General features: G+C 61.2%; 60 protein-coding genes and 1 tRNA gene (2 of these 61 only partly in view). 26 read left to right on the forward strand and 35 right to left on the reverse strand.

The features are described 5' to 3' along the window. Both glyS and DP106_RS02280 read right to left on the reverse strand, forming a co-directional pair. Positions 1–682: the beginning of a glycine--tRNA ligase gene (gene glyS / locus DP106_RS02275; protein ID WP_394343442.1), read on the reverse strand. Its footprint begins 1163 nt before the window's first position; the window shows 682 of its 1845 coding nt (coding positions 1–682); it begins with the start codon at positions 680–682; its stop codon lies off the left edge, out of view. Beyond that, on the reverse strand, positions 679–1536 hold the full coding sequence (locus tag DP106_RS02280; protein ID WP_120083118.1) for a CBS domain-containing protein: 858 nt from the start codon (positions 1534–1536) through the stop codon (positions 679–681). Before DP106_RS02280 ends, glyS begins: the two co-directional genes overlap by 4 nt. A gap of 104 nt (positions 1537–1640) precedes the next feature. Between DP106_RS02280 and DP106_RS15730 the strand changes: the two genes are divergently transcribed. The 3 genes from DP106_RS15730 to DP106_RS02290 all read left to right on the forward strand — a co-directional run bounded on the left by DP106_RS15730 (position 1641) and on the right by DP106_RS02290 (position 3216). Continuing rightward, positions 1641–1808: a DUF7556 family protein gene (locus DP106_RS15730; protein WP_165857804.1), complete on the forward strand. Its 168-nt coding sequence runs from the start codon at positions 1641–1643 to the stop codon at positions 1806–1808. A gap of 164 nt (positions 1809–1972) precedes the next feature. Then, complete coding sequence (locus DP106_RS02285; RefSeq protein ID WP_120083120.1) at positions 1973–2257, forward strand: hypothetical protein; 285 nt, start codon at positions 1973–1975, stop codon at positions 2255–2257. A 596-nt stretch (positions 2258–2853) separates the two neighbouring features. Beyond that, entirely contained in the window at positions 2854–3216 is a 363-nt protein-coding gene (locus DP106_RS02290; RefSeq protein ID WP_133305086.1) for a hypothetical protein, read from the forward strand. A 563-nt stretch (positions 3217–3779) separates the two neighbouring features. On the opposite strand, the gene polC is transcribed toward DP106_RS02290, so the two are convergent. Together polC and DP106_RS02300 are read right to left on the reverse strand one after the other, a co-directional pair. After that, complete coding sequence (gene polC / locus DP106_RS02295; protein WP_120083216.1) at positions 3780–8846, reverse strand: DNA polymerase II large subunit; 5067 nt, start codon at positions 8844–8846, stop codon at positions 3780–3782. A gap of 107 nt (positions 8847–8953) precedes the next feature. Next, positions 8954–9373: a PPC domain-containing DNA-binding protein gene (locus DP106_RS02300; protein WP_120083125.1), complete on the reverse strand. Its 420-nt coding sequence runs from the start codon at positions 9371–9373 to the stop codon at positions 8954–8956. Here DP106_RS02300 and DP106_RS16345 point away from each other — a divergent pair. Further along, a complete protein-coding gene (locus DP106_RS16345) occupies positions 9372–9500 on the forward strand; it encodes a hypothetical protein (protein WP_276310048.1) in 129 nt (42 codons plus the stop codon). The two genes, DP106_RS02300 and DP106_RS16345, sit on opposite strands and share 2 nt — an antisense overlap. Positions 9501–9606: 106 nt before the next feature. After that, entirely contained in the window at positions 9607–9891 is a 285-nt protein-coding gene (locus DP106_RS02305) for an amphi-Trp domain-containing protein (protein ID WP_120083218.1), read from the forward strand. A 20-nt stretch (positions 9892–9911) separates the two neighbouring features. On the opposite strand, the gene DP106_RS02310 is transcribed toward DP106_RS02305, so the two are convergent. Continuing rightward, complete coding sequence (locus DP106_RS02310; protein WP_120083127.1) at positions 9912–10958, reverse strand: enolase-like domain-containing protein; 1047 nt, start codon at positions 10956–10958, stop codon at positions 9912–9914. A gap of 105 nt (positions 10959–11063) precedes the next feature. Further along, a complete protein-coding gene (locus DP106_RS02315) occupies positions 11064–11246 on the reverse strand; it encodes a hypothetical protein (protein WP_133305087.1) in 183 nt (60 codons plus the stop codon). 141 nt (positions 11247–11387) lie between these two features. On the opposite strand from DP106_RS02315, the gene DP106_RS02320 reads away from it, so the two are divergent. After that, a complete protein-coding gene (locus DP106_RS02320) occupies positions 11388–12506 on the forward strand; it encodes a sulfite exporter TauE/SafE family protein (RefSeq protein WP_120083131.1) in 1119 nt (372 codons plus the stop codon). A 5-nt stretch (positions 12507–12511) separates the two neighbouring features. On the opposite strand, the gene DP106_RS16350 is transcribed toward DP106_RS02320, so the two are convergent. Together DP106_RS16350 and DP106_RS02330 are read right to left on the reverse strand one after the other, a co-directional pair. Beyond that, positions 12512–12634: a hypothetical protein gene (locus DP106_RS16350; protein ID WP_276310049.1), complete on the reverse strand. Its 123-nt coding sequence runs from the start codon at positions 12632–12634 to the stop codon at positions 12512–12514. 49 nt (positions 12635–12683) lie between these two features. After that, positions 12684–13700 (reverse strand): DUF7551 domain-containing protein, encoded by a 1017-nt coding sequence (locus DP106_RS02330; RefSeq protein WP_133305088.1) that lies wholly within the window; start codon positions 13698–13700, stop codon positions 12684–12686. A gap of 155 nt (positions 13701–13855) precedes the next feature. Between DP106_RS02330 and DP106_RS02335 the strand changes: the two genes are divergently transcribed. Then, on the forward strand, positions 13856–16258 hold the full coding sequence (locus tag DP106_RS02335; RefSeq protein ID WP_120083135.1) for a DUF5059 domain-containing protein: 2403 nt from the start codon (positions 13856–13858) through the stop codon (positions 16256–16258). Positions 16259–16372: 114 nt separating this feature from the next. Here DP106_RS02335 and DP106_RS02340 read toward each other — a convergent pair whose 3' ends face one another. From DP106_RS02340 to DP106_RS02355, 4 genes are all read right to left on the reverse strand, one after another. After that, a complete protein-coding gene (locus tag DP106_RS02340; RefSeq protein ID WP_120083137.1) occupies positions 16373–16732 on the reverse strand; it encodes a NifU family protein in 360 nt (119 codons plus the stop codon). 123 nt (positions 16733–16855) lie between these two features. Continuing rightward, positions 16856–17176, reverse strand: a complete 321-nt coding sequence (locus DP106_RS02345) for a DUF5783 family protein (protein ID WP_120083138.1) — start codon at positions 17174–17176, stop codon at positions 16856–16858. A 240-nt stretch (positions 17177–17416) separates the two neighbouring features. Next, the gene (locus DP106_RS02350; protein ID WP_120083140.1) at positions 17417–18037 is read right to left on the reverse strand and encodes a DUF7504 family protein; all 621 of its coding nucleotides are present in this window, start codon (positions 18035–18037) and stop codon (positions 17417–17419) included. A gap of 209 nt (positions 18038–18246) precedes the next feature. Then, positions 18247–18708, reverse strand: coding sequence for a chemotaxis protein CheW (locus tag DP106_RS02355; protein WP_120083141.1), 462 nt, complete (start codon positions 18706–18708; stop codon positions 18247–18249). Between the two features lie 245 nt (positions 18709–18953). On the opposite strand from DP106_RS02355, the gene cheB reads away from it, so the two are divergent. From cheB to DP106_RS02380, 5 genes are all read left to right on the forward strand, one after another. Then, complete coding sequence (gene cheB, locus DP106_RS02360; RefSeq protein WP_205738866.1) at positions 18954–19973, forward strand: chemotaxis-specific protein-glutamate methyltransferase CheB; 1020 nt, start codon at positions 18954–18956, stop codon at positions 19971–19973. Then, a complete protein-coding gene (locus DP106_RS02365; RefSeq protein WP_120083143.1) occupies positions 19973–22285 on the forward strand; it encodes a chemotaxis protein CheA in 2313 nt (770 codons plus the stop codon). The genes cheB and DP106_RS02365 overlap by 1 nt, the downstream gene beginning before the upstream one ends. Next, a complete protein-coding gene (locus tag DP106_RS02370; protein ID WP_120083145.1) occupies positions 22282–23094 on the forward strand; it encodes a CheR family methyltransferase in 813 nt (270 codons plus the stop codon). The genes DP106_RS02365 and DP106_RS02370 overlap by 4 nt, the downstream gene beginning before the upstream one ends. 5 nt (positions 23095–23099) lie before the next feature. Then, a complete protein-coding gene (locus tag DP106_RS02375; protein WP_120083146.1) occupies positions 23100–24308 on the forward strand; it encodes a HEAT repeat domain-containing protein in 1209 nt (402 codons plus the stop codon). A 72-nt stretch (positions 24309–24380) separates the two neighbouring features. Beyond that, positions 24381–25244, forward strand: a complete 864-nt coding sequence (locus DP106_RS02380; protein WP_120083147.1) for a CheF family chemotaxis protein — start codon at positions 24381–24383, stop codon at positions 25242–25244. Positions 25245–25297: 53 nt separating this feature from the next. Here the strand turns inward: DP106_RS02380 and DP106_RS02385 are convergent, their stop codons facing one another. Further along, a complete protein-coding gene (locus DP106_RS02385) occupies positions 25298–26167 on the reverse strand; it encodes a CheF family chemotaxis protein (protein ID WP_120083149.1) in 870 nt (289 codons plus the stop codon). 161 nt (positions 26168–26328) lie between these two features. Between DP106_RS02385 and fer the strand changes: the two genes are divergently transcribed. Further along, positions 26329–26718, forward strand: a complete 390-nt coding sequence (gene fer, locus DP106_RS02390; protein ID WP_120083219.1) for a ferredoxin Fer — start codon at positions 26329–26331, stop codon at positions 26716–26718. A gap of 106 nt (positions 26719–26824) precedes the next feature. Here fer and DP106_RS02395 read toward each other — a convergent pair whose 3' ends face one another. From DP106_RS02395 to DP106_RS02430, 8 genes are all read right to left on the reverse strand, one after another. After that, entirely contained in the window at positions 26825–27163 is a 339-nt protein-coding gene (locus tag DP106_RS02395) for a DUF5615 family PIN-like protein (protein ID WP_120083150.1), read from the reverse strand. Beyond that, positions 27163–27444: a DUF433 domain-containing protein gene (locus DP106_RS02400; RefSeq protein WP_120083220.1), complete on the reverse strand. Its 282-nt coding sequence runs from the start codon at positions 27442–27444 to the stop codon at positions 27163–27165. Before DP106_RS02400 ends, DP106_RS02395 begins: the two co-directional genes overlap by 1 nt. 58 nt (positions 27445–27502) lie before the next feature. Then, positions 27503–28843 carry a hydroxymethylglutaryl-CoA synthase gene (gene hmgB, locus DP106_RS02405; RefSeq protein ID WP_120083151.1) on the reverse strand — a complete coding sequence of 447 codons (1341 nt, stop codon included), beginning with the start codon at positions 28841–28843 and terminating at the stop codon, positions 27503–27505. 71 nt (positions 28844–28914) lie between these two features. Further along, positions 28915–29505, reverse strand: a complete 591-nt coding sequence (locus DP106_RS02410) for a DUF2150 family protein (protein WP_120083153.1) — start codon at positions 29503–29505, stop codon at positions 28915–28917. A gap of 50 nt (positions 29506–29555) precedes the next feature. Then, complete coding sequence (locus DP106_RS02415) at positions 29556–30395, reverse strand: TatD family hydrolase (RefSeq protein ID WP_120083154.1); 840 nt, start codon at positions 30393–30395, stop codon at positions 29556–29558. 68 nt (positions 30396–30463) lie between these two features. Beyond that, entirely contained in the window at positions 30464–31054 is a 591-nt protein-coding gene (locus tag DP106_RS02420; RefSeq protein ID WP_120083155.1) for an HIT family protein, read from the reverse strand. 36 nt (positions 31055–31090) lie between these two features. Next, complete coding sequence (locus tag DP106_RS02425) at positions 31091–31519, reverse strand: PIN domain-containing protein (RefSeq protein WP_120083156.1); 429 nt, start codon at positions 31517–31519, stop codon at positions 31091–31093. Then, complete coding sequence (locus tag DP106_RS02430; RefSeq protein ID WP_120083157.1) at positions 31512–31820, reverse strand: AbrB/MazE/SpoVT family DNA-binding domain-containing protein; 309 nt, start codon at positions 31818–31820, stop codon at positions 31512–31514. The genes DP106_RS02425 and DP106_RS02430 overlap by 8 nt, the downstream gene beginning before the upstream one ends. 172 nt (positions 31821–31992) lie before the next feature. Between DP106_RS02430 and DP106_RS02435 the strand changes: the two genes are divergently transcribed. Together DP106_RS02435 and DP106_RS02440 are read left to right on the forward strand one after the other, a co-directional pair. After that, a complete protein-coding gene (locus DP106_RS02435) occupies positions 31993–32220 on the forward strand; it encodes an antitoxin VapB family protein (RefSeq protein ID WP_120083158.1) in 228 nt (75 codons plus the stop codon). Beyond that, positions 32207–32620 carry a type II toxin-antitoxin system VapC family toxin gene (locus DP106_RS02440; protein WP_120083160.1) on the forward strand — a complete coding sequence of 138 codons (414 nt, stop codon included), beginning with the start codon at positions 32207–32209 and terminating at the stop codon, positions 32618–32620. Before DP106_RS02435 ends, DP106_RS02440 begins: the two co-directional genes overlap by 14 nt. A gap of 41 nt (positions 32621–32661) precedes the next feature. Here DP106_RS02440 and DP106_RS02445 read toward each other — a convergent pair whose 3' ends face one another. The 3 genes from DP106_RS02445 to map are packed head-to-tail and all read right to left on the reverse strand — an operon-like array spanning position 32662 to position 34339. Beyond that, the gene (locus DP106_RS02445; protein ID WP_120083161.1) at positions 32662–33081 is read right to left on the reverse strand and encodes a PIN domain-containing protein; all 420 of its coding nucleotides are present in this window, start codon (positions 33079–33081) and stop codon (positions 32662–32664) included. Then, positions 33078–33377: an AbrB/MazE/SpoVT family DNA-binding domain-containing protein gene (locus DP106_RS02450; RefSeq protein ID WP_120083162.1), complete on the reverse strand. Its 300-nt coding sequence runs from the start codon at positions 33375–33377 to the stop codon at positions 33078–33080. The genes DP106_RS02445 and DP106_RS02450 overlap by 4 nt, the downstream gene beginning before the upstream one ends. Before the next feature lie 56 nt (positions 33378–33433). Continuing rightward, on the reverse strand, positions 33434–34339 hold the full coding sequence (gene map / locus DP106_RS02455; protein WP_120083164.1) for a type II methionyl aminopeptidase: 906 nt from the start codon (positions 34337–34339) through the stop codon (positions 33434–33436). A 191-nt stretch (positions 34340–34530) separates the two neighbouring features. On the opposite strand from map, the gene icd reads away from it, so the two are divergent. Both icd and uppS read left to right on the forward strand, forming a co-directional pair. Continuing rightward, on the forward strand, positions 34531–35793 hold the full coding sequence (gene icd, locus DP106_RS02460) for an isocitrate dehydrogenase (NADP(+)) (RefSeq protein ID WP_120083165.1): 1263 nt from the start codon (positions 34531–34533) through the stop codon (positions 35791–35793). Positions 35794–35872: 79 nt separating this feature from the next. Further along, complete coding sequence (gene uppS / locus DP106_RS02465) at positions 35873–36844, forward strand: polyprenyl diphosphate synthase (RefSeq protein WP_120083167.1); 972 nt, start codon at positions 35873–35875, stop codon at positions 36842–36844. A 15-nt stretch (positions 36845–36859) separates the two neighbouring features. Here uppS and DP106_RS02470 read toward each other — a convergent pair whose 3' ends face one another. Next, positions 36860–37465 carry an undecaprenyl diphosphate synthase family protein gene (locus DP106_RS02470; RefSeq protein WP_120083168.1) on the reverse strand — a complete coding sequence of 202 codons (606 nt, stop codon included), beginning with the start codon at positions 37463–37465 and terminating at the stop codon, positions 36860–36862. A 121-nt stretch (positions 37466–37586) separates the two neighbouring features. Between DP106_RS02470 and DP106_RS02475 the strand changes: the two genes are divergently transcribed. Both DP106_RS02475 and DP106_RS02480 read left to right on the forward strand, forming a co-directional pair. Continuing rightward, complete coding sequence (locus tag DP106_RS02475; protein WP_120083170.1) at positions 37587–38918, forward strand: DUF92 domain-containing protein; 1332 nt, start codon at positions 37587–37589, stop codon at positions 38916–38918. Next, positions 38918–39400: a GNAT family N-acetyltransferase gene (locus DP106_RS02480; protein WP_120083171.1), complete on the forward strand. Its 483-nt coding sequence runs from the start codon at positions 38918–38920 to the stop codon at positions 39398–39400. Before DP106_RS02475 ends, DP106_RS02480 begins: the two co-directional genes overlap by 1 nt. On the opposite strand, the gene dnaG is transcribed toward DP106_RS02480, so the two are convergent. Continuing rightward, a complete protein-coding gene (gene dnaG / locus DP106_RS02485; protein WP_120083173.1) occupies positions 39397–41010 on the reverse strand; it encodes a DNA primase DnaG in 1614 nt (537 codons plus the stop codon). The two genes, DP106_RS02480 and dnaG, sit on opposite strands and share 4 nt — an antisense overlap. 245 nt (positions 41011–41255) lie before the next feature. Here dnaG and DP106_RS02490 point away from each other — a divergent pair, with 245 nt between their 5' ends. From DP106_RS02490 to DP106_RS02505, 4 genes are all read left to right on the forward strand, one after another. Further along, a complete protein-coding gene (locus DP106_RS02490) occupies positions 41256–41471 on the forward strand; it encodes a DUF3311 domain-containing protein (protein WP_120083174.1) in 216 nt (71 codons plus the stop codon). Continuing rightward, positions 41464–43002, forward strand: a complete 1539-nt coding sequence (locus DP106_RS02495; RefSeq protein ID WP_120083175.1) for a sodium:solute symporter family protein — start codon at positions 41464–41466, stop codon at positions 43000–43002. The genes DP106_RS02490 and DP106_RS02495 overlap by 8 nt, the downstream gene beginning before the upstream one ends. Positions 43003–43265: 263 nt before the next feature. Beyond that, the gene (locus DP106_RS02500; RefSeq protein ID WP_120083176.1) at positions 43266–43715 is read left to right on the forward strand and encodes a hypothetical protein; all 450 of its coding nucleotides are present in this window, start codon (positions 43266–43268) and stop codon (positions 43713–43715) included. A gap of 67 nt (positions 43716–43782) precedes the next feature. Continuing rightward, positions 43783–44616 carry a DUF7504 family protein gene (locus tag DP106_RS02505; protein WP_120083177.1) on the forward strand — a complete coding sequence of 278 codons (834 nt, stop codon included), beginning with the start codon at positions 43783–43785 and terminating at the stop codon, positions 44614–44616. Positions 44617–44858: 242 nt separating this feature from the next. On the opposite strand, the gene DP106_RS02510 is transcribed toward DP106_RS02505, so the two are convergent. The 4 genes from DP106_RS02510 to trmY all read right to left on the reverse strand — a co-directional run bounded on the left by DP106_RS02510 (position 44859) and on the right by trmY (position 47266). Further along, the gene (locus DP106_RS02510) at positions 44859–45590 is read right to left on the reverse strand and encodes a hypothetical protein (protein WP_120083179.1); all 732 of its coding nucleotides are present in this window, start codon (positions 45588–45590) and stop codon (positions 44859–44861) included. A 36-nt stretch (positions 45591–45626) separates the two neighbouring features. Beyond that, positions 45627–46100: a hypothetical protein gene (locus DP106_RS02515; RefSeq protein WP_120083181.1), complete on the reverse strand. Its 474-nt coding sequence runs from the start codon at positions 46098–46100 to the stop codon at positions 45627–45629. A gap of 449 nt (positions 46101–46549) precedes the next feature. After that, positions 46550–46622, reverse strand: a tRNA-Pro gene (locus DP106_RS02520). 50 nt (positions 46623–46672) lie between these two features. Continuing rightward, positions 46673–47266 carry a tRNA (pseudouridine(54)-N(1))-methyltransferase TrmY gene (trmY, locus tag DP106_RS02525; protein ID WP_120083183.1) on the reverse strand — a complete coding sequence of 198 codons (594 nt, stop codon included), beginning with the start codon at positions 47264–47266 and terminating at the stop codon, positions 46673–46675. 262 nt (positions 47267–47528) lie between these two features. On the opposite strand from trmY, the gene DP106_RS02530 reads away from it, so the two are divergent. Then, positions 47529–49052, forward strand: a complete 1524-nt coding sequence (locus DP106_RS02530; RefSeq protein WP_120083184.1) for a globin-coupled sensor protein — start codon at positions 47529–47531, stop codon at positions 49050–49052. Positions 49053–49068: 16 nt separating this feature from the next. On the opposite strand, the gene DP106_RS02535 is transcribed toward DP106_RS02530, so the two are convergent. From DP106_RS02535 to DP106_RS02545, 3 genes are read right to left on the reverse strand one after another with little or no spacing between them, the layout of a single operon-like run. Beyond that, complete coding sequence (locus DP106_RS02535) at positions 49069–49878, reverse strand: ABC transporter permease (RefSeq protein ID WP_120083185.1); 810 nt, start codon at positions 49876–49878, stop codon at positions 49069–49071. Continuing rightward, on the reverse strand, positions 49875–50918 hold the full coding sequence (locus DP106_RS02540; protein ID WP_120083187.1) for an ABC transporter ATP-binding protein: 1044 nt from the start codon (positions 50916–50918) through the stop codon (positions 49875–49877). The genes DP106_RS02535 and DP106_RS02540 overlap by 4 nt, the downstream gene beginning before the upstream one ends. Beyond that, positions 50915–51307: an ArsR/SmtB family transcription factor gene (locus DP106_RS02545; RefSeq protein ID WP_120083188.1), complete on the reverse strand. Its 393-nt coding sequence runs from the start codon at positions 51305–51307 to the stop codon at positions 50915–50917. The genes DP106_RS02540 and DP106_RS02545 overlap by 4 nt, the downstream gene beginning before the upstream one ends. A 138-nt stretch (positions 51308–51445) precedes the next feature. Between DP106_RS02545 and DP106_RS02550 the strand changes: the two genes are divergently transcribed. Next, entirely contained in the window at positions 51446–52747 is a 1302-nt protein-coding gene (locus DP106_RS02550; protein WP_120083189.1) for a tRNA pseudouridine(54/55) synthase Pus10, read from the forward strand. 6 nt (positions 52748–52753) lie between these two features. Further along, positions 52754–53413 (forward strand): ribonuclease HII, encoded by a 660-nt coding sequence (rnhB, locus tag DP106_RS02555; protein WP_120083190.1) that lies wholly within the window; start codon positions 52754–52756, stop codon positions 53411–53413. On the opposite strand, the gene DP106_RS02560 is transcribed toward rnhB, so the two are convergent. Both DP106_RS02560 and DP106_RS02565 read right to left on the reverse strand, forming a co-directional pair. Further along, positions 53410–53691 carry a hypothetical protein gene (locus DP106_RS02560; protein WP_120083191.1) on the reverse strand — a complete coding sequence of 94 codons (282 nt, stop codon included), beginning with the start codon at positions 53689–53691 and terminating at the stop codon, positions 53410–53412. The genes rnhB and DP106_RS02560 overlap by 4 nt on opposite strands. Before the next feature lie 38 nt (positions 53692–53729). Next, a protein-coding gene (locus DP106_RS02565) for a preprotein translocase subunit SecD (RefSeq protein WP_276310051.1) crosses the window boundary here: on the reverse strand, positions 53730–54923 show its 3' portion. 381 nt of this gene lie beyond the right edge of the window; 1194 of the gene's 1575 nt are visible here — the last part of the coding sequence; its start codon lies off the right edge, out of view; the stop codon is at positions 53730–53732.

Here is a 54923-nt window from a genome sequence, read left to right on the forward strand (position 1 = left end):
CTGCCTCGGGATCGATGAACTGCTCTAACTCGGCCTGTGTGAACTCTCGGACGCGGATGATCCCGCGCCGTGGGCTGATCTCGTTGCGGTAGGCTGGGCCGATCTGGGTGATCCCGAAGGGGAGTTGGCCGCGGGCGTACTCCTTGAGCCGCGGAAACTCGACGAAGATCCCCTGTGCTGTTTCGGGTCGCAGATAGCCGGGCTGGCCCGCGCCAGGGCCGATGGCGGTCTCGAACATGAGGTTGAAATCCTCGACCGGTTCGCCCGCAAGATCGGCCCCACAGGTCGGACACGCGAGATCGTGCTCGCGGATGCGTTCCTCGACGCGGTCGACGCCGAGGGCTTCGGCGTCCTCGATGTCGGCGACGGCATCCTCGATCAGGTGGTCGGCGCGGTGACTCTCGCCGCACTCCGCACACTCGATGAGCATATCGTCGAAGCCATCCAGATGGCCTGAGGCCTCGAAAACCGGTTCGGGCATCACGGTCGGCGCTTCGATCTCCTCGTTGCCGAGCCGGAGAGTGAACTGCTCGCGCCACGCCGACTCGACGTTGCGTTTCAGCGCCGCGCCCTCCGGACCGAAGGTGTAGAACCCCGCCGTCCCGCCGTAGGCCTCGTTGGCACCGAAAAAGAACCCACGGCGTTTGGCGAGTTCGGTGAGCGCCTGTTGATCCGCCATCAGCACCCCTCCAACAGGTCGATATCGCGGACGATGCCGATCAGCTCACCACCCGAAACGAGCGGGATCTGCTCGATCTCGTTGGAGATCATCGTCTGGGCCGCATCGGTCGCAGTTTTCGTCTTGCTGATCGTGATCACGTCGCCCGTCATGATCTCGGCGACCGGTTCCGCGGGGATCTCAACATTGCGGGTCGGAAAGTAGCTGTTGCCGACAGCTTTGACGCCTTCCCAGGCCCATTCGGAATCCTGCTCGGCGATGGATTCGCCGGTGTCGTCTTCGCCCTCAACAACACGGGCGATCTCGACGATGTCGACCTCGGTGAGCATCCCTGTCATCTCGCCGTCGTCGTCAAGCACGACGGTGTAGGGAACGTTCGCGTGGTAGATCTCGCGTTCGGCGACAGTGAGCGGGGTCCCGACGTAGGTGGTGTTGATATCACGAGTCGCCAGCTCGCCGACCTGAGCACCGCCGGGGATCTGCTCGCGGGCGATGGCACGTACCACGTCGGTGACGGTGATGATCCCGTCGAGCTCGTCGTCGTCGGCCGGATCGACAACCGGGACGCGGCGGGCATCGTTGTCGACCATGTGGGCGGCCGCATCGAGAATATCGGTGTCGGGTGTGACGGTCTCGACCTCACGGGTGAGCAAGGCGAGTTGATCCTCGTCGGGGCGTTCGATCAGCGAATCCCGGGAGATGATCCCTCGGTAGACATCGACGCCGTCGACGGCCTTAGTTACCGGCACCGAGGAAAAGCCGTAGTCTTGCAGGTACGTCAGGACATCGTCACGAGTGCCGGGCAGCTCAACGGTGACAAGCTCGTCACGGGGTGTCATCGCGTCAGCGACGTTCATACCTCGGGCTACCGTCGGCCAGCCTCTTGTATCAACCGAAGGCAGCCGTCGGCCCGACGGCTGGTTCCGGTATCATTAAATACCTGAGCGTGTGAGAATATTCCATGACACAGGATCACACGCCTGTTGGGGATGCCACAACACCCGAAGTCATGGCCGCCGTCGACGACGCCGACAGCCGACCCTCGTATGTCATCGCCGACATCAGTCGGGACGGCGCGTGGCTCTCCGTCCGCGAAACCGACGCTGTGATCCTTTCTGAGTGGTGTTGAAGCCGATCGCTCACAGTTGACCATCGCCGTATCGATAGCGACGATTCAGCTGTTGTAATTCCCATTAATGCTCTTGATGTGCGCTTAGCGAACACCGATCAGCCGATACTATGCTATCGTGATAACACAGTGCAGTCAAATCCCCACACCAATTACCATCACGTATGCCCAAAGACATCCCGGATCCCAGCGAGACGCGGCGGTTCGAAAAGGGGAAAGTTATCGAAATCAAGGTTGACGGCGAGATCGTGATGCGGATCGAACGACAAAACGAGATCTTTACCTCACCCATCGAAGACGCCGGGATCTGGGCTGCCCTCTCAGGGATCATCGACTCCATCGACGACACCCTCGAAAACAAGCTCGATTCCGAGCCCCAGGAGGTGTTGGCTGCGCACGAGGTCGAGATTCGAGTGGGCCACGCCGGCGACTGGGATCAGATCAACTGAGAGGAGCCGTCTAAAACAACACTGTATCGAAAAGCGCCCTCCCGTCTGTATGACGGGGTCAGGCGATACCAAACCAGTGTCAACGTGTGTTGACTGTTCAAACCGCCTGCCCGGAAAGGTGGCGGTTTCCGCCTGCCCGGAAGAGGTCAGACGGTATCAACTATGTGGGTGTGATTGGTGATAAAACTATCCGTGAAAGTCTCAGAGAAGATAATTTCCCACGTCGGCGGTTCGAATCCTCAGACGTAGGTATCTGAGATCAATTCGTGTTGGCTGTATTGCATTATTTGATTTGATATTCTGAACACCACTTATTTATATCACACGTCGGAATCAACAGGTGTCGCCGTGTCAACGACGGCGACTGTCGAACACGCCTGCCCGGAACAGGTCGGGAAGTAGTACGTACTTCCCACTCTACATCTCTCAGTTATGACGAGCAGCATGGAGTTGCTGTACGTTGCTATTCGGTTATTACACTGATTCTGCCATCTGCTGTGGCTGTCAGCGACGGTGGAACGACTGCACCTATCAAATCGATAGTACAATCGTTTTTACACGCGGAACATAACTATCTATCTAACTGGGGGTTCAGAGTGCGACAGCAAGCTAATGCGGATAGATCGGGGGGGAGCGACAACATTGAGGACACAGTATCAACTTCGGCATACATACAGCACTGGATAGCTGAAACGTACTTCTCGGAGCAGCTAAAGGCAAATCCGAATTCGGATACGTTACTCCTCTACGGCGGTACGTTCATCATCGGTGGCCTCGTCGCAGTCGGGCTTTCCTTTGGCCTAAATCTCTTCTCGTTTGTCGTCGCCCGCGTGATGCTCTATACGAGTGCCGCGCTGCTGGTTGTCGGCCTCACCCTCTGGGTCATCCATGCAACCTGTCTCAGCCTCGGCTACATCGCCCGGATCGAACACCAACTGTGGGGAGACAGCCCGCGGTAGTTGTCGTTGTGGGCGGGATGGTCTCGCTGAGCTAACACAGGTTGTAGCGGGTATTCACACACAGCACTGTTTTGATCAATTTCGGTCAGATTACTTGCGGTATGGCCCGGACGCTTTCGACTATCCTACTATCAATTCTGGACTCACTGCAAGCAAGCAAAAAAGGAGAACCATCGTACCAACGGCTACTATTCGAAGGATCCCCGCTGAGCGCCGTTGACTCGGAGGCAGCGATTCAGCGAGCCCAACAAGACCAAACCCGATGCTCATAAACAGAAGCGTATGTGAGCCGTCGTGTCCAATCGAAAAATAACCCCACGCAAGGAGCGAAAAAGCCGATAATAAAAGAGAGGGGAATGACTTCTTTCGCCCATCTGGCGTACGGAACACATACTGTCTGACCACATCCATACTAATCAGTGACTTTCTGCCGACATAAATCGCGTGGATAGCTAAAAAACTGATCGTGCTTTTAGATACACACATCAGCTCCAGGTTTTCCGCCGCTTTCGGTGGCAGTCAACCGAATAACCGCAGCACAGTACTTGCCGACCCGAACAGCCTCACATGAAGTCCGCGATCCCGCTTTGTTTGTTTTTATCATTCTCGAAGATTGATTCCAAGGAACGCTCAAGAATGCGAAGTCGTTGTTTGGTGTACTCTCGACAGCCGAACCGATCAGCGACCGCGATGGCGGTATCCATGTACTTGTTGACCGATCCCTCGTGAACGGTGAGGTTGACACGACCGCCGCACTCCCGGCAGTCCCCCGACAGCGGCATTCGGCGGTAGCTCTCTCCGCAGTCGAGACACCGGGTTTCCTGCCGGGAGAACGCCCGGAGGTTGCCGATCAGATCGGGCAGGAAATGATACTCGATGACCCGTTCGGCGACGTCGGTTTCGTCGACCGCCCGGAGCTTCCGCGCCAACTCCAGTTGGGCATCCATCTTATCCATCATCGAATCCAGCGTCTTGTACGCTGAGAGACTTGGCCCCATATGGATATTCGTCGTCGAGTGGGTATGCTCGAAACCGTGGTACTGTTCGGTCGTATCGAGGGTGTCCTCACCGGTCGTGATGTCGACGGCTTCGGGGTCGGCCATCTCGCGGGTCGCCTCGTAGAATTCGCGTGGATAGTTCGAGACGATATCCATGTTGTGGGCCTCGTCGTCGATCTCGGTGGGATCGACCCGCGAGGACATGACCAAAGGCGCGTCCATGCGGCCGCCGCGCTGATCGGGTAAGAACTGTCGAGAAAAGTTCAAAAGACCGTCCATCAGCAGCATGACGCAGTCCTCGTCACCATCACATTGATCTTCTGACATATCATTCACGATAAGTGAATGGGTGTCAGCAACGGTGAGATTGTAGGTGTATGCTGTCTCTGCCTCGACGTACTCCATCGAGTTGACTGGGTCGACCAGATATTCGCCACTGCCCCCATCGAATACCTCTCGCTGTCTCGGTGCGATCGATTCGGCTTGCGTCTGGAGTTGCTCGTCTTTTCGAGTCAGGTGGAAACCGACCTGCTCTGCAAAGGCGGCAGCATCCTGTGAGCTGATTTTGACGACATAGCTCCCGGCGGACTCCGCCGGATCGTCTTCGTCGTAGAACTCGGGGAACTTTTTGGATAACGCAACCGGATCCTTCGTTGTCACGCGACCCATGATTCCGAGTCGACTGAGTAGTGCCAGCAGATCCTCTTTCAATTCTCGGCTTACTGTCGTGGCGTCTACTTTGAGTGCCCGTGCGTCGACGGATCCGTCACCGCTGAAATAGCCACTGAGGTATGCCGAGATAATCGGCTTCGGCGCGTTGAAAATACACTGTGGCACGCGCTTCGTCTCCGCGAAGATACCCGCGTCTAACACCGTATCGAAGAACGTCCGCGGCAACCGCCCCGAGACGGTCACTTTCGCGTCGTTCTCGCGGTACGGCTCGACGCCGAACTCTCGCTCGAACACCTCAATGTAGAATTCACGCGCTTCCGTCTCTGTCCCGCAGATCGTCGTCTGGTGGATCGTCCCCTTCGGTGTCTCCTGTTCGCGGGCGAATCCCTCTGCGGCATAGTATCCCAGCAGCGTCGCAACGTCTTCGGTGAGATCCACCATGCGGTTCATTTCAGCGGAATCCCGTTTCATGCCAAGCGTCACGTCATCGGGGACGAAGTCGAGAACGGCCTCGACCGAGTCGCACAGTTCCAGCAGGATATGCGCCGGCACGCTCCCTCGGTAGAGATAGTTGCTCAGCGTTTTGTGCGACATCTCGAAGTACCCGGCTGTATGCTTTAGCGGGTAGAACTGCCCGTCCCAGTCGGCGGCCAGTTTCGTCTCAAAGAGATCATAGAGCGTGTCCTTCTCGATGCCTTTGATCATCAACCGCTCGTTGTCGACAGTATCGGCTCGGATGAACTCCGCTAACAGATCGAACCGCTGTGGCTCCGCGGACGGCTGCACGGTATCGAGATGCTCGGGTGTGATGAGCGAATCCGCCGAGGTAAGCTCGCTGGCACGCTTCGTTCGCCGTTCGCCGTCCGCGAAGACCTGCATCTCATGATCCGGTGTCACGGTGAGTTCCCGCCCGCTCCGGGTTTCGATCTCAACCATGTGATCGGGCGCGGGATGCTTCGAGAGAGCTTCAACCGGCTTCGTCACGAGCGACCCGTTTTCGTCGATACTGGGCACCGAAACCGCGCCGTCGATCTCCTCGATCAGCGTTCCGAAGTCGTCCTCGCGGGGATCATCTAAGCGGTCTTCAACAACCGCTCGGATCGTTTCGTGGTGCCACTCGCCAGCCTCGTCTTCGAGCCAGAGTTTCGTTTCGGGGTGGAAACAGTTCCGGCGTTTCGCGGCGTGAAAGTACGGATGCGCGTAGCCGACAGCCGCACTCGTAAATCCGATCACACGGCCGACAACTGCGGCACTCGTATGCGGGGCCATCCCGAAAACGAGTTCGCCGACAAGGTCGTCGCGGTCGTCGATATCGTAGAACGCCGGCAGCCCGTAGAACCGCTCTAAGAGGTCGTCGACGAAGTCGGCCGTCTTGATCATGTGTTCGGCCGCGCCATCCGAGAGAACGATATCCTGTACCTTGAGTTCGACCACCTGATCGTCGTGCCGCAGCGGGTCGCCGTCGATGTCGGTCTCGTAGCCGAGGCCGCGGAAGTGATCGGCGGTCACGTCCAACTCCTCAGGTTTGACCGCCGTAACCGGGAGGTCGGTCATGTCGTAGCGGACGGTGCCGTCCTTAAATGAGGAGACACCGTGTTTTGCCCGGAGAATCCCTTTCTCCATCGGTTCGGGCGTCTTGTTCGCTGATGACAGCCCCTTGACGCCTTTCAGGATCTCGAAGTTGCCTTCGCGTTCGTTGATCTCGTCGAGCGCGTCGTGGTACTCGGCGTTGAGATCGACGGTCTCCCAGCCGGCGGCGTCAACCTCGCGGCCACAGCTCGGGCATTCAACGCGGCCGGCCTCATCGGGCTCACAGACGATCTCGCAGTCCTCGCATTCGTAGTGGGGTTCGGTGTGGCTGCCGCAGTCTGGACACTGGAGTTTGAACGTCGCAGCGTCGCAGTCGGGACACCGCCGTTGGCCGATCTGCATGTCGTGGACGCCGCGGCGACCCTGTTCATTCATCGTCGTCGCAGCCTTGGCAACATCGCGCTGATTGCCGCCGGCTTCGGTGATCGGGAACAGCGTGTGGACGGCCGGCGAAAGGTCGCGCTTTTCGGATTTCTCGGGGCGGCCCATCCGCGCGCCGATCCGGGTCGGGGCACGCTCCCGGATCTCGAATGGCGCAGCCTCGTTGACCGCCTTGATCGCGTTGTCGCCGCCGTCGGACTCGCGGGCTGCCGCTGAGAGGTCGTCCCACAGTTTCGTCAGATCGTCGTCAAGGCCGAGCGACAGTGCGAGCGGTTTCCAGTCGGGGATTGCGATGGTCTCCTCGCATTGGTGGTGGCCGACGAGCAGCGTTTCCAGCGTCTCCCGAACCGACCCGGTACGCTCGACGACGAGATGGCCATCCTCGGTTTCGGCGTCGGCGACCGCCGCGGCCAGCGCCTCGAAATCGTCGACCGAGATATCGTGCCAGAGGTAGGTGTACGTCGGGTGCAGCGGGCAGTCGTACTCGGTGGCCCACTCGATGGCTTCGGCAGCCGAGGGGTTCTCAAGGTCGACTCGTGGGTCGTCCTCGAGGGCCTGCACGTCCGCGCCAGCGTCGTCGAACTCCTGTACCCACCATTCGGGCGCGTACGCGGCGGGCGCGAGCGGGTGGTTGTTCTCGACGAACTCGCCGTAGTTGACGAGGTATTCGCCGAGATCGAGGATCTTCTCGACGCCGTTGCGGAGTTCGAGTGCCTCCTCGGGGTCGTCGATCCGCCGCACCTCGCCGGTCGCCAGCCGGACGGTCGGCCCCTCGATGGAGTCGACCGGAATAACCCCGGCGGCTTTGCCCGGTCGTTCGGTTTTGATTTGGGTGCCCGTCGCCAGAAAATCGTCGATGATGTGCATCGTCGCCGGGTGGACGCCCGCGGTCGCAAAGCCGAGGTTTCGCGCTCGGCCGTATCGAAGCCGGAACCCACCGGCCTCAGACGGATGGCCGAAGACGGGCCGGCCGGCGATCAGATCGAGCAGGTACTTCGATTTCGGTTCGACGCGCGGCGGGCCGGCGGGGGCATCGACTGCGGGGTCGTCAGCATCGCCTTCGGCGTCGTCGGCGTCGCTGTCGTCGGCAGCATCCTCGTCGCTGTCACTGCCGTCATCGTCGGAATCGGCTGGGTCGTCGCTGTCTTTGCCGATGGTGCCGTCGATCAGATCCTGCAGCCACGGCCACTCGACCTCATCGAGTTGACGGGTGTAGCGTTGGATCTTTGGAGCTTTCAGCGCGATCCCCTCGGCGGCGACGAGGCACATCCCACCACGGGCGGAGTTGGTGTCGATGCGGTCGAGATCGCGGTAGCCCGAAACCTCCTCGTCGCCGGTCGCCTCGCCGTCGAGCATGATCGGCATGTTGGTGGCGATAAACCGGCTCTCCGTGTCCTTCGGCGAGTACTGAAGACCGGTCTCCTTGTCGTAGAGGTTGATCTCCTCGACGTAGCGTTCGATCTCGTCGTCTCGGCCCTTGTATTCGGCGAGGCCGAGGATGCTCCGGGTGTAGTCGGCGACCAGCACCGAGAGGGCCTGGGCGGTGCCGCCCGCCGAGCGGATCGGTCCAGCGTAGTAGACGTTGACGAACTCGGTGCCATCGTCGTTTTCCAACAGTTCGACGCGGTCGATCCCCTCTATCGGGGCAGCAACGACCCCCTCTGTGAGGAGGGCGACAGCGGTTCTAACCGCGCCTTCGATCTTGCCGGCCTTGCCTTCATAGTCGCCGACGCGGCCCTCCGCGAAGTCCTTGGCGAGTTCGAGGGCGGCCTCCTCGCGGGACATCTCGCCTTCGAGTTCGCGGACGCGTTCGGCGACGCCGGGGATGCCGAGGATGTTCTCGACGCGATCAGCCATGTCTTGAGCGATCGGGATCTCGACTTCGGGTTCGGGATCCTTGCCCTGGCCCTTGGCGCGTTCGGCAACAGTCATCGCCTCGTCGAGACCTGCTTCGAGGCGGTCGAAATACTGCTCGTCTTCCGGCCGCATCGGTGTGCGGTTGGACTCACCGGCCTCGCGGCTCTCGTCGCCGGCGTCACCTGCGTCGCTCTCGGGAATGTCACTATCGCCGTCGCCGTCCGGATCACTCGTTTCGCTCACAACCAGAGATCCAGTGCCGTCGTCTCGTCGTACTCTCGCGTCAGCGGTTCCTCGAAAGCCCGGAAGTAGAGCTCGCCCACGAAGACCGTCGCCGTGTTGATGTGGCCGGCGAGTGCCTGTCCGCTTCGCCGGGAGAGCACGGCGTGGGTGTGAGCGAACAGTTCGCCGTCGAGTAAGCCGACATTGCCGACGCAGGCGGCGACCTCCAGCGGTTCCTCGAAGTCGACCGACTGGTACTCGCCGTCATCCTGATCGTAAAACCAGACTTCGGCATCTTCGACGGAGCCGATCGCGGAAAACCAGCCGGCCGCGGCGTCGACCTCGCTGGCGAGTGATTCGATCTCAGCCCGCCAGTCCGCCCCCGTTTCGAGTCGAGCGACGTACTCGCCGGTGACGGTGACCTCGCGGTAGTTCATGGAACCATCATCGGTGCTGGAGGGCAAAAAGGTTCAGTTGTCGATGGTGGCCGCCACCAGCCACGCCAGCGGCGGCAACCAACAAACAGGACACGTCATGCGTACACATACCAGGATGCAGAAGTGATCTATCACTGCACCACGAGAAGACACACGCACACATGCCCACCACAGACAGCGACAGAGATGACACCGAAGCGACCGCCGACAACGAAGCGGCTGGCGATGAGGAAATGACCAACGACAGCGATGAGCAAACAACCATCCGCACCGGCCGCAACTTCGAACAGACCTACCGGCTGTCGGCCACCGAGACCGGCGGGTTTCTGATCGCGGTCGGCGAACAGCTCCGCGATAGCGACGAGATCACGATCACCGACGAGGAGTGGGAACTTCCGTTCGCTTTCGGTGAGCCGGTGGAAGTCGAGATCGATTTTGAGGGGATGGATGATCCAGAACTCGAACTGGAGATCGAACTTCCTGGACGACCGGACGACACCGCTCCGCAGGTTGAGTAAGCGACCACCGACGCGAGCGGCTACGCCCAGCGAAAGCCCACCGGCGTCACTGGCGGGGTGAGCGGACTCGTCGGCAACGACTCCCCAACCGCCGGCTCATTGTAGGCCCGCGGGGCAATGTCGTTGGGGCCGTCAGGGTAGAACAGCGACGCCAGCAGTTGGAGTTGTCCGCGACCGACACCGAGTTCGAACTGCCCGCCGCCGTAGCAGCGGATCCCCTGTTTGTCACAGTAGGTTAGCGTCTCAAGCAGTGATTCGAGACTGCCGAACCGTGAGGGTTTGATGTTGAGCCAGTCGGGTTCCCACGGCAGCGATTTCACGTCGCCGAGGCTCTCGATCGGTTCATCCCAGGAAACGCGGCTCCGGACGCCGTCGGTCTCGAACAGCGGCCGCGTCTCGTCGGTCAGCGCGGGGTCTTCGATGATCGCCTCGGGAAACCCCTCGATGATCCGCTCGTAAAGCTCGGGATCGGCCGGCGAGTCGACATCGGTACCCTCGTAGTGGCCTTTGAGGTCGAGAATCCGAACGCGGTCGGTGTCGGCCAGCGTTGCAACGAGGGTGTCATCCCACGCTTGCGTTGGATCGAGTTTGAACTCGACGCCGGGGGCCCGCTCGCGGAGCGTGTCGATCCGATTGGTCGTCGGGGGGTCGCCGAGCCGCATGCTCGCGACGAACCGAACCGGCTCGCGGCGACGATCAAGCAGCGTGGCGAGATCGGTCTCCTGCTGTCGCAACGCAAGATCGAGGGCGGCCGATTCGATCGCCCACTGCCGGTAGTGTCGGGAGACCGCCCGTTCCGGCGGCGAGGGAAACAGGGGGGTATCGGCGACCCGCTCGGAGAACTCAGCAAGGGTGTACTCGCCGGTGAGATCCGGCAGCCCCGCATCTGCGAGGTCGTCGTGGGCGTCGGCCTCGTAGGTCACATCCTCGCCGCGACCCATCTTGCCGTCGCCCGACAGGGCGATCTCGGTTGTCACCCGGGTGAACTGTGGGGTCTCGCGTTCGTGTCGCTCGGTCGACAGCGACGTGATCGACACCGGACACTCGAGTACCTCGGCGACTGTCATACCCTCAGTTGAGGGGCGACCAGCAAACGGGTTGGGATCGATTACGCGTCGACATCCGTACAAATCGGGCCGAGACAGAACAGAGCGCGGAGAAACAGCGAGACACTACCGGTCGACGCCGGTGCGGACAGCGACGCGCTGGTCGACGTACAGCCGCGCCCACTGCTCGAAATGCCGTTTGAGCCGGCCACGGAGGCCGGTGGCATCAGTAGGTGGCTCGACAGCCGACGGCGACTCTTGCTCACGGGCCTGTGCGTCACTGTCAAGCTGCCCAGTATCGACACTCATCGTGAGACGGTGTAGCACGAAGTTGATCATAAATGTTACTGTAGAATACGAGCAGTCGCAATCATTCATCATGATTAGCAACGCGATTTTGCTGAACGGCAAAGTATTTAGTATCGAATCATAAAATGCGCCGCAATTGCAATGAGTTCGCCTTTATCGTCGGCGCGCGCACAGCGGACATTTCTGGAGTATCAGTACCTCTTCGTGTTTCTCGCCCCGCTGGCGTTCGTCGTCGGGGTCATCCTCGCCGCGCCACTACCGTCGGCCGCCGGGGAGGGCTACTGGCTGGAGTTTTGGTGGCTGTTCCCGGTGTTTCTCCTTGGTGCCACCATCGTCAACACGGTGGGGATCAGCGGCTCGGCGTTGTTCGTGCCGTTTCTGATCTTCCTGTATCCGGTGTTGGCGGTGCGGCTCTCCCCGGAAACGCTGACAGAGCCACCGCTGTCGCCGGAGACGATTGTCAAGGTCGGCCTGATCAGCGAGTCCTTTGGGCTTTCAAGCTCCGCTTTAGCGTTTATCCAACACGGGTTGGTCGATCGGCGGCTGGCTGTCACGCTCGTCGGCGGGTCGATCCCGTTCGTTGTCGGCGGCGCGCTGCTGTCGTTTGTGATCCCCGAACCGATCTTCCAGCTGCTGTTGGGGATCGCGTTGCTGACGGCATCGGTGATGCTGTTTAAGATCGATCTGGGCCACGAGGAGCCAGGCGGGGCTGACGCCGGGACAGCAGGCGTTGAGGCCGACGGCGGGGAGGCACTCCCGGACGATGACGCCAAGCCCGGCTCAGCCGGTGTTGAAACCGACGACGAGGGCGTCGTCACCCGTGTCGATCGCGGCGGCTCGGATTACAACTACAACCGCGGCGGCTATCTCGAACGGTTTGCCAACTACAGTATCGGCGGCGTCTTCCAGGGGCTGGCCGGCTTCGGCATCGGCGAGCTAGGAATCATCTCGATGCTGCGAACCTCGGTGCCCGTCCGGATCGCGATCGGCACCAACCACATCGTCGTCGCGATGACCGCCGTGTTGGCCTCGCTGGTACACGTCTTCGGCGGCGGGCTGGTCGGCGGCCACGCGATCGACCTCGCCTCAACGCCGTGGAATATGGTTGTCTGGACGGTGCCGGCAACGGTCACCGGCGGGCAGATCGCCCCGTATATCTCCTCAACACTCGACACGCAGATTCTTAAAGGGGGCGTCGGCGTGCTGTTTGCGATCATCGCGACCGCGCTGTTCGTGATGGCCACCGGCGGCCTGCTGTAGGCGTGTTACCGCCGGTCAGGCGATTGCGCTGTGGTATCCGACTCGTCGTCGGTCGTTGCGTCGGTGAGTGCCAGATACAGCGTCGCCCACAGCGACAGCCGGCGGCGACGTGGTGTGGTTCGGTTCACCGGTGACACCCCGGTTTGTGACTGACAGCGGGGTGAGGAATGGATCCCATCACGGACACCCCGGCGCATCGTCGGCAACCGACGCACTCACCAGGCCGCGAGGTGCGGCTTCACCGACTGGGACAACGCGAAACCGCCAACCTGTTGGGCGTGTCGCAACATCGACCGCAACCGGCTGCCAGTCGGTAGCCATCCGGTACAACTCGATCACGACCGGTAATGTCGGTAGCTGGCCGCCGTACGGCGAAAACGCGTAGCCGGCAACCGCGATGAGTACGGCCCGCGTCCCGGTTGATCGGTGCTGGAGCCACGGGGAGTCATGGTACGCCCCAACAACCCCCTGTTCCTGAAGCCGGTCAAACACCGCTGTCACCGTGGTCACGTTGGTCTCTGTGGCGGTGGCGTCGGCAGCGGATGGCAGCCGATCGGCAGCCGCCGCCATCACCGCGGCCTGGTCGCAAGGAGACAGCCGGGTCGACAACACTGTCGCCATACTTTCCAGTAGTCGAAGACAGAGGCCGTCAGCTGTCGACTGCTCCTCGGCATGGTCAAGATAGGCGTCCATCACAGCCGTTTCGGCTGTATCGTACCCCTCGGCAGCCAATGTCTCGAAGACCGCGGCGGCGACATGATGGCAAAACTGCACGAGCGGACGGGTGGCTGTCGTCGCCCCCGAGGCGGGGTCAGTTGTAGCAGAACGCCACGGGGCTCTGTCACACCCATCTGCTGTTGGGTGGTCATCTGCGTCGTCGGTGGAGGATGTCGTCGCGTCAGCGGTGGTCGTCGCTGTGTGTGACTGCCCGGCAAGCGGCTCAACTGTCGAGGGGTAGCCCTGACAGACAACGATATCATGTTGCGGGAGCGTCGGATCGTACTGCCGGAGGGCGTTGCGGTACTGTGTTGTCGCACGTGCGGCTGTCCGGGCGATCTGGCGGGTCGGAAACCACAACCCGGCAGCCGGCACCGGCTGCTCGGCGTGGCGACTACAGACGAGTGTGTACTCGCCGTCGTCGACTGCGAGCGATTCGATATGGGCGCGAAGGTCACGGAGCATGGGGCCAAGCATCGTCAGTCACGCTGCTACCATCGGTAGCCCGGAAACTGAGAGGGCACCGACGGATAGCCTGTAATTTATTAGGTTAGCCTAAAACACATAACCCTGTTGTTTTGGTCGGCCTAAAATTCGTAACACTCTTATTGTTTTAGGTTGGCCTAAATTCTATGGCACACTCACGACGGCGGCTGTTGCAGACGACAGGCACAGTACTTGCAAGCGCGGCTCTCGCCGGCTGTAGCAGTACCGACAATCAGGCCGACAGCGGTGGCGAAGCGTCGATCGCAGCGGCCGACCTTGGCGTCGTTGCCGAATGGAACGCGATCCGCACCCGACTCCGTGATCCCGTGATCCTTGGGCACGCTGAGGAGTACGCTGCGGGTGAAGGCGTCGTCGGCGACATCTTTGAGCGGTTTGAGATGGCGTCAGGACAGAACAATGCTCACGAGACCCTTGAGGAAACCGACAAAGAGCACTACGAGGGGTTCGAAACCGCATTGGGCGACCTCCGGAGCGCGCTTACGGACAATGATCTCGATGGGGCCCACGATGCGATGAGAGCGGCTGATGAACAGCTTCGCGGCGCGCAGGCCGCACTCGCCGGCCAGGAGACGGTCAAACAGCTTACCGCGCTCGTAATGGGTGCACATATCAAAGACGTTGAGGTGCTTCTCGCCGCGGAGGCGTACGACGACGCCAGCCTTGAGTACAACCAGATCGGAACCAAATTCCAACAAAAGGGGCTGTACGATATGATCGCTGCGGCTGACACTGAAGCTGCGGATGGGGTTGTCGACGCTCTTGATCGGGCGGCAACTGCTGCCGAGGCGGCAAACGCAACCGACGCTTCAGCTGCCGGTTCGGACGCGTTTGAGGCGGCAACACAGGGGTTGCATGCGGTCGCGAACGCCAACGTCGCCGACGCCGCCCACATGGCTGCCCTACAGGGGTTGGGCTGGGATGCGGCCGCGCTGACGACAATCGGTGGCCCCGGTACCGATTACGCACACGCTGCCGCATTGAACCTGTATCGTGCACGCGCCTACGACGCACACTGGATCGCAGCCAACGGCAGCACCGACACAGCGGCGACGATGGCACGCGATGTGTTCGCTCACTTTGAGGGGGCCCGTACACACGAAGCGCTAGAGGAGGCAGACCGCGACGCCTATGAAACGTTCGAGGCCGGACTTGAATCGCTACAGACCAGGATCGACGACGGCGATACCGGCGGGATCGACGACGCTGTTGCAACCATCGATGAAAATCTCCGTACCGGAATCAAGCGCCTTGCTGGCGGCGACGCCCCGCTGCTGCAATCCGGATTTTTCCGTGCTCGCTTTGCGGATGCGTATGAACGCTACCGGCAGGGCGAAGCGGCCGCGGCGGCGACGATCGCTGAGGGGCTCTTCGGGCGGTTTGAGGCGAACGAGCTGAACTTCCACGAAACACTTGAGGACACAAGCGAGTCGCTGTATGAAACCTTCGAGGAGGAACACCTGACCGCACTCGTCACCGCCTACGAAGACGACAACAGCAGCGCGGTCGACACCCACCATCAGGGCGTGTGTGACGCGCTCCTCGAGTTTGAAGCCGAACACAGCGCGGCGCTTGCAAGCGGTGCGGAAGCCGGTTACATGGGGGCTCGTGGCTTCGATGCCGCCGGCGTCGCCGCCCTCGGGGATGCCAGCCGAGCGAGCACGATCGTCAGCGACGCCTTCGCCCACTTTGAGAACGGGGCTGCCGGGTATCACGAGGCCATCGAGGCAGCCGATGTGGAACGCTACGAGTCATTTGAGGCCGCTCTCGGGGCGATTCAGACAGCAGTTGACGACGGCGGCGACGTGTACGCCAATGCAAAAGCGTTCAACGACGAGGCCGTCGCCTCCGCGTACGCGATCGCTGAATCTGGGGGTGCAACCGCACCCGCTGCGGCGATGATGGGTGATGCCTTCGCCCACTTCGAACAAGCCGAGGTACACGAGGCACTGGAAGAAGCCGATCATGATACCTATGAGGGCTTTGAGGCCGCACTTAACTCTTATCAGTCCGGCCTTGAGTCAGGAGACACTGAGCCGGTAGCGCGGTATGCCGCGATGGCCCGTACCGGTGGGTTCGCTGTCGCCGGCGCGGTCGACGCCGCGCCGTCCGTTGACGCCGCGGCTGCTGATGACGGAGGAGAGGCCGAGGAATCAGCCTACGAGGGCGGGCCGAACATTGTCGAGGGCGTTCCTGACGACGCCGACCACGTCGTTGAAGCACAGGCCGTCGTCTTTGAGCCGGCGGAGCTGACAGTACAGCAGGGTGAGACGGTTGCCTGGAAGTACGCTGCTGGAGACGCACACAACGTTGTCGCCGACGAGGACAAGATCCCGGACGACGCAGAGTACTGGGCTTCCGGCGGGTTCGACAGCGAAATGGCCGCCAGAGACGGCTGGGAGAACGGTAAGGGGGCTCTCCACCGCTCGGAACAGGTGTACGTCCACACCTTCGAGGCAGCCGGCACACACGAGTATCTCTGTGTCCCACACGAGGCCGCCGGAATGGTCGGCAAGGTCATCGTCGAATAGGGATCAATCGCGGCGCAGACGATTTTGTATCGTGGTATGTGATTTACCGGAACCGCGAGGGTACTCACCAAACCTGAACAGGGTGAAAACCGCGCACCTACTCAAAAAACAGCGTTAGAACGGAGCCTGTGGGCCTTCGTCGCTGTCGTCGCCACCCTCACCAGGGAAGGAAGGACTCATGCCCTCTGTTTCGCCCATATCCGGCTCGGCACCCTGACCGGTGTTGGCGTGTACCTCGTTGATCTCGGGGATCTCCTTGACCATCCGGCTTTTGATCGCCTGGATCGTCATCGGGGAGATGCCACAGCCGGAACAGGCACCGCCGAGTTGGATCTCAACCTCGCCAGTCTCGGCGTCGAGACGCTGAATCGCGGCGTTGCCGCCGTGCATCTGAATCTGCGGGAAGTTGCGCCGCAGGAAGTTCACCACGCGGTCTTGAAGCTCGGAATCAGCCGATGCGGAGTCTGTACTCATACGGATTCGTTGCATAGCAACAGGCTTAGGCCTTTGGTTCAGGTGGAATGATGCGGGCGATCACGCCGCGGACGCCTCCTATCACTGTTCGCCGTCTCGCATCTCGACCGACGGCACACGCGCTTACTCTGTCAACTCGAACAGCTGGCGGAGCTCGGTTTCGATCTCCTCGGTGTAGTGATCCAGCGTCTCCTCGAAGGTCTCGCGGTCGACGACGACACCCGTGAGCCGATCGTAGGGATCGTTTGGCAACGTGATCCTAAACCCGTCGTCGGGATCGTATAGCGGCTCGCTTTCGTTGAGCACCTGCTGATCGATGCCGTGGATCAACGTCGAGTCGTAGGCCTCGTTCATCGTGTTGAACGCGTTCTTGTAGGCCCGCTGGAGCTGCGGAAAGTAGTGTTCGTACTTGTCCTCAAACTTCTCGGGATCGAACTCAACCATTAGCTGATAGTTGGGAAGGAGGCCAAAAAGCGGGGCGGTTCAATGTCATAAACCACATAATGCGATATCAAATCCGATTCGGAAGCGGCTGAGTGCCGAACGACTGTGTCGTGACCGACGTTATCAGCAGCCGTTGAAAACCCTCAACGTGCTTTCAGTCCGCCAGAAGGATGACTGCCAAGCTACACGTCGCTCCGTGGCTATCAAAATCGACGACGCAGGGCCGAGTCGAACAGGGGGTCAGAACTGTTGCCACGGTGTCGGCGAGGAGAGTCGACCGCGGATGCGGAGTTCGCGGCCATCATCAGCCGTTCGGGTGTCGACGACGGTCTCAAACGGATCAAGCAGCGTGTGAATCGTCTGTTCGTCGTGCATTGTTTCGTTGATCACCGCGATCGTCGGCCAGTGTTCGTTCTGCGTCTGTCCGAGCAACACACGGGTGAACTGGTAGATCCGGTCGGCCTCCCAGTACATCAGAAGTTGAGACAGCGAGTGCAGCCCAACTGTCAGGTCATCGTCGGCCATCGCCTCGGTCAGTTGGGTAAACTTTACCCCTAGATCGGTGAGGTTCTTTGGCGAGGAAATATATTTTGTCAGCTCCGTATCCTCAACGTCTGACCCCTGCTCGCGGCTGACACAGTCGACAACGCCGATCGCGTCGCCGTCGTGGCCGGTGAGTGTCTCATAATCCTCGCGGACGGTCGGGGCGTCATGGCCGGTTGACAACACAAGCGCACGGTCTGTGCGCGCGCCGAAGATCCGATGCATAAGCTCATATTTTCCGCTCATCGGTGGCCCAGCGACGATGATACTCGGCGTATCGGTGAGCCGATCGGCCAAGGGAAGTTCGGTTACGGACATTGGATCGGACAGGGCCGCCGACGAGCCGGGCGGCGTGGCGCGTGGTGAGAAGCCGATACGGAGATCCGGCCGTTCGGCAGGGTGCGGAGAGTGTCCCCCCCGAGAAGCGAGGCGAGTCGGTGACAGACGGCGGGGACGCTCATAGATAGATACGTCTCACAGTGGCAAATAAACATTGGCCTCAAATTCTCACAGGTGAAACTGGTCGGCTACTCAGCGGTGGCGACGTTGGGGTCAACCCAGACGACAAAGCGATCCTCGTCTTTGACGATGCCGTGGACGTTTTCATCGTCGGCGGTCGTCGTCTCGTCGACCTCATCGGGGGTGACGTCCGTGACCTGATAAACCTCATCGACGATCCACGCGACGGTCGCCTGGTCGTCCATGGCATCGGGATCGAAGACGATAATCCGTTCGCGGGTTCCGCCTTCCTCGATATCGAAGATCGTCTTCGGGTTGATAATCGAGGTTGTCCGACCCCGAAGATCCATCACACCCTCGACGTGTGGCGGCGAGTTCGGGATACGGGTGAGATCACCGGCGTCGACGATCTCGTCGATCACGCCGATATCAAGACAGTACGTTTCATCACTGAGCCCGAACTCCAGCACTTTGGTTGCCTCCCCCGTGGCAGCCTCGGCATCAGCGGGTTGGGCTTCACTTTCGGACATGTGCGGTATTGACGGGGTACCGGTAGTTAACTCTGTCCAATAACGTATCACTCATTCGGAGAGAGCCGGTGGCTTTATTCTTGCCCTTTTTGTAGTACCTACAACAATGAGGGGCGAGACCCGAGGCAGGCCACTGGGCGAAGCCGCCGGATTCGGTGTCACCAAGGAGCCGTCCCGCCAGCTGTGGGCCGGAGGTGACAGCGGTGCGTAAGCCACGGACGGTCGTCGTCGACGACTCCCGATTTATGCGCGGACTGATCTCCGACCTTCTCGATGAGGCCGGGGTACCCGTTGTCGGCGAGGCCAAAGACGGCGCTGCGGCCCTAGAGGTCATCGCTGAGGAGGAGCCGGATGCGGTGACGATGGATCTGGAGATGCCCCGAATGAACGGCATCGAGGCCGTCGAGCGTATCATGGCGGAACACCCGACACCGGTGCTCATGCTGAGCGCCCACACAGAGGACGGCGCGGAGGTGACCTTTGAGGCTCTTGAGAAGGGCGCGGTCGATTTCTTCTCAAAACCCGGCGGTGAGGTATCAATGGGCGTCTCCCAACACGCCGACCAGCTTGTGGCAACGCTGCGGTCGGTCGCCGACGCCGACCTCACACAGGCCAGCCGGCAGGCCGCCGACACTCAACGTCAGCCGGCGAGTCCAGGGCCTGGCGGCGCGGCGACGGCAGAAATCGAGGGGTTTGAGGATCAACACACCGTCGTCATCGGCTCTTCGACCGGCGGCCCCGACGCTGTCGAGCAGGTGATGAGCGAGTTGCCCGGCGGCGACTGTCGGGTGATCATCGTCCAACACATGCCGGAGGCGTTCACCGCGCGGTTCGCCGATCGGCTGGATAACGCCTCGCGGTACACCGTCCGAGAGGCCACCGACGGCGCGCGGATCGGTGCCGGCGAGGCTGTCGTCGCCCGCGGCGGAAGCCATCTCGGGATCACCGGCTACAGCAACGGGCGGATCCGCGTCGAGTTGATCGAGGCAGATCGCGGCCACTCGGTGCGACCCGCCGTCGACGAGACGATGACGTCGGTCGCCGCGCAGATCGACGATCCGCTGACCGGGGTCATCCTCACCGGGATGGGCTCGGATGGCGCCGAGGGCATCTGTGCGATGCAGGCCGCCGGCGCGACAACGATCGCACAGAACAAGGAAAGCTGTGTGATCTACGGGATGCCGAAACGCGCGATCGAGGCGGGCTGTATTGATGAGGTTTGCCATATCGACGACATTGCGACAACAATCAGGGAGCTGGTATAATGAGTGACGCACACCGCAAGGCCTTCGTGGCTGAAAGCGAGGAAGGTATCACCGAGCTGAACAACGCACTGCTGGATCTGGAGTCCGATCCCGACGACGACGATGCGATGGACTCGATCTTCCGGATCGCCCACACGCTGAAGGGGAATGCCTCAGCGATGGGGTATGAGTCGGTCAGTGAGCTGGCCCACGAGATGGAGGATCTGCTGGACGAAGTCCGAGAGGGCGACATCGACGTTGACATCGAGCTGATGGATCTGCTTTTCGACTCCGTCGACTATCTCGATGCGATGGTGAGCGATATCGCCGAGGACGGCGAAACGGATATCGACGCCAGCGGGGTTGAGGCCGATCTCAGAGAGAAGATGGAGACCGGCAGCGTCGGCGACAATGATGAGGAAAGCGATGACGAAGCGACAGCAGCCGACGACACAGCCGATGAGTCCGACGACATGGCCAGCGACGAGGCGGCCACGGAGTCGGCCAACGAGACGGTCGACGACGCCGATAGCGACACCGCCGAGGCAGTCGACGACGAAACAGACCCCGAGGCCACGGCCGATGACCCAGCGGACGATCCCGATGGCGACGAGACGGAAGCGATCGCTATCGATGACCTCCCGGATGAGATCGCCGACGCCAGACTAGAGACGAGCGAGGCGGTGTATCGGGCGGAGATCGGGCTCGGTGACACCGAGATGCCGGGCGTCGAAGCCATCTTCATCATGCAGGAGATCGAGGAGGGCTACGACCGGATCGGCACCGACCCGGAGCAGGACATGATCGAGGACGGCGACTTCGATGAGACGTTTGACGTCTTCGTCGTCGATATCTCGGCCAGCGAGATCGAAGGGATTCTCGGCGAGTTGGGCAAGGTGGAGTTTGCCTCCGTCAGCCCGGTGACACCAAACGTTGACGATCCGATGACAGTCACCGAGGCGGTCGACGCCGCCGGCGGGGCAGTCGACGCCGATGCGGAGCCGACCGCGGAATCGGACGACGCCGACACGGAGCCTGCAACAGCAGCCGACGACGAGAGCGACACCGCCGGACGCGACGATCCCAGCAGCGATGCTGACAGCGATACCGACGACAGCAGTGACAGCAGCGACAACAGCGAGAGCGGGCGATCCAGCCCTGATGCAGGTGGTCGCTCCGGGCCAAGCAGTTCTAGCTCCGACGATACCGATATCCAGTCGGTGCGTGTCGATGTCAACCAACTCGACGAGCTCTACAATCTCGTCGAACAGCTTGTGACGAGTCGAATCAAGCTACGACGAGAGATGGAGCGAGAGGGCATCGACTCCGACAATCTCGACGAGCTCGATAAGATCACCGGCAACCTCCAGGATACGGCGATGGATATGCGGCTGATCCCGCTGTCGAAGATCGTCGACACCTTCCCGCGGCTAGTGCGGGACGTGGCACGGGAGACCGGCAAACAGGTGAACTTCACCGTCACCGGCGAGGATATCGAGCTTGATCGGACGATCCTCACCGAGATCCGCGATCCCCTGATCCACGTGCTGCGCAACGCCGTCGACCACGGGATCGAGCCGCCGGAGGAACGCGAACAGAAGGGCAAAGCGCCGACCGGCAACGTCTCGCTGACAGCGACCCGCGACCGCGATCACGTCAACATCGAGGTCGCCGACGACGGCGCGGGGCTCGATCCGGAGATGCTCAAGCAGAAGGCCATCGAGAAAGGCGTCAAAACCGAAAGCGAGCTCGAACGGATGGAGGAATCGGAGATCTACGATCTCGTCTTCCATCCGGGCTTCTCGACGGCCGAGGAAGTCACCGACGTCAGCGGCCGCGGCGTCGGGATGGATGTTGTCCACAACACCGTCAAACAGCTTGACGGGACGGTCAACGTCGAAAGCGAACTCGGTGAGGGAACAACCGTCACCCTCCGGCTGCCGGTGACCGTGGCGATCGTGAAGGTCATGTTCGTCGAGGTCGGCGGCACCGAGTACGGCATCCCGGTCAAGAATATCGCGGAGGTCACCCGCGCCGACGAGATTCGGACGACCAAAGGCGACGAGATCATCAACCACGACGACGAGATCTATCCGATCCTCCGACTCAGCGACGCACTCGACGAGCCGAGCAGCGTCAACGGCGACGGGATGTTGCTGCGGATTCGGGAGGAACACCGCAAGGTCGCGCTTCACTGCGATCAGGTGATCGATCAGGAGGAGGTCGTCGTCAAACCGCTTGAGGGCGTCCTCAGCGGGATCCCCGGGCTCAGCGGGACGGCCGTGTTGGGTGATGGTGATGTGGTTGCTGTCCTCGATGTGGTGACGCTATGAGACAGTTCGAGGACGAAGGGTTTGGTCGGGTGATCCGCCATATTCAGGATGCGGTCGACTTCGAACCGGAGTACTACAACCCGGACTATCTCGATCGGCGGATCACCGCTCGGATGCGACGCCAAGAGGTCGAGGCGTACGACGACTACCTTGAGATACTGCAGTCGGACAGCCGCGAGAAGGAGGCGTTGATGGATTCGCTGACCATCAATGTCACCAACTTCTTCCGCAACCAGGAGATGTGGGAGGCCCTCCGGCCGGTGTTGCGCGATCTGACCGATGAGCACCGTCGGGTACGGGTCTGGAGCGCGCCGTGTGCCGACGGTCGAGAACCGTACTCGGTGTCGATGCTAGCCCGCGATGATCGACGGATAGACGACGGTCGGCTCACTATCGTCGGTACCGATATCAGCGACGAAGCCCTCGAAAGTGCCCGCGCCGGCACCTACGAGACGACACGGACAACTGATATCGGCGAGGAGCTCAGTCTGCTTGACGACCCAGAGACATACGTTGATGTCGAGGACGACACGTTCACCGTCAAGCCGGCGGTTCGCGATTCGATCCAGTTCGAACGCCACGACCTGATCCAAGACGGCCCACGGCGGAACTGTGATCTGGTCTTCTGTCGAAACCTCCTGATCTACATCGACAGCGAGTTCAAGATCCCGATCTTCGAAACACTGACCGACTCGATGCAGGATGGCAGCTATCTCGTCATCGGGATGACCGAAACCATCCCACAGGAGTTGCGGGATGAGTTCGAACCGGTCAACAAACGCTGCCGCATCTATCGATACACACCGTAGTCCCAATGTCGCTGTACGATCTCGCACGATCCGGTGATGTCGACGGGCTCGAAGAGATGCTGCTGGAAAGCGACAGCCCGGCGGTGCGGAAGCGCGCCTGTGAGCTCCTCGGCGAGATCGCCACCACCGAAGAGATGGATGCCATCGAGACGCTCGTCTCGGTTGCCGTCACCGACGAATCCGGTGCGGTCAAAGCCGCCGCAGTCGACGGCCTTGACGAGATCGGCGCGGAAGCTGTCGAACAGCTGCTCGTCGAGATCACCGGCAAGAAGATCGATCAGGGGGCCGATTGGGCGGTCGCAAAGCGGTTTGCCAAAGCCCTCTCCTCGGAGATCCCCGAACTACGGATGGCAGCGGCCGCCGCACTTGGCAAACTCGGCGACGAATCCGGGATCAACTCCTTGAAGAGCGCGCTCTCAGATACCGACCCGCGTGTTCGACAGCGGGTCTGTATGGCCCTCGGCGAGATCAACCACCCCTCAGCGGTGCCGGCGTTGATCGACCGGCTTGGTGATCCAAACGGGCAAGTTCGGCACGAAGCGGCGATCTCACTGTCGGCGATCGGCACCGATCAGGCACTTGCCGCGCTGAAGAACATGATGGACGCCGACAACACCGCGATCCGGCGGATCGCTGCCTCCGCGCTGGGCGAAGCCGGCACCGCCGATGTGGTCGAACCGCTGGCAGCGGCATTAAACGATCCCGACGAAGGGGTGCGGAGCGCGTCGATCTACTCGATTATCGAACTGCTGTCGAACGTCGACACCCAAAAGAGTCACTCGATCCGCGATCGGATCGTCACCGAACTACAGGGTGCCGACGACGCGACCGTCCAGCCGATCGTTGAGATCCTAGACGAAAGCAGCCAACAACGCCAGCGCCGGAATGCCGCGTGGTTTCTCGGGCGGGTCGTCGACAAACCCAACCGGGAGACCATCAACACACTCGTTGACGCGCTTACAAGCGATGACACCCAAACCGCCCAGTTTGCGGCCACCAGTCTCGCCGAGATGGGTGGAGAGCTAGTCGAAGACGAACTGCTGGAGCTTGTCAAGGGTGATGCCCCGGACGACGCCCGCGCACAGGGCGTCTTTATTCTGGGAAAGATCGGCGGCGAGCGATCCCGCGATGTGGTGGAAAATCTTACTGAGGATGATAGTAAACAGGTTCGCAAGCGGGCGTTCTCGGCGATCTCGAAGCTCAAAGGTCGATAGTGATATTACAGAGGGGCGAGACAGTACAACAACATGTATCGATCGACACCCCATGTGAGGCGGTGAGTTCCGATGAGTGAGGGTGAGTACAAGATCGCGGATACGAAAGGGCGATTCGCCATGGCGGTCAAAGAGGGGCGGCAACTCAACAATGTCGACTGGTCGCAGGGCCGGATTCTGCTGTCGAACCGCCGTCTCATCCTTGCCGGCAACGACGGCAAGCGGACGATCGCCCTCTCGGATATCAGCGGGTTGTCAGGCCGACAGGACGCCAGTCAGTCGATCGCGGCGGCCTCAAACTATCTGGCACTCAAACTCGGCGAGGATGTCATGCTGGTGTCGGCCGCCGACCACGAGGAGTTCAAAACGGCGTTCTTCAAAGCTGTTCTTGACGAAAACATCGTCAAGGCCAAACACCCGGCTGTCGAGGGCGGCGTCGTTCAGGATACCTCCTGGGAAAAAGCACGCCTGAAAGTCGAGGAGGATGCGATCGCCACCGCACTCCAGAGTGGCAAATTCGTCGAACTCGAATTGGAGGAAATCAGCGAGATCAGCACCGAACAACGAACGGTCGGCGGCACAGAGCGAACCGTCATTCAGGTCTCCCACGTCGAGGGCCAGACCTCCGTTGAAACCCACCTCACAGGAGCACAACGAACCTGTCTCTTTGTCCAGTCGTTTCTCAAGGAGGGCGAACGCCGCAGCGAGGCCAACGTTGACCTCGCACCGTCCGAAAAGGAGGTGCTGATGGCACTGTACTCCGGGGTGTCACCGTTCGAGATCCCCGCATTTATTGGTCAAGATGTTGACAAAGTCGAGGAAACCTTCGAGAAGCTTATTCAACTCGATATCGTCGATGAGGTGCGGACACGCCACGAGGTAACCCTGAACTCGCGGGGTCGCAACATCGCCAGCGAAGCGATGAACGAGCAGTAACGAGTTGCAGTATCAAGGGTAACAGGCAAACAGTCGATAGCGTACTCGCCGGCTCAGGCGTTGACCGACTCGATCTTCTTGTTGACGATCACCTGTCCCTTCGCCGTCAACGACAGCCCTTCCTCGCCGTCCTCGACGAGTTCCTTGCTTTTGAGCTTGTCAACGATGGCTTTTGTCTCGTTGATATCGCCGGTCACAAGCATGCTGAGCTCCGCACTACCGCCGGCACTGTACAGCGAAACGAGTGTTTCGACCTCTTCGTCGCCGACCTCAATCTCCTCGAGGGCTTCCATGATGTCGCTGTATTCGAGCCGGACATACCGGCCGAGCAGGTTGAGCTTGCGGCCGTTTGGCAGCGTGATCAGTGTCGTCAGTGTCGTTCCGGCCTCGGAGTGATCAACCGACAGCGTCGGCCGGGTTTTACCGCCGATATCGCGCTGTTCGCGGCCGAAGTCGATAACGCCGCCGAGGTCGATCGTCACCGTTTCATTGTTGCCCTTGAGATCCAACTGGCCGCGTTTGAGGCCGAGTTTCATCTTGCGGTCGCTGGCGTCGGTGATCCGTCCACCACGTTTGGCCGGGTGTGTGACGATCACGGTTTGACCGCCGACGATGATCTTAAAAAAGACGGTTTTGAACTTTTCGACGTTTGGGCCGGTGCCCTCGATAACCGCGACCTTCTGTTGGCCGTCTTTTTTGTAGGCGATGGTGACGGTATCGTTGAAAAACTGCTTGAACGCCTGTGGTGGCGAGCCGATGTTGGTATCCACAACCGAGGACAGTGGAATGCGTGTCTCCTGATCGTCGGTGACCAACACCAACTGCTTGTGGCTGAGGAGCACGCGGCCGGTGATCGGTTCCATCGTCTCCATCTTCTCGGTGTAGAACCGACCGGCGAAATCCGCCACCACTCCCTCACTCATATACTACTGTTCGTTCCGCGGTCCTCTTCATTGTTTCGCGCTGTCGGTGACACAGTATCGCCCATTCCTGTGGGCGAACGCCCCGATACACAGGCCAAAGCCGGACGCCGCACCTGCGGGAACAGCAAAGTCTAATGCCGTGGGCGCCCAACGATCTGTTGATGCCAACGGTAACCTACCTCAACTACGAAGTGCTCGATGACCACGGCTGGGAAATGGACGACGACGACCTCTTCGACAAGGCCGAAGATGAAGGGCTTGACGGCGAGGACTACGGTGAACTCGATGTCAACGAAGGCGAGTACATCCTTGAATCCGCCGAGGCCCAGGGCTACGATTGGCCCTTCTCGTGTCGCGCCGGCGCGTGTGCAAACTGCGCCGCCATCGTCAAAGAGGGCGAGATCGACATGGATATGCAGCAGATCCTCTCGGATGAGGAAGTCGAAGAGAAAAACGTCCGGCTCACCTGCATCGGCAGCCCGGACGCCGACGAGGTGAAGATCGTCTACAACGCCAAACACCTCGATTACCTTCAGAACCGCGTTATCTGAACACTGGAGTTCCTCCAGCGACAACACATCCTCGCGTGAGGATGTGGCTCTCTGCTAGTCCGTAGCTGTTGCTACCAGTCTATAGCTATCTCTGCGTTCAGTTTCGTCACAGCCAGTTGCGACTCACGTATTCGACAACGATATCGGGTTGTTCGATATAATCAGATAATTCATCGACGATGCCGCCGACTTCGCGTGCCGATAGCGTCTCCTCGGTTTGAAACAGGACACCGACTGGTCGGTTCGCCGCAATAGCGAGAAAGTCATCGTCCTGTGTGAGAATCAGTCGCTCCTCACGCGCTGCGTAGCTGGCGATCACATCGTCGCTCACGCCGAGCCCGAGTTCGGCGACATCACCGATCCACTCGGTATCGTGGTCGAGTTGCTGGAGATGGGTGATCGTTGCTTGCTCGATGTTTTCGTCTGCAAGCAGCCGATACCCCATCAGCGACGCACGTCGTCGGGGTCAGTCGTCAGGTGGTCGTGAGAGTCGATTGCCGACTGTCGCTGCTGTTCGACGTCGTCCATTTCCTTGGGATGATCGTGGTAGTAGGTCAGCGCGCGGTAGACATCGGCCACGTCGAGAGTGTACCGCTCTGAGACAGTTTCGGGATCGAGCCCGCGGTCTTCGACCTGCGTTTTGATAAATCGAACCGTGATCCGGCGACCGTCGAGATGCGGCTCGTCGTGGAGGTCGTGGACGATCCCACGTTGGACGCGGCTCATATCCCGTTGTTTCGTCACCATCGCACTTGAACATCCGGCTGAAAGAGCAAACCGATAACTATTCGACGTACTCGTACTGTCGCTCGTTCATCCGGCCCCAGCCGGTAAACACAAACTCGTCGCTTGGCTCGGTGAAGTCATCGATATCGACGGTTCCTTTCTCGTGGTTGTGGCTGTCGTGTACCTGTTCGTACTCCGAATACGAGAGGTCGTATCGAGCCCGGAGTTGGGCGTCGACGTTGAGTTGAGCGATTTCGGTTTCCCAGTTCGGCTGGACGGTTTCGGCGTGGATTTCAGCCTGCGCGCCGGAGCCATACGACCCGACCAGCAGCTTCTCACCGGCCAGGTTCCGGTCTTCCTCGGCGGCATACTGGAGCGCAGCAATGCGGGCGATATGCACCGACCCGGTGTACCAGTTGCCGACCTGCCGGGAGATGGTGAGCGTCGGCTCGATGGTGCGGTCGTACCACGATTGGTACTGCTCGGTCTGTTTGAGGGCGTCGGTATACTCACTGATCGCCTCCTCATACGCCTCTCGTGAGGCGTAGTCGGCCTCGCGTGGCTGGCGACCAATCTCGCCGGCGAGGGCGTCTTCGATCTCGGTGTCGCGGCTCATATGGCGATAGCCGAGCAAGGCTGCCTTTCGAACCATCCCTGGGAAGGGGGTGTGGAACGGAACGGAGGCAAAATCATCGGGATGCAGATCCCAGGCAACGGATTCGAAGTCTTCGACCGCTTCGCGCATGCGCGACAGATATACTTGCACCGACCGTTTGCCGTCGACCGACGGGAACTGCTGGTTCGGCTTCAGAAAGTCGGTTTCGTCCATGCTGCCATACCCTTGCTCGGTTGAGATCTCGACGAGATCCGGGTCTTCGTCGATGAGCATGGCGACCGCGCCCGCACCCTGTGTCGCTTCACCAGGGTCGCCACGGGCGTACAGCGCGGTGTCAGTGGCGATCACAAGGGCGGCCCGCCCGCGGTTGCGACCGGCACGGATCCAGTTGTATGCGTCATCGATCGATTGGGTGCCGGCGACGCAGGCAAACTTTCGTTCGCCCTTGTTGGCGTGGCGGAACTCGCCGTCGAAATACTGTTCGAGACACCCCGCAACGTACGTCGACACCGGTTTGGAGTTATCGAACGCTGACTCGGTGGCAACGTCGATCCGGCCGATATCCTCGGGGGTGAGCCCCGTGCGATCCATGAGCCGCTTGGCGGCGTTTGCGCCCATGGTGACGATATCCTCGTGGAGATCCGGGAACGACGAGCCGACCAGCCCGATCCCCTTGCGGTATTTGTCCGGATCCTCGCCTTTCTGTGGGGCAAAGGTGTCCGGCAGATCGAGTTTGAGCTTGCCGGTCCAGACCTCAACCGCGTCGATGCCGACAGGTTCCATACGCGAGATTGCCCGAGGTGGCTTATGGGTGTGTCGATACGAATGACGTCGATCGTCGAATCACAGCCCGATCAGTCGTCGTCTTCTTCGATAACTTCGGGATCCGCAAAGGCGTCCTGCAGGCTGTCGAGCCCGTTGAGCCACTCGGAGACGAGCCAGGAGTCGAGTTCCTCGATGTCGCTGCCGTCGAACTCGGTGCCGTCGATGATCTGGGTGCCGGCCTGAACGAGGTAGGCGAGTGCAGCGTCATCATCCTCGTCGGCGGCCGCAGCAACCGCTTCGGTGATGTTGTCATCGAGCGGTTGTTCCTCGACAGCCCCACCGATCAGATACTCCTCGGCAGCATAGAAAACGGGGATGAGGCTGGTCTGGACACTGTCGAGTAAGAGTAGCTTGTTTTCGGCGTCGAACTCCGGTTCGGCCAGAACGATGTCGTTGATAAACTCCAGTTTGTCGAGGGCTTCCTCCTCGTCGAGATGGCCGTCCGCAACGGCGGTGATGATCTTGGCGATCGCGATGGTGGTGTCGTTTTGGAGATTGAAGTAGAGCCGGGCGAAGTCCTCGCTTTCGGGATCGAGATCCTCCTCGCCGACCCGCGTCAGCCAGTTCTGCCAGCGGTCTTCCGAATAGAAGGTCTCGGCTGGCTCGTCCTCATCGGTCATACTTGTGTCTCCGGGGGCGCACTCAAAGACCTTTCTTCTCGTTTGGGCTGCTACTCAAGTGTTCGGCGGGTATCGATGCCATAGACCCGCTTCGGCGTTTCGACGTGGGCGATCTCGATCGCCTCATCGTAGCCCCGTTCGCGGAGCCACCGGACGCGCCGGGGAACGGTTTTCGGCCCCATGACCGCCCCCGGCCGGTCGGGGTCATCGATGTAATCGGTCTCCATCAGAAACGGGTCGTCCGACTTGGCGGCAGTCGCAAGCCAATCCTTCTTGCACATCACACTCGGTGTCGGGCCTGTGAGGCGACCGCTGGCGTAATGTTTGACGACATGGAGCGGGTCAAGGCCGCGGTCGTCAGCCCACTCGGCGATCTCGGTGAGATCTTCGCTGGCCTCGGTGTGGAGTTGGACGACACAGTCGAGGTCAGCCCCAAGCTTGAACCCGTGTTTCATCACGTCGTTGGAGGCCGCCCAGACGGCGTCATCAACCTCGTAGTGTGGCCGCCCGGATTTCAACGCGAGCGCGTCGCCGCACTCAACGTATTCGGCGGCGATATCGAGAACGCGTTGCATCAGATCGGCGGCCTCCTCCGGCGAACAGCCGCGGCCGTCGATGAGGCGGCTGATAAGTCCCGGGTGAACGCCAAGAATCGGCCACGCACGTCCCGGTAGCCGCTCGGTCGCATCAGCGACGGTGTCGATGGTGGTCTCGAAAACCGAGCGGAAGTCCTCGGGATCGGTTGATTCAACGCCGAGATGCCACGAGGGCTTGTTGACGACAAGGAGGTGAGTGCCACCCAACTGGACGAAGTCGTCGACGGCGTCCATCCCGCGGGCGGCGTCGGGATCGAGATGCATGTGATTGTCGAGCACCGGCGTGTCGTCCATAGCTGTGGGTTGGCAGCGACGGGCAAAAATCGGCTGGTCTCAGTGGTCGAGAGGCTGCGGCGATGTCGCTACGCGGTGTCGTCGGTTGTGAGATCGAACGCAAATTCGACCGCCTGCTCGGCGTTGTCGCCGTCGTCGCTCTCAGCGTCATCGACGATGGCACCGGGGTGGGCCGCAAAGCCCTCATGGAGTCGCTCGTAGGTGTCGTCGACAGCCTCAACGATGACGTTCGTCTCGCCGATTACCGGCATGAAGTTCGTGTCGCCCTCCCAGCGCGGCACGAGGTGGGTGTGGAGGTGGTCATCGATTGAGCCGCCCGCACCCTCGCCGCTGTTCATGCCCATGTTGAGGCCGTCAGGCCCAAGACCGTCGTGGAGTGCGTCGATAGCGACCTGCTTGAGCCGGGCGTGATCCAGCAGTTCGGCGCGGGTGAGGGCGGTGTAGTCGCCGACGTGGCGATAGGGGATGATCATGAGATGGCCCGGATTGTAGGGGTAGTTGTTGAGCAGCGCGAAGCTGTGCTCGCTGCGGGCGACGATCCGGCTTTCGCGGTCGGCGTCGCGCTCGGAGAGGACGCAGAACGGACAGCCGTCGATGGGTTGCTTCTCAGAGTCGCGTTCAACCCAGTCGATCCGCCACGGCGCGAAGATCTGCTCCATACAGGGGGCTATCGCTTGGAGGTGTTAGTGGTACCGTCAGGCGGGGTCGGTGCGGAACCGCGTGATCGGTACGTCGGTAACGTCAGCGAAGTCGTTGTCGGCACCGACCAGCAGCGTCCCATCGACGACCGCAGCCGCAGCAAGCGCGAACGCGTCCCCGAGTGCGGGCGAGTACTGGAACTTGAAATCGGCTGCGATCTGCCATAGCTTGTCGGTTCCGATTCGCTGGATACCGCTTTCAGCCAGCACATCGATGACTGTGTCCGCTCGTTTTCTCCCGGCATTGCCCCGGACGATATAATGGAGTTCGGCGGCGTTGACGGCCGCTGTGTAACCATCAGTTGTCCCTTCGACAGCTGTGAGATACCGTTCGACCGTATCACTCCCCGGTTCATCCGAAAAGTAGGCGATCAGCGGCTCAGCATCGAAAACGACTGTCTCCGGGAGGGCCTGTGTCTCACTCATCTTCGTCGTCGCTCGCGCCGTATCGATCCCGGAGATCGCTCTCGGCGGCCTTGTCTCGCTCCCGTTCGGCTCGTAGCTGCTCTATCGGTGATCGTCCCTTCTCGTCGGTTTTGCCTGCCAGCACGCCGCGCAAGTCAGTAACGGACTTGATCGGTCGAACGACGATATCGCCACTCTCAGTGCGGACGAACTTGACTCGCCCCGGTGTTGTGATGCCAAGCGCGTCCCGGAACTCCTTCGGGATGGTCGCCTGTCCCCGCGCCGAGACGGAGACGACTCGCTCTGAATCTGACTCACTCATACTTTTTCTATACAATACATCTATCTTCTTGTACCTAAGTATACTGGTGAACTACTGTCGGAGGGCGATTGAGCTGTCAATAGTGTGTGCGGCAGTTCACTGGCATCGGTGCCCCCACTCAGGTAGTTGACCTGCAAGCTATTTTTTCTGTGTGGGTACCCATACGTAGTGTATGAGCAAGAATATCGTCATCAGCGACGACGTGTATCGTCGTCTAAAACGGGAAAAAGGCGACCGGAGTTTCAGCGAGGTTATCGATGCAAAACTCGACAGCGGTGGGACGCTTGCTGAGGTTTCGGGCCAGCAGGTGTTCGATGCTGAGACAGCTGACCACGTTAGCGACGAGATCGAATCGCTGAGCCGCGGGACAGTCGAGCGGATCACCGATGAAACTGATTGATACCTCCGTTGTCGTCGATATCGACCGCGGCGGGGTTGACGACAAGGTCGCAACCCTCGACAAGCAGGGTCGTCATTTGCTCAGCATGGTGACCGTGACCGAACTCCAGTTGGGTGTTGAACTACAGTACGAGCCCGGAACCGACGCCTACCGAGAGGCCCAAGACAAGCTGACCCGACTGCTCGCTCGCTTCGATATCCATCCGATCACACGGCCGGTCGCGACGACAGCAGCACGGATCATCGGATCGCTCAAACAACAAGGCTGTCCGCTCGATGACCTCCACGGTGTCTACATCGCCGCGACGGCCCGGACACAACAGCTCCCTGTTGTCACCGCCAACGTCGCCGACTCTGAGCGGATCGACGATATAGAGGTTGTCGACTGGGAGACGTTTTGATCGGGTTAAGAACCGACTGATCCGACCGAAGGCAAACGTGATTACCCGGCTTCATTCCGGAACCGCGTGATCGACACGTCGTCGATAGCGTCGTAGTCGTCGTCTGCACCGACGAGAAGCATTGCCGTGAGCTGTTCTGCCGTCGCCAACGCGAAGGCGTCGCCGAGTGCTGGATTGTGCGAAAGCACATGATCGGCAGTCCCTTTCCAGCAGTCGGCGACGCCGATCGGTTCGGTACCGAGATCAGTGAGCCAGTCGATGTACTCGTCGGCAGTCTCACGGTCGTATTTCCGCGCGAGGATGTACCGAATCTCGCTGAGTGTGACGTAGCTGACGAAGCCTGTAGTGTCGTCGACGGCGACTGCATCAAGATACTCCTCGACGACATCACTGCCGGGTTCGTCGTCGGCGTGTGCGACCAACGGTTCGGCGTCGAAGACGACACGATCAGGAATCGTCATTCGGTGTCGGCCCGGTTGTCGCGTTCGGCTCGATCTTCGGCCCGTTTCTCACGGAGGAGTTCTGTCGCGGGCTTGTCAGTCGTCGCGTCGCTCCGGGTGGCGAAGCCGCGCATCTCGCTCGGCGATCGAACCCGCTCGACGGTGATCGTTCCGTCGTCTGTCTCCCGAAACAGGACTTTTCCCGGTGCGTCGATCCCGAGTTGGTCACGGAACCGTTTGGGAATCGTCGCCTGCCCGTGTTTCGTGACCGCGACGATCTCTTTTTCAGGATCGTCACTTGATTCTGAGTTACTCACAGTTCATAATTTATCGCTATTCATACCTAGTTCTTGTGCCCAGCCGAAGCCGGGTCTCAATCAAAGTCGTGAATCCCAGCGGTCGTCACCTCACAGCCGTCCTCGGTAACGATCATCGTGTGTTCGGCTTGGCTGATAAGCTGGCCGTCGGCTTCCTTCAGCACGGGGTAGCCCTTGATGATATCCGCGTTTTTCAGCGTCCGGAGCGCCATCGCCGCCCGCGAGCTGTCGAGCCAGCGGGCCGCAAACGGCAGGTCGTCGAAGGCCGCCAACTCCTCCATCACCTGTCGAGCGCGTCGATCCCGCACCGAGCCGTCGCCGACCTGCTCGTAGATCTCCTCGGTCGCGCCCTCGCCGACCTTGCCGCGGCCGTCGGTGGCGAACGGCTCGATAGCGATCACGTCGCCGACCTCCAGTTCAACCCCGCGATCAACCGCGCGGTTCGGGATGCTCGGCCCGGTGTGGGCGTCGTAGCGTTCGACGCCGTGGCCCGTCAGATTGAGGATTGGTGTGTACCCGTAGTCGTCGATTGCGGCTTCGATCTCGCGGCCGACATCGCCGGTATCGACGCCTGGCCCGACGGCAGCAACAGCGGCCGCAAGCGCGTCCTCGGCGGCAGCGACCATGTCGCCGTGACCGGTGTAGTCGACGGTGACGGCGGCGTCGGCGATATACCCGTCGACGTGGACGCCGATATCGAGACAGACCATTTCCTCGCCGAACTCGGTGTCGTCATCGCGGGCGGGTGTGGCGTGAGAGGCAGCTTCGTCGGTCGAGATGTTGACCGGGAACGCCAGCCCTGCACCAGCCTCGCGGATGGCGTCTTCGGCATACTCCGCGACCTCAAGTTGTGTGACACCGGGTTCGATCATCTCACGAGCCTCGGTCATCGTCTCGACAAGGATTTCACCGGCCTCGCGGTAGCTCTCGACGGCGTCGGTATCGAGTGCGCCAATGCTCATGGGTGTGTGTTGGCTGGCGGCCGCAAAGCGGTTTCGACCCGGTCGGATCTGGTAGCCGCCGCCGGGGTCGAGTTGACGGAGAAAACCACGATGACGAGAATCCCGGTAGCGAGGACAGTGTTTCCACTGTTTTGCGGCAGCCACGGAGAACGGCAGGCCTTTTAGTTTGGTTGCAGAATCCTTCACCGTCTATGAGCTACGACAAGATTGAGGTTCCCGAGGCAGGCGAGCAGATCACACTCGCCGACGAGGACACCGGGGAACTGAACGTCCCAGAAACACCGATCATTCCGATCATTCACGGCGACGGAATCGGTTCGGATGTCGGCCCGGCCGCCCAGCGGGTGCTCGACGCCGCCGCCGAGGCAACCGGCCGCTCAATCGCCTGGATGCGCGTCTACGCCGGCAGCTCCGCCCGCGACAAATACGACGAGCACCTTCCACAGGAGACCGTCGACGCCATCCGCGAACACCGCGTCGCTATCAAAGGCCCGCTGACGACGCCGGTCGGCGCGGGCTTCCGCTCGCTGAACGTCGCACTCCGCAAGAAACTCGATCTCTACGCGAACGTGCGACCCACCTACCACCTCGACGGCGTCCCGTCGCCGGTCACAGAGCCCGAGGCGATGGATATGGTCACGTTCCGCGAAAACACCGAGGACGTGTATGCCGGCATCGAGTGTGAAGCCGGGACTGACGGAGTCCAGGAGCTCAAGGAGTTCGTCGAAGACGAGATGGGCTTTGACAACACGATCCACGACGGCCCCGTCGGTATCGGCATCAAGCCGATCACCGAATTCGGCTCAAAGCGACTCATCCGTGAGGCCATCGACTACGCGCTGGCCAACGATCGGGACTCGGTGACGCTCGTCCACAAGGGCAACATCATGAAGTTCACCGAGGGCGCGTTCCGCGATTGGGGGTATGAGGTCGCCGAAGAGGAGTACGGCGAGGCGGTCATCACCGAGGACGAACTCTGGGAGGAGTACGACGGGGAAGCCCCCGACGACACCGTCGTCGTCAACGACCGCATCGCCGACAACATGCTCCAGCAGTTGCTGACCCGCACCGACGAGTACGAGGTCATCGCGACGATGAACCTCAACGGCGATTACATGTCCGACGCTGCCGGCGCACAGATCGGCGGCCTCGGCATCGCGCCGGGCGCGAACTTCGGTCACGGTCGGTGTCTCGCCGAGCCGGTACACGGCTCCGCGCCGAAATATGAGGGTGAAGATAAGGTCAACCCGACGGCGATGATTCTCTCAGGCCGCGAAATGCTTGATTACCTCGGGTGGGACGATGCCGCCGACCTCGTCCGCGATGCCGTCGAGCAGACGATCGTCGACCGGACAGTCACCTACGACCTCCACCGACAGATCGAGGGCGGCGAAAAGCTCGCCACCAGCGAGTTTGCTGACGCTGTTGTCGAAAAGATCAACGACCTCGCCTAACGAATCGTTGCCAACGAATGCGGCGATTGTTGAGTGAGATAGAAAAACACACATAGCCCCATCCGCTGGGTAGGGGTAGATGTACGGGTGGCTCAACCGTCAGTTTCGCCGTGGCTACGAGCGACTGCTCCGCCGGGAGATCGGCGAGGGGCCGACCCACGTCGCCATTATTCAGGACGGCAATCGGCGATACGCCCGCAAACAGGGCGAGGACACCCCGGAGGGCCACCGTGAGGGTGCCGACACCTCCGAACAGGTGCTCAACTGGTGTGAGGAGCTCAGCATCGACGAGCTAACGCTGTATGCCTTCTCGACCGAGAACTTCGATCGGCCACCCGAGGAACGGGAGCCGCTCTTTGATATCATCGAAGCCAAGCTCTACGAGCTCGCCGACAACGACCGTGTCCACACCAACGAGGTCTCGATCCGAGCGATCGGCGAGATCGGTCGCCTCCCCGAACGCGTCCGGGAGGCCATCACATACGCCGAGTCGAAAACCGCTGGCTACGATGGGTTCCGGCTTAACGTCGCCCTCGCCTACGGCGGGCGCAACGAGTTGCTCCGGGCGGCCCGAGAGGTCGTAACCGCTGTTGCCGACGGCGATCTCGACGCCGACGACGTTGATCCCGATGCGATCGAAGCTCGGCTCTACCGCCAGCCGGTGCGGGATGTCGACCTCATCATCCGCACCGGCGGCGACGAGCGTACCTCAAACTTCCTCCCGTGGCACGCCAACGGCAACGAGGCCGCCGTCTACTTCTGTGCGCCCTACTGGCCGGAGTTCTCGAAGATCGACTTCTTACGGGGGATTCGCACCTACGAGGCTCGTGAGGAGTCGTGGCAGGAAAGCAAGATCGACCGCGCCGTCGCGCTGGCCAGTGCGGTCGGCAGCCTCGAGCTCAAAGAGGCCAGCGAACTGGTAAGCCGGCTCCGCGGGAAGCTACCGCAGGCTGGGCGTCGGGCCGTCGCCGAGGAGCTTGAGGCGGCGACGCCAGCCGACGATGACTCGGAGTCGCCGGGAGCAGATGCGACCCTCGATCCCGCTGACTAAGCCGCCTGCCGACCGTCATTTGCCGAACCGTCGCTGGCGATCGGCGTAATCGAGCAGCGCGCGCAGGTAGTCGCGCTCGCGGAAATCCCGCCAGTTCACGTCAGTAAAGTAGAGTTCAGAGTAGACGGACTGCCAGATCATGAAATCCGAGAGCCGCTCGGCTCCTGTTTTGATGACGAGATCGGGCTCATCGCGGAAGACGAGCCGCCTGTCGATATCGTCAGCCTCGATCGCTTCCGGTTCGAGGTCACCGTCGTCAACGGCTTCAGCAAGCTGGCGGACGGTCTCGGCAAACTCGCGTTTGCCGCCAAGGCCGATACTCACCTGAATGGGAGCATCGACGGATTCGGTGTCGCCGGGGCGACGCACCGCCAGCGGCAGCGGTGTCTCTAAGGCGGTGAGCTCACGGCTAAGCGTTGGGATGACAGCCTCATCAAGCACGCTCACAGAGACGGTGATCCGGTCGGCACCGTACTCGACAGCCCATCGGAAAAAGTCCCGCAACGTCTCGTAGGCCCCCTGTTCGAGCAGGTCGCGTTCGGTGATGACGACGGCGACGTGTTCCGGCGGCGGGTTCGACTCCCAGCGAAGCCGCAACGAAAGATAGGCCTCGTAGAGCACTGTTGTCGGTTTGGGTCGGTGGTGCAAAAACTGCGGTGGCACGAACTGGGCGTGTGAGAGAGCCACACGCCGGATTCGACATGTCGGGAGCGTTAAGTGGCCGTCAGGGGTACCCGGTGGTGTGACATCACGGGTTCGTCGTGCCGGCGCGTTCGCCCTCGTGGCCGCGCTGTCACTTGTGGCCCCGATTGCCGGCGCGGCGACAGCGGTTCCCTTCGCCGCCATCGGTGCCGCCGCAGCAACACTCATCGACGACGGCCCCGTCTTCGAGTTATTTGCCCGACCGGGCGACCGCCAGGACGGCCGGCTCAACGGGCTGGCCGGCTTCGGCTTTGCGGCCGCCGGGTTGGCACTGTTGTTGGCACTGCCACAGGCTGGGCTCCCAGCGGAGATCTTTGTCGCCGCCCTGTTGGTACTTGGCGTCGGCAACCTCGGGACTGAGATCGCCCGCACCCGCAGTAGCGATCCATTTCTCGCCGTCGCCGGCTTTCTCGCCGGCGGGATTCCGGCAGCGATCGCCGGCCAGTTCGTCGTCGCGGCCGTCGACGGCGAGACCGTCGCGTGGTCGGCGGTGATCCTTCTGGCCGTGATCGGCGGGTTGATCGCCGCGCTCCTCCGGGAGCTGCTGTACGAACGCGACGATCCGGTCGTCGTGTTATCGGTGGGCCTCGCCAGCTGGTTTGTCGCAACGCTGGTTGGGACAGTGCCAACCACGGAGTTGATCGCCGCCGTCATCGTAACCGTTGCCCTCGGTGGGATCTCCTATGGGCTTGGGACAGCAAACGTCTCCGGGATGTTGACCGGGATACTCCTTGGTGTGTTGACGATCGTCCTCGGCGGCTTCGGCTGGTTTGCCGTGTTGATCACCTTCTTTGCGGTCGGCGGGATAGCCTCGAAGTTTCGCTACGACCGGAAGGCCGCCCGCGGCGTCGCCGAGGACAACGACGGGGCCCGTGGGGTGAGCAACGTCCTTGCCAACTCGGGAGTTGCTCTGCTGGCGGTCATCATGGCCGCCGCCGGGGAGTTCGTCGAGCCGGCCGCGATCGTCAGCCTCGCCGTCCCGTTTGCTTTTGCTGGCTCGCTGGCGACCGCCCTCGGCGACACCTTATCGAGTGAGATCGGCTGTCTGTATGATCGCCCGCGGCTGATCACGACCTTCGAGCGCGTCGAACCCGGCACCGACGGCGCGGTGACGTGGCAGGGCGAACTTGCCGGGCTCGTCGGCATCGGGCTCATCAGCGCGCTGGCGACGGCGACGCTCACACTTGGCCCGGAGGGATCGACCGGCATCGCCGCTGGCATCGTCGCCGTCGGCGGGTTCGCGGGGATCACGACCGACAGCATACTGGGGGCGACAATCGAGGGCGATCGGCTCGGCAACCAACTGGTGAACCTCTGTGCAACGCTGACCGGCGGCGGCATCAGCGTCGCCCTCGCCGTTAGCCTGTTGTGATGCGATCAACGATCCGTCATGCGACAGCCGCCGATGCGGCAAGAATTCGTACGCTGCAGGCAGAACTTACCGAGCCTGCACCAACCCTGTTGAACGCAGCACTCACCCAAGTAGACACAGCAGGCAGCGCGGCCGCCACAGCAGCCGACGACATGTCACCAGCGATCGGTGGGACGTTCAGACTGTTCGTCTCGGTTAATGACGCGGGTCTGGCCGTTGGTTATCTGCTTGCGATGACAGGCAACACAACCCATATTGCTGAGCTCGTTGTCGATCCAAGGTATCGCCGGGAGGGGCGGGCAAAGGCGCTGCTTGCCACCCTGCTCGAACAGCACAGCCAGCCGATAACCGTCCATGTCGCTGTCGACAACACGGCGGCACGATCGCTCTATAACGCGGTCGGGTTTCAGACACAGACGCGAAGCGACGATCGATTTGAGGATGCCGCCGGGGTGACGCTACGGTATACAGGCGGGGATTAGGCTTCCAGTTCCGGCTCTGGTGGCTGCAGTTCCGCGGCGGTTACCACCCGCGTTCCGATCGGCTGTTTGACGAACTCGCCGGTGCTGGCGGCGACAATATGATCGAGGCCGTGTTGGGCGGCAACGTCAAGCAGTCGCTGGCTGCATTCGCCGTCGACGACCAACGCGTACGGGTCGGCGGCGGCCTCGATCGCCTCGATGAGTGCTGCTGGCTCGGTCTCGGTGATGACCCCAAACTCAGCGTCAAGAAGTCGGGCGGTGCCAGTCTCCGCGTCGATAACTGCCGCAACGTGGCTGCGCACGGTCGATGGCTCGGCGTCGGTGGCATCGGCAGATTCGTCGGTATCGTCAGCCGAAGCCCCATCGACAGTCGAATCGGTGTTACCGTCCGCGTTGTCGCTGGCCGGCGACGCAGGTGTCGGAGCGGAGTCGGCGTCAGCCGGAGAGTCGGCTACCGCATCCGGTGTGGGGGCCACGTCATCGGAATCGGAGCCTGCTGCATCGGCGGCCGTCGCGGCACCAGCGTCAACCGTGTCGTCGACGGCCCCAGCAGCGTCGACAGCTGACTCGGCTGTAGCGGTTCCGGTATCCGTATGCGCCGCAGTGTCCTCAGCGGTGACGCCAGATGACGCCCCGGCAGAAGGCTGATCGGACGGTGGCGATGGCGACGCCGCAGGGGAGCTTGTCGGGACGACCTCGACCTCGGTGTCTTCGTCGTGCGGTGGGAGGTGGTCGTCGGCCGAGCGGGGTTGCTCGTCGGCGGTCTCATCGATGATATCAGCGATCGCCTCCCGGACGTTTGACGCGCCGCGAAGCCGGTCGGCGATAACCTTCTGCTGGAGCCGGTTGATAACAGCAGAGCGGGACAGATCCTCAACCGACCGATCGGGCGGCGCGAAGGCAACGAAATCGATATCGCCGACCTGCAGCAGCTCCCGGAGGATGAGCTCGCCGCCGCGGTCGCCGTCGACGAAGACGGTCGCCGTCCGCTCGGCGGTGAGATCGGCGACGGCGTCGGGCACGTCGGTACCCTCGACGGCGATGGCGTTTTTGATTCCGTAGGCCAACAGTTGGCGCACGTCAGACCGGCCCTCGACGATGATCACCGCATCGGAGCTGTCGACTTTCGGGCCAGCTGGCAGCCCCTCATACTCGATGACATCGGCGACGCGGGCGGAATCCCGCACGTCGTCGACGAGGTCTGCCCCGGAGACACCGGTTTCGTCGAACGCTGTTGCCAACAGCTCCTTGGCACGGTCGACGATCTCCCGGCGTTTGGCCGCTCGGATGTCCTCGATGGAGGTGACCTCGATGTCGGCCCGGCAGGGGCCAACACGGTTGATCGTCTCCAGAGAGGCCGCTAAGATCGCGGTTTCGGCCTTGCCGAGGCTGGTGGCGATCGTCAACTCGCCGAATGACTGGCCGTTTTCGGAGCTGATCTCAACGTCGATCCGGCCAACCTTCGAGGACTGCTGGAGGTCACGAAGATCCAACTCATCGCCCAACAACCCCTCGGTTTGGCCGAAGACCGCGCCGACGACATCGCTCCGCTCGACGATGCCGTTGGCGGCGATCCGGGCGTGAATCAGATACTTTGTTGTGTCGTCCATGGGAACACTCCAGCGACGGAGAGACGTACAGGGTGATGCCGCTGATATCATATATAAATTCTACGATCTGAAATACCTGTCGTCAGCAGTGGCCACACTGACAGCCGATAGGAACCCTGCACGTCGAAATGGTGGGAGCTCACTCGTCTGGTGTCGACCTGAATTGAATAAAATTTATCTTCAAACAGCAACTCTGCGAAGAGATAGTAATCTTTAGGGGCATCTGGAGTATACTAATGATACAAATGAACCCGTCGATGCGCGCTGCCGGCTGGCTACTTACATTCGCCGTCGTCGTCGCCGGCGCGGTGCCGTGGTTTCTCTGGGGCAGTAGCCAACTGATCGGTGGCCTGCCGCTGTGGCTGTGGTGGCATATCGGCTGGATGATCGTCGCTACCGCCATCTTCGCCGCCTTCACGCGCCACGGCTGGGATCGGTATCTGGGAGGCATCGATGCCTAACCCGGCTCTGCTGTCCGGCGGGCTGTCGACAGCGGCGACATCGGTCGAGTTACTGGTCGTTGTGGGCTACCTGCTGGTCGCGTTGTTGGTCGGCTTAGTAGCCTACCGGCTGACCGGCACCGACGCCGAGGACTACTACCTTGCGAGCCGATCGATCGGCACACTTGTCTTGCTGTTTACAACCTTTGCGACGCTGTTGTCGGCGTTTACCTTCTTTGCGGGCCCCAACCTCGCCTACAGACAGGGCCCCGAGTGGATTCTGGTGATGGGAACGATGGATGGGATCCTGTTTGCGATCCTCTGGTATCTCATCGGCTACAAACAGTGGCTGATTGGCCAACAGCACGGCTACGTCACGCTGCCGGAGATGCTCGGCGATCGGTTCGGCTCCACCCGGCTTCGCGGGCTAGTCGCGGGCGTGAGCCTCTTTTGGCTCTTTCCGTACGTGATGCTCCAACAGATGGGTGCCGGCGAGGCACTGGTCGGCCTTACCGACGGGGCGGTGCCCTACTGGGGTGGGGCCGCGCTGATCACCGTCTTCATGATCCTCTATGTCGGTCTCGCGGGAATGCGCGGGGTGGCGTGGACCGATACGATCCAGGGGCTGTTCATGCTGGGCGTGATCTGGATCGCCGTCGCGTGGGTGCTGTCGGCGGTCGGTGGGCCGGCTGTCGCGGCCGCCGGGTTGGACGCGAACAACCCGACATTCCTCGCGTTAGGGAGTAGCTTCTACACACCGCAGTATATTATCTCGACGGCCGTCGTCATCGCCTTCGGGGTGACGATGTTTCCGCAGATTAACCAACGGTTCTTTGTCGCCGAATCGGCAGCGGTACTGAAACGCTCCTTTGCGCTGTGGCCGGTGTTGGTACTGCTGTTGTTCGTGCCGGCGTTCCTGTTGGGGACGTGGGCGGCCGGCCTCGGGATCAGTGTGCCTGAAGGCGCGAACGTGTTGCCGGTGTTACTCGGGGAGTACACTCCAGGATGGTTCGCCGCACTCGTGATCGCCGGCGCGATGGCGGCGATGATGTCGTCGTCGGATTCGATGCTGTTGTCAGGGTCGTCGTACTTCACGCGGGATCTGTACCGGCCGTTTGTCGAGCCCGCGGTGACAGCCGACCGGGAAGGGTGGCTCGCCAGAGGCGGCGTCGTCGCCTTCGCAACCGGAACCTTCCTCACCAGTCTCACCCGGCCGGGGACGCTGATCCAGGTCGGCAGCACCGCCTTCGGTGGCTTCGCCCAACTCACGCTGCCGGTGATGGTCGCCCTCTACTGGCCGAACACAACGCGACGTGGGATGCTTGCCGGAATCGGCGGGAGCCAACTGCTGTACCTGAGCCACGTCTTCGTGCCGACAGTGCCGGTTGATATCGGTGGCACCACCATCTCACTGTTTGCGCGAACGTACGGTGGCTGGGATGTCGCCCTCGCTGGGATGGCACTGGGGGCGGCACTGACCATCGGTGTCTCGTGGGTGACCACAGCCGGGGTCGACGAAGCCGCCGAACGATTCGCTGTTGGTGCGGATTGAGGCGACGCCGATCTGCTCATTTCTGTCTGGGGAATACGTTGACCACCGGAGACAGGTGGCTATCGGATATCATGAATAGGTGTGGTGACTAATGGCACACATAGCATACAATAGAATATCCCCACTTTGTGCTAATATATTAGTCAACAGTAGCTGTTTCAAATCTTATCTCAAAAATACCTGAACGACTATTACTAATTCCGGGAAAAACTTTATTGCTTGTTGACTGCTTGTCTCACCTGCAAGGACAAGAGGACTGACGTATGAGTTCAACAAATCTTCACGGCACCGGGCAGCCGACGATGACGCCGACAGTCGGGCCGAACGAGCCGACCGGCGAGAACGCAACGATTCCGGAAACGATCCCACAGACCGAACGGACGGTCTACCGGGACAGCGACACCGTCATTCGTATTCATCCAGCGGCACCGGGCGACGACGCGCTGTGTGTCACGCTGTATGTTCCACTTGATGAGGTGACGGCGTCGCTGACGCCAGCACACGCCTCCACGTGGCGCGAGCAGTCCTTCGAAACAACTGCGAACACGGTTGATTCACTCCCTGACGGGGTGTACGAGCTGTACAGAGAGACGGTTACCAAGCTCACCAAGCGACTGTCCGTCTCGATCACCGAACCGGCAAGTGGCTACGGTCAGTGTCACCGCCGCCACGACGGCCCCGAGATCGTCTCCTTCCGCACGCGATTGCGGTGACCGCGAAACTGCGGGGCTTGTTGTGGAGTATCCCCAGACTTATTTGCGTATACATCGCACCAACCCTATGGTCTATCGCTGGCGGTCTCGGCAGGCTGCCTACACGGTGTGGGGAGCCCAGCGAGAGCCGATGGCCGAGGAGATCAAACAACATCTCTTCGACCATCACCAAGATTATCTGTCGCATGAGGATCCGGGCGTCAGCTGGGGGTGTCCCTACTGTGATCGATCAGAGATCAGCTACGACGAGGAGAAAACGATCCAGCATTTCAAAGACCACCTCTTCGGACACGAAGACCAGTTTATCGAGTCGGGCGTCCACGTTGCCGATGACATCGACCGGTCGGGCAACATCCTTGTCAAGGCACCACAGGGCAGCCCGGGCATCAAAAACGCCCGAGTTCATTTTCTCGCACCGGGCGATATCGTCATTCTCGTGACGACAAATCCGGCAGCAAGACTCCGGTTGCTGCGGGAAGAACTCGGCAGTTGGCCGGCGCTGACGGTCGTGTTGACAACGAAGGATAACCCCGCCGAGGATATCGCCGGGCTCGATGTCTCCAACGTACCGATCGAGATCGTCAAGCTCAGCAAGCGGCTCAGCCTCTCGAAGCTTGGCAATACGATCTCACAGGTGCTCGACGAACACGGCCGCTCGGAAGGCCGGATCACCGTCGAGTTCGACATCCTTTCGGAGCTTATCGACAAGTTCGGCGAAAAGCCCGCGTTCAAATTCCTCCAGATCCTGACCAACCAGTTCAAAACGGTCGGCGGAATCGCCTACTATCCGCTGGATCCCACCGCCCACGACGAATCCACGCTGGGTCTCCTCGACGACTCCTTTGATCTTGTGGTCCGGGCAACTGAGACCAACTTCATCGCCGACAGGGATAATCGCTGATCCCAGCGACGGCACGCAGATAGATTCCACTGGAACCTGATAACTGGCTATGCGCCTCTATTAATACCGACGGGATCTCCAGGTTCCAGATACCGTGAGTTGGCGGCGGCGACAATTGACAGTACCACGCTGCCGGTGTATGTCGTCGATCACGACATGCTTGTGCGACTCGGCCGGCGACAACGAGCGTGATCGACCTTTTGAGACGGCACTCGGCGAGCGATAGGGACACCGCCGACGCGTCAGGTCGGGCCGAGAACCGGTCGGGCAAGCCGTCGAAGCAGGCTCCTGAGTCCACCGATGGCCAGCCGACCAACGCCGGTGACACCGAGCTGACGCGTGTTGAGTGCATACCGAGGCGAGTCATCGGCGGTCATCACCGTTTTGGCGGCGGTTGAATCGGCTGATGGGTCGTCGACACGGACGATCGGCCCGTCGTCGCCGGACAGCTCGATCGCCGCCTGCACCTGGCGTTCGGTGAGATCGCAACAGGCGGCAATCTCGGAGACGGTCTTCGGGCCAGCTTCGAGCGTGTCGGCGATGCGGTTGAGACGTAGCATCCGAAGCAGGAACGCATCGGGATCGAGATCGTCGGCCTGATCGATCTCGGTATCGGCGGTGTCGTACGCGAAGTCGACACGGGCGTCCAGTAGCAGCCAAAGCCCCCCGATGACGGCCGCAACGGGGGCCCACAGCACCCGAAGCGCGGCCGGCTGGCGAAACTCAGCGACGAGCCACACAAGACTGACAGCAAGCAGCACCACCGCGAAGCCGGCAGTCACCCAACGATTGTCGATGCCGGGCGTGTCGATGAGCACCTGGCGGGTTTCAACGATGAGAAATGCGGTCGCCAGCCCGGCGACGAGTGCGACGTTGCCGGTGAAAGCAACCACGCCACCAGCCACAAGCAGGTACACCAGGAGCGTTCGGGGTGACACGCGCTGTGTAACGCGTGCAGTGAGTGAGGAGGGCATACCGTAGGCTATCGGCCGTATCGCATAAATAGACTGTTAGGCCGACTGGTTTGCCTGCCGTTTTCGTTTGATACGACGGTGCATCGCTCGCTCAATGATCGTGCCGTCGCCGAGCTCCTCATCAGGGTAGGGGTAGGTGCGGTCGCAGGCATCGCAGGCCCAGACGTGTTCGGTCAGAATGACCCACTTGGAGACCGTTTGAATCCCGAGGGCATGCTTATCATGCGGACAGTAAGGGCCGTGTACATAGGTGTAGGCGGTGTCGTTGGCGCTGTAGTCCGACGACCGCCACTTGCCGTACTCGCCCTGCCAAAGTACCTCAAACTGCTCTAGTTCGGCGGTCGTATACACCGTTTCGGGCTGGTCTTTGGCACTAAATGAATGGGGGTCGATCGTTTCAGACTGCTGTTGCTGTCGGGACGATTGGTACTGAGAGACGGCAAAGCCAAACAGCCCCAGATAGACGAGCACTGATACCACCAGCGAGATAGTGATCACCGTCAGCAACATCACAGATGTGGGTGCCGACGGGCGGTCAGTGCGCGGTACATACGTGCTTGTTACTGGGTATCACTCAAAAGTACACTGTTCGACACGACGCGTCGCTGACAGGGCTGTGTCGTCAGAGAACAGTCGCTCAGGGGTGGTGAACGGTGGGTCAAAATGGGCCGGCACGAATGTGAATCACGGTCGCTCCTGCCGTCGCTCTCTAATTCAAATCGTGTGTGTTCAATACACCCACCGTTCGTGGTGCCTCGCTCGCGGCACTGCGTGCCGCAGTCGCTCGGCGGTGGTGAACGGTGGGTAGAAATGGGCCGGCACGAATTTGAATCACGGTTGTTCCCGCTGGTCACTCCCTCATTCAAATCGTGTGTGTTCAATACACCCACCGTTCGTAGTGCCTCGCTCGCGGCACTGCGTGCCGCAGTCGCTCGGCGGTGGTGAACGGTGGGTAGAAATGGGCCGGCACGAATTTGAATCGTGGTTACGGCCACCCGAAGGCCGAAGGATACCAAGCTACCCCACCGGCCCGCACTCATCGGCACGCCGCGGCCGGATTTAACCGTTATGATCGTCCCGACTCAGTACTCGGTGTAGCCAGCGGTATCCAGCCAGTTGTGAGCCACCGTGATCGTCTGATCGGCATGCAGCGTCTCAGGGCCAACCCGAAGTCGCTGCTCAGCGTGTTCGGCCAGCAACTCGGCCTCGCGGTCGGTGAAATCGGTGTGATCCGAGAGGACAAAGATCGGATCGCTCGGGGGTGATACCGCCGGGAGCGGCGTTCCCTCGGCGTGCAGTTGAACAACCGGCCCGTCGCTGGCAACGTCGTCAAGTGTCGCCTCGAAGCCAAGACGATAGAGTTCCATCCCGGGCGATACCTCAGCGGGCAGGTGACCGATAGCATCCGCCCGTTGGTCAAGCGCATCTCGAATCCGGGCGGCGATCGTTCGCTCATCGGGGTAGAGTCGCCGGAGCGTGTCGCTGTCGAACCGTATGGTGTACTCGTCGCTCACGACGAGATGCATCCGGACGTGCTCGCGGATGCCATGGGAGAGAAACACCGCCGCACCGACACAGCGGCACAGGATGTCGAGACGACCGGCCCCCGAGAGATCGTCTAAGGGGAACTCAGCGGTTGCCGGGGCGTCGTGACCGAGCACGATGAACTGACGCATACCAGGGTGTCGACAGCAAGGGGTTTAGTGACAGCTACTTGGATCGGTCACGAACCGATAAAACTGAGAGGCGAAGCGAAAATCGAAGACACAGATCGAGAGAGCTGTCAACATGTCTTATTGTAGTCGCCGGAATCAAATATACACCGATTGCTGCTCGGAAAAGATCAGATCCATACAGACATAACCCGATCAAGTCATCAATATCAAAGTTTGACGCTAGTAACGTAACTTAAATTGATTGCGCTCAAAGGCTAGTTGTATGAGCAACTACGCCGAGAGCTTCGGCGATGGTGGGCTGAACGATCAGGTCGATGTCGACTCACTCATGCAGGAGATCGATCTCGACCGCGGAGAGATCGAGTGGCGGAAGGATTTCATCAACTTCGATGAGGAGGATGTCGCACGACTGACCGATCTCCGGCCGCTGTTTGCGGCCCACACCGAGGATATCGCCGAACGGTTCTACGAAAATCTCACCCAGTACGACCAGACCGTTGAGGTGATCGGTCGCTCTGAAAAAAACGTCGAACAGCTCAAGGAAACACAGCGGGCGTACTTTGCCACGCTGGCCAGCGGCGAGTACGACTACGACTACTTCAGGAATCGTGCGCGGATCGGCAAGCTCCACGACCTTCTGGAGATGCCGATGAAACAGTATATCGGCCAGTACGGCGTCTACTACGACCTCATCCTCCCGTTGCTCACCGGACGGACGGCCGACCAGCTGACCGATCGGGTTCAACGAGCCGTCGACGAGACCGCCAGCGACGACGAGATCGCGAAGGTCGTCGAATCAGAGATCGATGAGCTCCGGGCTGATATCACGAGCGTCCTCCGGATCATCAATCTCGATATGCAGGTCGTCGCCGACACCTACATCCACTCCTACAGCCAGAAGCTGGAACAGGAAATCGAGCAGCGCGAGCAGTTGGCCCGGGAGGTCGAAGCTGACCTCAATGAACCGCTGACCGATCTCCAGCGATCCGCCGCGGAGGTTGCCCAATCAGCCCAAGGCATCTCATCGCTGACTGACGAGCAGTCCGAACGCATTCACTCGATTGCCAGTGAGGTCTCCAATATGAGCGCAACCGTCGAGGAGATCGCCGCCTCCGCCGATGAGGTCGAAACCAACAGCGAACGCGCCCGTGGGCTCGCCGAAGACGGTGAAGCCGCTGCCGACGACGCGATGGGCGTCATGGATGATGTCGGCGACGCCGTTGATGCGGTCTCCGACGATGTCGATGACCTCCAAAGCCGCGTGAGCGAGATCAACGAGGTCGTCGACGTGATCAACGATATCGCCGAACAGACCAATATCCTCGCGCTCAACGCCTCGATCGAGGCCGCCCGCGCCGGCGAGGCCGGCGAAGGGTTCGCCGTTGTCGCCGACGAGGTCAAGTCGTTGGCGACGGACTCCCAAGACCGCGCCCAAGAGATCGAGGATCTCGTGACGGCGATCGAGGCGGATACCGAACAGACCGTCGACAGTCTTGAGACGACGACCGAACAGATCGACCGCGGCGTCGAGCGCGTCGCCGAGGCGATGGAGCTGCTCGGTGATATCACCGAAGCTGTCGAGGAAACCGCCGACGGGATCCGTGAGGTGTCGGATGCGACCGACCAACAGGCCGCCAGCTCAGAGGAGGTCGCCAGCATGCTCGACGAGCTTGTCGAGCAGGCCGACACCGTCGCCAACGAGGTCGAAGAGATCGCTGCTGCCAACGAACAACAGGCCGATACGATCGAGGACGTCTCCGATGCCGTCGGCCGACTGACCCAGTAGCTGCGCGGTTGCTCAGTCAGTCAGTCAGCCCGTAGCCGCGTTTGAACAGCCAGACGTTGAGCGCGGCGACAATGGCGGTGCCGCCGATCAACAGAGCCAACGAGAGCTGTGGATCAACCTCTGAGATCCCGAGGAAGCCGTACCGCACACCGTTGACCATGTAGACCATCGGGTTCAACAGCGAGAAATCACGGAGCAGCGGCGTCAGATCCTCAAGGGAATAAAACACCGCCCCGAAGAACACCAGCGGGCGGAGCAGGAACTGGTTCATCATCGTCAGATCGTCGAAATCCTCCGCCAGCAGGCCGCCGACGATGCCGAGGCTCGAAAACAGCATCGTGATCACCAACAGGAAGGCGACCAGATACAGCGGTTGCTCAACGGGAACCGGCTGGTAGAGCCCACCAATGATGAAAAAGCCGAGCACACCGATCAGCGTTCCGACTAACACACCCCGCAACGCCGACGACAACAGGTACGCCCAGACCATCTGGGTGTACGACAGCGGCGAGGTCAGCGTCTCGTCGATATACTCGTTCCAGCGGCCATGGAAGATCGAAAACGAGGCGTTCTCGAAGGCGTTCGACACCGCCCCGAGGACGACGAGCCCCGGCAGAATGAACAGGATGTACGGAACGCCGGTGATCTCGCCGACACGATCCCCGAGGACGACGCCAAACACCGAGAAGTACAGCACGTTCGTAATAAACGGCGGGATGAAGGTGTTTTTCGGCCGACGGACATAGCGGAGGATCTCGCGTTTGACCAGCGTGTAGAAACCGGTCGGGACGCCTGCGGCCGCTGCCGCACGGTCGACAACGCTCATCGCTGGCCTCCGTCGGGGGCGACCTGCTGTTCAGCCAGCGGCTCATCTGTATCGTTGTCGCCACCGTTCTCACCATCGCTGTCGTCGTCGCCCGCGTTGTCGGCGGTGTCGTCGTGACGCGTCATCTCGACGAAGATTTCCTCAAGAGAGGTGCGGGTGATTTCAAGATCGACGATCTCGATGCCTTCACCGTCGAGTTCACGGACGAGTTGCGGGGCGACCAGTCCACCGTTGCGGGCGGTGACGGTGAGTTGGTGGCCGTCGCGGTCAATGGCCTCAACGCGGTCGTCGCCGGCGAGCAGTGCCGGTAGCGTTGTTGGCGGCTCGCGGAGTTCGACCACGATCTGGTCGGTGCCGCGGTTCTTCAGTTCGTCGGGCGTCGCCACCGCCCGCACCTGACCGGAATCAAGGATGGCGACCTCATCACAGAGGCGTTCGGCCTCCTCGATGTAGTGGGTTGTCAGCAGGATCGTTTTCCCTTGATCGTTGAGGTCGGTAACCAGCTCCCAGAGATCGCGGCGAAGCTGTACGTCGACGCCGGCTGTGGGTTCATCGAGAATCAGGAGATCGGGATCGGTGATAAGTGCCCGCGCCAGCAGGAAGCGACGTTTCATGCCGCCGGAGAGCCAATCGAAGCGGGTGTCGCGTTTGTCGTAGATCCCAACCTGTTTGAGCACCTCGTCGGCTCGTGCTGTGGCCTCCTCGGCAGGGATCCCGTGGTAGCCGGCCTTGTGCTCTAGAACTTCGCGAATCGGGAAGAACCGGTCGACATTGAACTCCTGGGGGGCAAGCCCGATGGCGTTGCGCGTCTGTTGGTAGTCGGCCTCGACGTCGTGGCCGAAGACACGGGCAGTGCCGCCGGATTTGCGGACGAGCCCGACGAGGATGTTGATAAACGTCGTTTTCCCCGCGCCGTTGGGGCCAAGTAGGCCGAAGAAACTCCCCTCAGGGACGGTCAACGAGACGCCGTCAAGGGCGGTCACATCGTCGTACTCTTTGCGGAGATTCTCGATGGTAAGCGCTGGTGATGACTGGCTCATTCGGTTGCCTCCACGTCGGCGATCGCCAGCGCGTCATCGACCAACTCAAAGACAGCAGGGTCGGCCGGTCGATAGTAGCTCCATTTGCCGTCCTTGCGGGTGCTGACAAGCCCGGCGTCAGTTAGACACCGGAGATGGGAGGCGACTGTCGACTGTGGCGCATCAAGGGCGGTTTGAAGTTCACAGACACAGCATTCGCCGTCTCGTAGTGCCCACAACAGTTGGAGCCGCTGAGGGTTCGAGAGGGCAGCAAAGAGACAGCCAACCTGTTCGGCCACGTCAGTGTCGCCGGCGCGTTCGCGAAGCGTCGTTGCGGCGTCAACAGGGTCATCGTGGAGCCGAGTGAGGGAGTCCGGCAGCTCCGTGATCGGCTCAGTAGACTCAGTCATATTGTATACTTTCGATATGGTCGGGCGGGGTAAATACTGCGCGGTCGGACGATGGTGTGGGTTGTATCAACACAGCAATCCCCAGCGAAGAGTGGTGTGAAGGGCAAGACAATTACTACCGCCGCCACCTCATTCTGTATGGACGCTCTTGCCGAGACTCGCGCGGTCATCGACGCCGGCCCGGTCTGTGATAGCTGTCTGGGCCGTGTGTTCGCCGACCGGAGCTTTGGGCTCTCGAACGCCGATCGGGGAAGCGGGTTGCGCACCGCCGTCGCCATCGCCGACGACGAGCCCTACGAGACGGTTCCCCCCGAGGAGTGTTGGGTCTGTGACGGCGAGTGTGGCCGCTTCGAGGAGTGGGCCGACCGGGCGGTCGCCGCCGTCCAAACCGTTGGCTTTGATACCTACCAGGTCGGTACCCGAACGCCGCCGCTGATCGAGGAAAACGACCGGCTGTTACGCGAGGACGCCGGCGTTGACCCGGACGCCGGCGAGCTGTTCAAATCGAATTTTAACCGGGAGGTTGGCAAGCGACTCGGCCGGCAAACCGACACCGAGGTCGACTTCGACCGCCCCGATATCCAGTTCACCCTTGATCTCGCAAACGATCGTGTCGACAGTCAGATCAACTCCGCGTTCGTCTACGGCCGGTACCGCAAGCTCGAACGTGAGATCCCCCAGACAGAGTGGCCCTGCCGGGAGTGTCACGGCAGCGGCCGGCGGCGCGGCGAGCCCTGCGATCACTGCGGCGGCGAGGGGTATCTTTACCCCGAAAGCGTTGAGCAGCTGACCGCACCCGTCGTTGAGGAGGCGATGGACGGTTCCGACGCAACGTTCCACGGCGCGGGCCGAGAAGACGTAGACGCAAAGATGCTCGGCACGGGTCGGCCGTTCGTGATCGAGATCGACGAACCACACCGCCGGCGGGTTGATGCCGGCGAACTGGAAGCCGACATCAACGCCTTCGCCGACGGCAAGGTCGAAGTCGAGGGGCTGCGGCTGGCCGGCTACGAGATGGTCGAACGCGTCAAAGGGCTCGACGCCTCGAAAACCTACCGGGCCGCCGTCGAGTTCGACGCCGGCGTGAGCGAAACGGATCTCACTAACGCGATCAACGAGATCGACGGCGCGACGATCAAACAGGAGACCCCACAGCGCGTCGACCATCGACGGGCGAGCAAAACCCGCACCCGCGACGTACTGTCGGCGAGTGCCGAACACGATGACGCCCGCCATGCGACGGTCGACATCCACGGCGAAGGCGGCCTCTACATCAAGGAACTCATCTCCAGCGACGACGGGCGAACCGAACCGAGTCTCGCGGGCCTGCTCGGCGTCGGCGCGACGGTGACCGCACTCGACGTGCTCGCCGTCGAGGGCACCGAGGAGTCCTTCGAGCGCGAGGAATTTTTCATCGGTAGCGACGAGGACAACACGTAGACAGCGATGTCAGCGTATCAGATCGGCGTCGACGAAGCCGGCAAAGGCCCGGTCTTGGGCCCGATGGTCGCTGCGGCCGTTCGCGCCGACGACAGCGATCTCCCCGACGGGATCGACGACTCAAAGCGACTGACCGCAGCCACACGCGAGTCGATCGCGGCGGAACTCCAGGAATCGTCGGCGGTCGGAGTCGGCCTCGGTGTTGTCACCACCGACGAGATCGACGATCCAGAGACGGATATGAACAGCCTGACGGTTGCCGCGCAGGTGCGAGCCCTCAGTGAGGTCGCCGGCGAGGGCGACCACGCGCTCGTCGACGCCGGCGACGTGTCGGAATCACGGTTCACGCGTCGTGTTGCCGACGGTGCCGCCGATAACAGCGTTGCGATCGACGTGACAGCCGAGCACGGTGCCGACGAAGCCAGTCGGCTGGTGGGCGCGGCCAGCATCATCGCCAAGGTCGAACGCGACAGCCGGATCGACGCCATTGGTGAAAACTACGACCGCGACATCGGCAGCGGCTATCCGAGCGATCCGACCACCCGCGAGTTCCTCGCCAAATACGTCGACCGCCGCGGTGAGCTGCCGGCCTGTGCGCGTACGTCGTGGGCAACTTGTGAGGACGTGGTGACCGCCGCCGAGCAGTCCAACCTAGCGGAGTTCTAACGGAACGGCGGCAGTCGCCAGCCGTAGGCGATCAACAGGAGCATCACAACAGCAAGGAGACCAAACGCTCCCAGCGGCGCATCGCTGGCAATAAGCCCACCGGTAACGGCTGCAAGGCCGATCCAGCCGACCAACAGCCCACCACCGATCTGAGTGATCGCACGAACCGCACCACGAACGTCGGTGCCACCCTGCTGTTGGAGCTCTTCACGAACCACGCGTCTGATCGCGGCCTCGGTCTCGGGATCAAGCGCTGTGTCGTCGTCAGTGGAGGGCATCACCGGGGTTTTGACAGCGATCAAAAAGAACGTATGGGTTAGCGTTTCGTTAGCAGATTCCGGAGGATGTCGCCGTAGGCCGGGCGGGTGACAAAGACCCCAACCAGTACGCCGAGGATCGTGAAGATAGCAAAGCCGCGAAGATCACCCAACGACAGCACTGCCAGCGGCGACATGGCGATAACCGTCGTTGCGGCGGCAACACCGATGACCCAGAAGGCCTTCTTGAACCGCGAGCTGAAGACGCGGTTACTGGAGACATCGCCCTCGGCCATCACCCCATCGGCGATGATCACGAGGTCGTCGACCCCGGTTCCAAGAACGGCGATAAAGCTCGCGATAACCGACAGATCCAGCGGGTAGCCGAGGTAGGCGGCAAAGCCAAGCAGGATCAACACCTCGGAGAACGCCGTTAGAACCATCGGTGCGGCGACCTGCGGTTCGCGGTAGCGGGCAAAGACGACCCCGGAGACGGTGAGGATAGCGAGAATCCCGATAATCAGCGAGTCGGTACGGAAGTTCTCACCCTGGGTCGGCGAGACAAACGAGGTCGTCCCTTGATCGATCGCCAACGGGGCCGGCAGCGCGCCAGCCCGGAGGTTGATGGCGATCTCTTGGGCTTCCTCAAAGGAGGTCGTTGTCAACACGAAGCTCGGGCTCCGTGCCCAGTCGCCGGTTCGCATACTGTTTGCGAGGTCGCCGTTCATCCCGAAGGAGTTGATCACGTCGCCGTCGACGACGAGTTGGAGACACGAATCAGTGTTCTGTGGACTCTCCTCGTAGCGACAGACCGCCCCGCCCGGCTGGGCGACACCGGTCTCGACGACGCTTGATTGGAATGTTTCAGCGATGCTGTTTTCCTGCCTGATCGAGACCGGCACGCGGGGGTTCGGGCTCCGGTCGTCGGGTTGGCGGGCGTTGCTGATCGAGGCGAAGTCATCCTGCGTCAACACGGCGCGTTCGGTGACATACTCGCCGTCGCCGTTGTTATCGTGGTAGATGTCGATCCGAACGTTCCCGCGTTGTTCGATCAGATCGATCACATCGCTTCGATCCTGTCCTGGTACCTCGATGAGAATGAAGAAGCCGGTGCCGTCGGTGACCTGCTGGACGCTGGCCCCCGAGAGGCCGGCCTGATTGACCTTCCCTTCGATGACGTTGATCGCCTCATCGCGGGTCTCTTGGGTGAGGCCATCACGGATCGTCTCGTAGCTGTAGCCCGCCCCACCGAG

The organism is Halonotius pteroides (assembly GCF_003605635.1).
Classification (GTDB): domain Archaea; phylum Halobacteriota; class Halobacteria; order Halobacteriales; family Haloferacaceae; genus Halonotius; species Halonotius pteroides.

Excerpts from the sequence above, each read along its gene's own strand:
- DP106_RS02280 (WP_120083118.1), bottom strand. The coding sequence starts at position 1,536 with ATGAACGTCGCTGACGCGATGACACCCCGTGACGAGCTTGTCACCGTT.
- DP106_RS15730 (WP_165857804.1), top strand. The coding sequence starts at position 1,641 with ATGACACAGGATCACACGCCTGTTGGGGATGCCACAACACCCGAAGTC.
- DP106_RS02285 (WP_120083120.1), top strand. The coding sequence starts at position 1,973 with ATGCCCAAAGACATCCCGGATCCCAGCGAGACGCGGCGGTTCGAAAAG.
- polC (WP_120083216.1), bottom strand. The coding sequence starts at position 8,846 with ATGCGGCCGGAAGACGAGCAGTATTTCGACCGCCTCGAAGCAGGTCTC.
- DP106_RS16345 (WP_276310048.1), top strand. The coding sequence starts at position 9,372 with ATGGAACCATCATCGGTGCTGGAGGGCAAAAAGGTTCAGTTGTCGATG.
- DP106_RS02300 (WP_120083125.1), bottom strand. The coding sequence starts at position 9,373 with ATGAACTACCGCGAGGTCACCGTCACCGGCGAGTACGTCGCTCGACTC.
- DP106_RS02305 (WP_120083218.1), top strand. The coding sequence starts at position 9,607 with ATGACCAACGACAGCGATGAGCAAACAACCATCCGCACCGGCCGCAAC.
- DP106_RS02310 (WP_120083127.1), bottom strand. The coding sequence starts at position 10,958 with ATGACAGTCGCCGAGGTACTCGAGTGTCCGGTGTCGATCACGTCGCTG.
- DP106_RS02315 (WP_133305087.1), bottom strand. The coding sequence starts at position 11,246 with ATGAGTGTCGATACTGGGCAGCTTGACAGTGACGCACAGGCCCGTGAG.
- DP106_RS02320 (WP_120083131.1), top strand. The coding sequence starts at position 11,388 with ATGAGTTCGCCTTTATCGTCGGCGCGCGCACAGCGGACATTTCTGGAG.
- DP106_RS02330 (WP_133305088.1), bottom strand. The coding sequence starts at position 13,700 with ATGCTTGGCCCCATGCTCCGTGACCTTCGCGCCCATATCGAATCGCTC.
- DP106_RS02335 (WP_120083135.1), top strand. The coding sequence starts at position 13,856 with ATGGCACACTCACGACGGCGGCTGTTGCAGACGACAGGCACAGTACTT.
- DP106_RS02340 (WP_120083137.1), bottom strand. The coding sequence starts at position 16,732 with ATGAGTACAGACTCCGCATCGGCTGATTCCGAGCTTCAAGACCGCGTG.
- DP106_RS02345 (WP_120083138.1), bottom strand. The coding sequence starts at position 17,176 with ATGGTTGAGTTCGATCCCGAGAAGTTTGAGGACAAGTACGAACACTAC.
- DP106_RS02350 (WP_120083140.1), bottom strand. The coding sequence starts at position 18,037 with ATGTCCGTAACCGAACTTCCCTTGGCCGATCGGCTCACCGATACGCCG.
- DP106_RS02355 (WP_120083141.1), bottom strand. The coding sequence starts at position 18,708 with ATGTCCGAAAGTGAAGCCCAACCCGCTGATGCCGAGGCTGCCACGGGG.
- cheB (WP_205738866.1), top strand. The coding sequence starts at position 18,954 with ATGCGCGGACTGATCTCCGACCTTCTCGATGAGGCCGGGGTACCCGTT.
- DP106_RS02365 (WP_120083143.1), top strand. The coding sequence starts at position 19,973 with ATGAGTGACGCACACCGCAAGGCCTTCGTGGCTGAAAGCGAGGAAGGT.
- DP106_RS02370 (WP_120083145.1), top strand. The coding sequence starts at position 22,282 with ATGAGACAGTTCGAGGACGAAGGGTTTGGTCGGGTGATCCGCCATATT.
- DP106_RS02375 (WP_120083146.1), top strand. The coding sequence starts at position 23,100 with ATGTCGCTGTACGATCTCGCACGATCCGGTGATGTCGACGGGCTCGAA.
- DP106_RS02380 (WP_120083147.1), top strand. The coding sequence starts at position 24,381 with ATGAGTGAGGGTGAGTACAAGATCGCGGATACGAAAGGGCGATTCGCC.
- DP106_RS02385 (WP_120083149.1), bottom strand. The coding sequence starts at position 26,167 with ATGAGTGAGGGAGTGGTGGCGGATTTCGCCGGTCGGTTCTACACCGAG.
- fer (WP_120083219.1), top strand. The coding sequence starts at position 26,329 with ATGCCAACGGTAACCTACCTCAACTACGAAGTGCTCGATGACCACGGC.
- DP106_RS02395 (WP_120083150.1), bottom strand. The coding sequence starts at position 27,163 with ATGGGGTATCGGCTGCTTGCAGACGAAAACATCGAGCAAGCAACGATC.
- DP106_RS02400 (WP_120083220.1), bottom strand. The coding sequence starts at position 27,444 with ATGAGCCGCGTCCAACGTGGGATCGTCCACGACCTCCACGACGAGCCG.
- hmgB (WP_120083151.1), bottom strand. The coding sequence starts at position 28,843 with ATGGAACCTGTCGGCATCGACGCGGTTGAGGTCTGGACCGGCAAGCTC.
- DP106_RS02410 (WP_120083153.1), bottom strand. The coding sequence starts at position 29,505 with ATGACCGATGAGGACGAGCCAGCCGAGACCTTCTATTCGGAAGACCGC.
- DP106_RS02415 (WP_120083154.1), bottom strand. The coding sequence starts at position 30,395 with ATGGACGACACGCCGGTGCTCGACAATCACATGCATCTCGATCCCGAC.
- DP106_RS02420 (WP_120083155.1), bottom strand. The coding sequence starts at position 31,054 with ATGGAGCAGATCTTCGCGCCGTGGCGGATCGACTGGGTTGAACGCGAC.
- DP106_RS02425 (WP_120083156.1), bottom strand. The coding sequence starts at position 31,519 with ATGAGTGAGACACAGGCCCTCCCGGAGACAGTCGTTTTCGATGCTGAG.
- DP106_RS02430 (WP_120083157.1), bottom strand. The coding sequence starts at position 31,820 with ATGAGTGAGTCAGATTCAGAGCGAGTCGTCTCCGTCTCGGCGCGGGGA.
- DP106_RS02435 (WP_120083158.1), top strand. The coding sequence starts at position 31,993 with ATGAGCAAGAATATCGTCATCAGCGACGACGTGTATCGTCGTCTAAAA.
- DP106_RS02440 (WP_120083160.1), top strand. The coding sequence starts at position 32,207 with ATGAAACTGATTGATACCTCCGTTGTCGTCGATATCGACCGCGGCGGG.
- DP106_RS02445 (WP_120083161.1), bottom strand. The coding sequence starts at position 33,081 with ATGACGATTCCTGATCGTGTCGTCTTCGACGCCGAACCGTTGGTCGCA.
- map (WP_120083164.1), bottom strand. The coding sequence starts at position 34,339 with ATGAGCATTGGCGCACTCGATACCGACGCCGTCGAGAGCTACCGCGAG.
- icd (WP_120083165.1), top strand. The coding sequence starts at position 34,531 with ATGAGCTACGACAAGATTGAGGTTCCCGAGGCAGGCGAGCAGATCACA.
- uppS (WP_120083167.1), top strand. The coding sequence starts at position 35,873 with ATGTACGGGTGGCTCAACCGTCAGTTTCGCCGTGGCTACGAGCGACTG.
- DP106_RS02480 (WP_120083171.1), top strand. The coding sequence starts at position 38,918 with ATGCGATCAACGATCCGTCATGCGACAGCCGCCGATGCGGCAAGAATT.
- dnaG (WP_120083173.1), bottom strand. The coding sequence starts at position 41,010 with ATGGACGACACAACAAAGTATCTGATTCACGCCCGGATCGCCGCCAAC.
- DP106_RS02490 (WP_120083174.1), top strand. The coding sequence starts at position 41,256 with ATGAACCCGTCGATGCGCGCTGCCGGCTGGCTACTTACATTCGCCGTC.
- DP106_RS02495 (WP_120083175.1), top strand. The coding sequence starts at position 41,464 with ATGCCTAACCCGGCTCTGCTGTCCGGCGGGCTGTCGACAGCGGCGACA.
- DP106_RS02500 (WP_120083176.1), top strand. The coding sequence starts at position 43,266 with ATGAGTTCAACAAATCTTCACGGCACCGGGCAGCCGACGATGACGCCG.
- DP106_RS02505 (WP_120083177.1), top strand. The coding sequence starts at position 43,783 with ATGGTCTATCGCTGGCGGTCTCGGCAGGCTGCCTACACGGTGTGGGGA.
- DP106_RS02510 (WP_120083179.1), bottom strand. The coding sequence starts at position 45,590 with ATGCCCTCCTCACTCACTGCACGCGTTACACAGCGCGTGTCACCCCGA.
- DP106_RS02515 (WP_120083181.1), bottom strand. The coding sequence starts at position 46,100 with ATGTTGCTGACGGTGATCACTATCTCGCTGGTGGTATCAGTGCTCGTC.
- trmY (WP_120083183.1), bottom strand. The coding sequence starts at position 47,266 with ATGCGTCAGTTCATCGTGCTCGGTCACGACGCCCCGGCAACCGCTGAG.
- DP106_RS02530 (WP_120083184.1), top strand. The coding sequence starts at position 47,529 with ATGAGCAACTACGCCGAGAGCTTCGGCGATGGTGGGCTGAACGATCAG.
- DP106_RS02535 (WP_120083185.1), bottom strand. The coding sequence starts at position 49,878 with ATGAGCGTTGTCGACCGTGCGGCAGCGGCCGCAGGCGTCCCGACCGGT.
- DP106_RS02540 (WP_120083187.1), bottom strand. The coding sequence starts at position 50,918 with ATGAGCCAGTCATCACCAGCGCTTACCATCGAGAATCTCCGCAAAGAG.
- DP106_RS02545 (WP_120083188.1), bottom strand. The coding sequence starts at position 51,307 with ATGACTGAGTCTACTGAGCCGATCACGGAGCTGCCGGACTCCCTCACT.
- DP106_RS02550 (WP_120083189.1), top strand. The coding sequence starts at position 51,446 with ATGGACGCTCTTGCCGAGACTCGCGCGGTCATCGACGCCGGCCCGGTC.
- rnhB (WP_120083190.1), top strand. The coding sequence starts at position 52,754 with ATGTCAGCGTATCAGATCGGCGTCGACGAAGCCGGCAAAGGCCCGGTC.
- DP106_RS02560 (WP_120083191.1), bottom strand. The coding sequence starts at position 53,691 with ATGCCCTCCACTGACGACGACACAGCGCTTGATCCCGAGACCGAGGCC.